At 45.9% G+C, this 47,839-nt stretch carries 42 protein-coding genes and 2 pseudogenes; 21 read left to right on the top strand and 23 right to left on the bottom strand.

Translation table 11 applies throughout. From position 1 onward, the window contains the following. The first annotated feature begins 731 nt into the window (after nt 1–731). Nucleotides 732–1,145 (top strand): hypothetical protein, encoded by a 414-nt coding sequence (locus JZ784_RS17225; RefSeq protein WP_346315742.1) that lies wholly within the window; start codon nt 732–734, stop codon nt 1,143–1,145. A 423-nt stretch (nt 1,146–1,568) separates the two neighbouring features. Here JZ784_RS17225 and tyrS read toward each other — a convergent pair whose 3' ends face one another. Continuing rightward, on the bottom strand, nt 1,569–2,801 hold the full coding sequence (gene tyrS / locus JZ784_RS17220) for a tyrosine--tRNA ligase (protein ID WP_346315741.1): 1,233 nt from the start codon (nt 2,799–2,801) through the stop codon (nt 1,569–1,571). A gap of 63 nt (nt 2,802–2,864) precedes the next feature. Between tyrS and JZ784_RS17215 the strand changes: the two genes are divergently transcribed. Beyond that, nucleotides 2,865–3,992, top strand: coding sequence for an anhydro-N-acetylmuramic acid kinase (locus JZ784_RS17215; protein WP_346315740.1), 1,128 nt, complete (start codon nt 2,865–2,867; stop codon nt 3,990–3,992). A 74-nt stretch (nt 3,993–4,066) separates the two neighbouring features. Here the strand turns inward: JZ784_RS17215 and JZ784_RS17210 are convergent, their stop codons facing one another. The 4 genes from JZ784_RS17210 to JZ784_RS17195 form a co-directional block, all read right to left on the bottom strand. Then, nucleotides 4,067–5,350, bottom strand: coding sequence for a lytic murein transglycosylase (locus JZ784_RS17210; RefSeq protein WP_346315739.1), 1,284 nt, complete (start codon nt 5,348–5,350; stop codon nt 4,067–4,069). Nucleotides 5,351–6,126: 776 nt separating this feature from the next. Then, nucleotides 6,127–7,248, bottom strand: coding sequence for a 5-(carboxyamino)imidazole ribonucleotide synthase (locus tag JZ784_RS17205; RefSeq protein WP_346315738.1), 1,122 nt, complete (start codon nt 7,246–7,248; stop codon nt 6,127–6,129). A 15-nt stretch (nt 7,249–7,263) separates the two neighbouring features. Further along, the gene (gene purE, locus JZ784_RS17200) at nt 7,264–7,776 is read right to left on the bottom strand and encodes a 5-(carboxyamino)imidazole ribonucleotide mutase (protein ID WP_346315737.1); all 513 of its coding nucleotides are present in this window, start codon (nt 7,774–7,776) and stop codon (nt 7,264–7,266) included. Between the two features lie 295 nt (nt 7,777–8,071). Continuing rightward, the gene (locus JZ784_RS17195; RefSeq protein WP_005006524.1) at nt 8,072–8,410 is read right to left on the bottom strand and encodes a DMT family protein; all 339 of its coding nucleotides are present in this window, start codon (nt 8,408–8,410) and stop codon (nt 8,072–8,074) included. A 253-nt stretch (nt 8,411–8,663) separates the two neighbouring features. On the opposite strand from JZ784_RS17195, the gene mpl reads away from it, so the two are divergent. Then, nucleotides 8,664–10,031, top strand: coding sequence for a UDP-N-acetylmuramate:L-alanyl-gamma-D-glutamyl-meso-diaminopimelate ligase (mpl, locus tag JZ784_RS17190; protein ID WP_346315736.1), 1,368 nt, complete (start codon nt 8,664–8,666; stop codon nt 10,029–10,031). A 59-nt stretch (nt 10,032–10,090) separates the two neighbouring features. Here the strand turns inward: mpl and JZ784_RS17185 are convergent, their stop codons facing one another. From JZ784_RS17185 to JZ784_RS17175, 3 genes are all read right to left on the bottom strand, one after another. After that, nucleotides 10,091–10,447 carry a hypothetical protein gene (locus JZ784_RS17185; RefSeq protein WP_346315735.1) on the bottom strand — a complete coding sequence of 119 codons (357 nt, stop codon included), beginning with the start codon at nt 10,445–10,447 and terminating at the stop codon, nt 10,091–10,093. Nucleotides 10,448–10,559: 112 nt separating this feature from the next. Continuing rightward, nucleotides 10,560–10,844 (bottom strand): GNAT family N-acetyltransferase, encoded by a 285-nt coding sequence (locus tag JZ784_RS17180; protein WP_346315734.1) that lies wholly within the window; start codon nt 10,842–10,844, stop codon nt 10,560–10,562. Nucleotides 10,845–11,188: 344 nt separating this feature from the next. Beyond that, on the bottom strand, nt 11,189–11,470 hold the full coding sequence (locus JZ784_RS17175; protein ID WP_005006515.1) for a GNAT family N-acetyltransferase: 282 nt from the start codon (nt 11,468–11,470) through the stop codon (nt 11,189–11,191). Between the two features lie 129 nt (nt 11,471–11,599). On the opposite strand from JZ784_RS17175, the gene JZ784_RS17170 reads away from it, so the two are divergent. Together JZ784_RS17170 and JZ784_RS17165 are read left to right on the top strand one after the other, a co-directional pair. Continuing rightward, nucleotides 11,600–12,808, top strand: a complete 1,209-nt coding sequence (locus JZ784_RS17170; RefSeq protein ID WP_346315733.1) for a sugar transporter — start codon at nt 11,600–11,602, stop codon at nt 12,806–12,808. Between the two features lie 313 nt (nt 12,809–13,121). Next, nucleotides 13,122–14,087 (top strand): TerC family protein, encoded by a 966-nt coding sequence (locus tag JZ784_RS17165; RefSeq protein ID WP_346315732.1) that lies wholly within the window; start codon nt 13,122–13,124, stop codon nt 14,085–14,087. An 80-nt stretch (nt 14,088–14,167) separates the two neighbouring features. On the opposite strand, the gene JZ784_RS17160 is transcribed toward JZ784_RS17165, so the two are convergent. Then, nucleotides 14,168–14,752 carry a nucleotidyltransferase family protein gene (locus JZ784_RS17160; protein WP_346315731.1) on the bottom strand — a complete coding sequence of 195 codons (585 nt, stop codon included), beginning with the start codon at nt 14,750–14,752 and terminating at the stop codon, nt 14,168–14,170. A gap of 103 nt (nt 14,753–14,855) precedes the next feature. Between JZ784_RS17160 and guaD the strand changes: the two genes are divergently transcribed. The 3 genes from guaD (at nt 14,856) to JZ784_RS17145 (ending at nt 17,366) form a co-directional block, all read left to right on the top strand. Then, complete coding sequence (guaD, locus tag JZ784_RS17155; protein WP_346315730.1) at nt 14,856–16,181, top strand: guanine deaminase; 1,326 nt, start codon at nt 14,856–14,858, stop codon at nt 16,179–16,181. A gap of 220 nt (nt 16,182–16,401) precedes the next feature. After that, nucleotides 16,402–16,929 (top strand): hypoxanthine phosphoribosyltransferase, encoded by a 528-nt coding sequence (hpt, locus tag JZ784_RS17150; RefSeq protein WP_005006503.1) that lies wholly within the window; start codon nt 16,402–16,404, stop codon nt 16,927–16,929. Nucleotides 16,930–17,108: 179 nt separating this feature from the next. Further along, a complete protein-coding gene (locus JZ784_RS17145) occupies nt 17,109–17,366 on the top strand; it encodes a GlsB/YeaQ/YmgE family stress response membrane protein (RefSeq protein WP_346315729.1) in 258 nt (85 codons plus the stop codon). A 108-nt stretch (nt 17,367–17,474) separates the two neighbouring features. On the opposite strand, the gene JZ784_RS17140 is transcribed toward JZ784_RS17145, so the two are convergent. Then, nucleotides 17,475–18,176, bottom strand: a complete 702-nt coding sequence (locus JZ784_RS17140; protein ID WP_026253375.1) for a DsbC family protein — start codon at nt 18,174–18,176, stop codon at nt 17,475–17,477. A gap of 98 nt (nt 18,177–18,274) precedes the next feature. After that, a pseudogene (gene dmeF, locus JZ784_RS17135) lies at nt 18,275–19,226 on the bottom strand (CDF family Co(II)/Ni(II) efflux transporter DmeF); the annotation flags it as partial. 54 nt (nt 19,227–19,280) lie between these two features. On the opposite strand from dmeF, the gene JZ784_RS17130 reads away from it, so the two are divergent. After that, nucleotides 19,281–19,547, top strand: coding sequence for a metal/formaldehyde-sensitive transcriptional repressor (locus JZ784_RS17130; protein WP_346315728.1), 267 nt, complete (start codon nt 19,281–19,283; stop codon nt 19,545–19,547). Between the two features lie 124 nt (nt 19,548–19,671). Continuing rightward, nucleotides 19,672–20,853, top strand: coding sequence for an MFS transporter (locus tag JZ784_RS17125; protein ID WP_346315744.1), 1,182 nt, complete (start codon nt 19,672–19,674; stop codon nt 20,851–20,853). Nucleotides 20,854–20,910: 57 nt separating this feature from the next. Here the strand turns inward: JZ784_RS17125 and mnmE are convergent, their stop codons facing one another. The 5 genes from mnmE to rpmH form a co-directional block, all read right to left on the bottom strand. Next, nucleotides 20,911–22,266: a tRNA uridine-5-carboxymethylaminomethyl(34) synthesis GTPase MnmE gene (gene mnmE / locus JZ784_RS17120; protein ID WP_346315727.1), complete on the bottom strand. Its 1,356-nt coding sequence runs from the start codon at nt 22,264–22,266 to the stop codon at nt 20,911–20,913. Between the two features lie 103 nt (nt 22,267–22,369). Next, nucleotides 22,370–24,133 carry a membrane protein insertase YidC gene (gene yidC / locus JZ784_RS17115; protein ID WP_005006486.1) on the bottom strand — a complete coding sequence of 588 codons (1,764 nt, stop codon included), beginning with the start codon at nt 24,131–24,133 and terminating at the stop codon, nt 22,370–22,372. Nucleotides 24,134–24,135: 2 nt separating this feature from the next. Further along, nucleotides 24,136–24,462: a membrane protein insertion efficiency factor YidD gene (gene yidD / locus JZ784_RS17110; protein WP_005006484.1), complete on the bottom strand. Its 327-nt coding sequence runs from the start codon at nt 24,460–24,462 to the stop codon at nt 24,136–24,138. A 9-nt stretch (nt 24,463–24,471) separates the two neighbouring features. Then, complete coding sequence (gene rnpA, locus JZ784_RS17105; protein WP_005006481.1) at nt 24,472–24,864, bottom strand: ribonuclease P protein component; 393 nt, start codon at nt 24,862–24,864, stop codon at nt 24,472–24,474. Nucleotides 24,865–24,898: 34 nt separating this feature from the next. Next, on the bottom strand, nt 24,899–25,033 hold the full coding sequence (rpmH, locus tag JZ784_RS17100) for a 50S ribosomal protein L34 (protein WP_000831329.1): 135 nt from the start codon (nt 25,031–25,033) through the stop codon (nt 24,899–24,901). 651 nt (nt 25,034–25,684) lie between these two features. On the opposite strand from rpmH, the gene dnaA reads away from it, so the two are divergent. From dnaA to JZ784_RS17075, 5 genes are all read left to right on the top strand, one after another. Beyond that, nucleotides 25,685–27,064, top strand: a complete 1,380-nt coding sequence (gene dnaA, locus JZ784_RS17095; protein WP_005006478.1) for a chromosomal replication initiator protein DnaA — start codon at nt 25,685–25,687, stop codon at nt 27,062–27,064. A 111-nt stretch (nt 27,065–27,175) separates the two neighbouring features. Then, the gene (dnaN, locus tag JZ784_RS17090) at nt 27,176–28,324 is read left to right on the top strand and encodes a DNA polymerase III subunit beta (protein WP_346315726.1); all 1,149 of its coding nucleotides are present in this window, start codon (nt 27,176–27,178) and stop codon (nt 28,322–28,324) included. Nucleotides 28,325–28,341: 17 nt separating this feature from the next. Beyond that, nucleotides 28,342–29,424: a DNA replication/repair protein RecF gene (gene recF, locus JZ784_RS17085; protein WP_346315725.1), complete on the top strand. Its 1,083-nt coding sequence runs from the start codon at nt 28,342–28,344 to the stop codon at nt 29,422–29,424. A 53-nt stretch (nt 29,425–29,477) separates the two neighbouring features. Next, entirely contained in the window at nt 29,478–31,949 is a 2,472-nt protein-coding gene (gene gyrB, locus JZ784_RS17080; RefSeq protein WP_130148416.1) for a DNA topoisomerase (ATP-hydrolyzing) subunit B, read from the top strand. Nucleotides 31,950–32,115: 166 nt separating this feature from the next. Next, on the top strand, nt 32,116–32,484 hold the full coding sequence (locus JZ784_RS17075; RefSeq protein WP_346315724.1) for a hypothetical protein: 369 nt from the start codon (nt 32,116–32,118) through the stop codon (nt 32,482–32,484). Between the two features lie 679 nt (nt 32,485–33,163). On the opposite strand, the gene JZ784_RS17070 is transcribed toward JZ784_RS17075, so the two are convergent. Continuing rightward, on the bottom strand, nt 33,164–35,098 hold the full coding sequence (locus JZ784_RS17070) for an ATP-binding cassette domain-containing protein (protein WP_018572692.1): 1,935 nt from the start codon (nt 35,096–35,098) through the stop codon (nt 33,164–33,166). Between the two features lie 223 nt (nt 35,099–35,321). Between JZ784_RS17070 and JZ784_RS17065 the strand changes: the two genes are divergently transcribed. The 4 genes from JZ784_RS17065 (at nt 35,322) to erpA (ending at nt 39,294) form a co-directional block, all read left to right on the top strand. Further along, on the top strand, nt 35,322–36,329 hold the full coding sequence (locus tag JZ784_RS17065; protein WP_346315723.1) for a putative solute-binding protein: 1,008 nt from the start codon (nt 35,322–35,324) through the stop codon (nt 36,327–36,329). Between the two features lie 257 nt (nt 36,330–36,586). Next, the gene (locus JZ784_RS17060; RefSeq protein ID WP_005006466.1) at nt 36,587–37,597 is read left to right on the top strand and encodes a putative solute-binding protein; all 1,011 of its coding nucleotides are present in this window, start codon (nt 36,587–36,589) and stop codon (nt 37,595–37,597) included. 248 nt (nt 37,598–37,845) lie between these two features. Next, nucleotides 37,846–38,847: a putative solute-binding protein gene (locus tag JZ784_RS17055; protein ID WP_165381209.1), complete on the top strand. Its 1,002-nt coding sequence runs from the start codon at nt 37,846–37,848 to the stop codon at nt 38,845–38,847. Between the two features lie 111 nt (nt 38,848–38,958). After that, on the top strand, nt 38,959–39,294 hold the full coding sequence (erpA, locus tag JZ784_RS17050) for an iron-sulfur cluster insertion protein ErpA (RefSeq protein WP_346315722.1): 336 nt from the start codon (nt 38,959–38,961) through the stop codon (nt 39,292–39,294). Nucleotides 39,295–39,382: 88 nt separating this feature from the next. On the opposite strand, the gene JZ784_RS17045 is transcribed toward erpA, so the two are convergent. From JZ784_RS17045 to JZ784_RS17025, 5 genes are all read right to left on the bottom strand, one after another. Beyond that, nucleotides 39,383–39,766 carry a hypothetical protein gene (locus tag JZ784_RS17045; RefSeq protein ID WP_171065485.1) on the bottom strand — a complete coding sequence of 128 codons (384 nt, stop codon included), beginning with the start codon at nt 39,764–39,766 and terminating at the stop codon, nt 39,383–39,385. A 114-nt stretch (nt 39,767–39,880) separates the two neighbouring features. Further along, nucleotides 39,881–40,795, bottom strand: a complete 915-nt coding sequence (locus JZ784_RS17040; RefSeq protein ID WP_346315721.1) for a matrixin family metalloprotease — start codon at nt 40,793–40,795, stop codon at nt 39,881–39,883. Nucleotides 40,796–40,928: 133 nt separating this feature from the next. Beyond that, nucleotides 40,929–42,869: a molecular chaperone DnaK gene (gene dnaK, locus JZ784_RS17035; RefSeq protein WP_346315720.1), complete on the bottom strand. Its 1,941-nt coding sequence runs from the start codon at nt 42,867–42,869 to the stop codon at nt 40,929–40,931. Nucleotides 42,870–42,990: 121 nt separating this feature from the next. Further along, nucleotides 42,991–43,533, bottom strand: coding sequence for a nucleotide exchange factor GrpE (grpE, locus tag JZ784_RS17030; RefSeq protein ID WP_005006455.1), 543 nt, complete (start codon nt 43,531–43,533; stop codon nt 42,991–42,993). 1,064 nt (nt 43,534–44,597) lie between these two features. After that, nucleotides 44,598–45,074 carry a hypothetical protein gene (locus JZ784_RS17025; RefSeq protein ID WP_346315719.1) on the bottom strand — a complete coding sequence of 159 codons (477 nt, stop codon included), beginning with the start codon at nt 45,072–45,074 and terminating at the stop codon, nt 44,598–44,600. Nucleotides 45,075–45,271: 197 nt separating this feature from the next. On the opposite strand from JZ784_RS17025, the gene JZ784_RS17020 reads away from it, so the two are divergent. Further along, nucleotides 45,272–46,345 (top strand): alpha/beta hydrolase fold domain-containing protein, encoded by a 1,074-nt coding sequence (locus JZ784_RS17020; protein ID WP_346315743.1) that lies wholly within the window; start codon nt 45,272–45,274, stop codon nt 46,343–46,345. A 33-nt stretch (nt 46,346–46,378) separates the two neighbouring features. Here the strand turns inward: JZ784_RS17020 and JZ784_RS17015 are convergent. Continuing rightward, a pseudogene (locus JZ784_RS17015) lies at nt 46,379–47,040 on the bottom strand (hypothetical protein). Between the two features lie 101 nt (nt 47,041–47,141). Here JZ784_RS17015 and JZ784_RS17010 point away from each other — a divergent pair. Next, nucleotides 47,142–47,717: a peptidylprolyl isomerase gene (locus tag JZ784_RS17010; protein ID WP_346315718.1), complete on the top strand. Its 576-nt coding sequence runs from the start codon at nt 47,142–47,144 to the stop codon at nt 47,715–47,717. Nucleotides 47,718–47,839 lie beyond the last annotated feature (122 nt).

Raw genomic sequence — 47,839 nt, 5'->3', positions numbered from 1 at the left:
CCTAATTAACGATATTATTCACGTGTGTCTTTTTTTTCTACAAATTTGGCAAAAAAATCGCTTTTTCACCTATTTTTTAATCATTTTAAGCAAATAAAGTTTATTTATTTGAAATTATTTTTATAAATACTGCAGTCGATGCAAAAAAATTCCAGGGTTATTTCTTAAAAATAGCCTGAAATTTTTAAAAGCTTTGTTTAAAGGATCATAAATGCCCGTGAATAAAAAGAAATGCTCACCGCCAAAATCGCATGACGCTAATCAGCACTTGCCCGCCTAGAGCATTTGCAGCAGGCAAAGATCAAAATCAATGACACAGCCGTGCCGTCAATACTTTAATTCTTATGGATTGCAAGCCAAGGCCTTATTTTCACGGTCACTGGCTTACAGTGCACAATGCTATTTTCTAAATATCATTTTTATTACAGCGCTGTTTTTATCCTTTAGGATCATAGAGCGGCCATGCTCTTTCTCATACACTGCATTTTTATTCCAAAACTTGACTGATATGCCTGCGCATTTTATTTCCCGCTTCGCACTGCTGATTCCTGGCCTGGCACTGATGGCTTTTGGCGTGGTGCTGTCTATACATTCAAATTGAGGAACATCACCTGTTTCATCTATGCCTTACAGCTTCTGTTTTATGTAGGAAAGATCCATCAGAACACTGACTGTTCTGATACATATTCTTATGATTGCGCTGCACATGATTTTGCTGGGAAAAAATTTCAATGGCATCAATGGCTGCAGCTGCCTGCAGGAATGGCCTTTGGCGGCCTGATAGACAGTCTGATGTGGATTACGCAAGACTGGAACATTCATCACAATGCCTTGCAAATACAGCATGCCTATTCAGCGGCTTCATGACCGCTGCGGGCGTTTGCCTAATTATGAAGGCCAATTTGGTATTTTTAGCGGGTGAAAGCTTGTATGCGGCAGTGTCACAGCGATTTGATGCAGATTTCGGCAGCTGCAAAACCTATGGCGATATCGTTTTAGCCAGCATTGTTATGATTTCATCATGGCTTACATTAGGAGACATTATCGGCGTTCGTGAGGGAACTATAATCAGCGCATTGCTGGTCGGCATTTTAGTGAAGCGGCGGCTGCCCAAATTCAGCTTTATTCAGTTTGCCGCCAAATAATGCCTGCCCCCGCCATTTTCTGAAAGATCGGTTTGATAGATCCACTTATATACAAATAAAATGCAGGCAATAAAAAAGGAAGAGATCTCTCCCAAAATCTCTTCCTTGGAGTTGAATCTTTACTCGATCCATCGCTGTTATTATAGTTATTTTTAAAATTCACAAAAAAGAGTCCCTTGGGGAAGAGACTGAAAAACTTGTGGAGTTTTTTTGTTATTTCTACCCTCTAGATATGCTTTTATACACATTCTCTAGATGGATAAATCTTATACATAACCAAAATAAAATGCAAGCTGATTGGCAAAATTTAACTCTTGTTTTTATAAGGTTTTTTTTGAATTTACTTATTTGATTTATTAATATAATAATTTTAATAAAAAAACAGGCCGAAGCCTGCTTTTTTATCAATAACTTAAATAAAAACTAATCAACAAAAATAACTTTTGCAATCGCTTTTTTACTCGCCTGAACAATCAAAGTTTTATTTTCAGCAACTGAGAAACCGGCATCTACCTGCTCCCAATCCACTTTAACCGCACCGCGCGCAACCGCATCTTTGGCTTGTGCGGCATTTTTCACAAGGCCCGCTGCCCGCAAAATAGAAGCAATGAAGATCTCGCCGCCAAATTCAGCACGGGACACGGTGATTTCAGGTGTCCCATCAGGCAGTTCACCCTCAGTAATCAGGTTACCTGCACCTTTATGTGCATTTTCTGCCGCTTCTGCACCGTGAAAACGCTCTACCAATTCCAGCGCAAGAATTTTCTTCACTTCTTGCGGGTTGCGGCCCTCTGCCACTTCTTTTAACAGCTGCTGAATCTCTTCAATTGATTTAAAGCTTAAAAGCTCAAAATAGCGCTCAATCAAAGCATCCGGCATAGACAGCACTTTTTGGTACATCGCGCCTGGCGCATCAAATACCCCAATATAGTTACCCAAAGACTTAGACATTTTATTCACACCGTCTAAGCCCTCAAGGATGGGCACCGTAATGCAGACCTGCGCTTCCTGATCATAGCGGCCCTGAAGTGTACGCCCCATCAATAAGTTAAAGGTTTGATCTGTGCCGCCCAACTCAACATCCGCCTCAAGGGCAATCGAGTCATAGCCTTGAACCAATGGATACAAAAACTCATGAATTGCAATCGGCTGATGGCTGTTATAACGCTTGGTGAAGTCATCGCGTTCCAGCATGCGCGCAACCGTTTGCTGTGACGCCAGCTGAATTAAATCAGCTGCGGTTTTGGCCGCAAACCATTCTGAGTTAAAGCGCACTTTGGTTTTATTCGGATCAAGAATTTTAAAGACCTGTTCTTGATAAGTTTTGGCATTTTCCAGCACCTGTTCACGCGACAATGGCGGACGTGTCGCGCTCTTGCCTGTCGGGTCACCGATCATCGCGGTATAGTCACCGATCAGGAAGGTCACATCATGGCCCAAGTCTTGAAAAACTTTGAGTTTATTAATTAAAACGGTATGCCCCAAGTGCAAGTCAGGCGCAGTCGGGTCAAAGCCCGCTTTAATTTTTAAAGGACGATTTTCTTTTAATTTCCTCAGAAGATCTTCTTCAGAAATAATTTCATGCGTGCCCCGTTGAATGAGAGCAAGTTGTTCTTCAGCCGGCAGGAAATTTGACATCACAAAACCCAAACACATCAGTTATTCAATTTGTGCGATATACTAACACTTTTTCAGCACATTGCAGGCTTAAGAATAATCATGACCGCGATCTATATTGGCGTGATGACCGGCACCAGCATGGATGGTGTCGATATTGCCGCTGCTTCCTTTAACCCTTTGCAGCTTCATGCAACCCTCACGCTCGAATTTGATCCCGATCTGCGCGATGAACTGATGGCCTTGACCTTGCCTGGCGATAATGAAATTGACCGCATGGGGCAAGCCGATGTTGCACTGGCAAAAATGATTGGTGAAGGCATTAACCGCCTCATTGAAGAAAATCAGCTAGACCGCAGTCAAATCAAAGCGGTCGGCTCTCATGGCCAAACCATCCGCCACCGTCCGGAACACGGCTTTACCCTGCAAATTGGCGATCCGAATATCATCACGGAAATCACCCAAATTCCTGTAATTTCTGACTTCCGCCGCCGCGATATGGCGGCCGGCGGTCAAGGCGCGCCGCTGGTTCCTGCGTTTCACCAAGACATGTTCCAGCATGAAAGCATTCATCGCGTCATCTTGAACCTAGGCGGCATCGCCAATGTCAGCTTATTGCCAGCAGGCAATCCTGAAGGTGTTTACGGCTTTGATACAGGCCCTGCCAATATTTTGATGGATGCATGGTGCCACCGCTATACGGGCCAGCCTTATGATGAAAATGGCAATTGGGCCGCGTATGGCACCCCCATCCGCAGCTTATTAGACCGCCTACAGGCGCATGAATTCTTCTCAAAAGAACCGCCGAAAAGCACCGGCCGTGAAGATTTCAATTTAGAATGGCTGGATGAACAGATTTTAGACTGGCATAACGACTCGGAATATGACGAGCTGGAAGATACGCCGGAAAACATTCAAGCGACCTTAATGAAGCTGACCACCCGCGCCATTAAAAAAGCCATTTACCGCTCAGACATGGATACAGGTGAAGTGTATGTTTGCGGCGGCGGCGCCTATAACTCGCACTTGCTGGAGCAGCTGCGCTGGCGCCTGCGCAAACATCAATGGACCGTGCAAAGCACTGCCGATTTGGGCCTCAGCCCAACTTGGGTAGAAGCCGCGGCTTTTGCATGGCTGGCCATGCGTTTCACGCATCAGCTGGCGGGCAACTTGCCTGCCGTCACTGGCGCTGAAGGCTACCGCATCCTAGGAACCATCACTGCCGTCTAAGCACTATGGCAATTTAAAGCAAAAGGCCTGCTGTTCAGCAGGCCTTTTCCACACAAATCAATTTAACCTGATACTCAGCGCATCATTGTTCTGGCATTTTCGCTGCGGATCACACGCAGAATCTGCTGTCCGGCCCGCCCTGTTGGGCTTAAATCAAACTTTACCTGCTCTTGACGGATTGCCTGACGGGTTTTGTCGCCGATTAAGCCATCCACAGCGCCAATATCATAGCCTTTATTCAATAAATACTGCTGAATTTCACGGCGCTCTGCGCGTGAAGTGCCGGCATCATCCGTAGGCCATGGTGTACTGAAAGCGCCTTGCCCCTGTAAACGGTCAGATAAATGCGCAATCGCCAAGGCATAACTTTCCGCTGCGTTATAACTGTAGATCGCGTCAAAATTTTTAAAGACTAGAAACAGCGGTCCATTGGCGCCTGCGGGCGCCATCAGCCCCGCTTGGGAGCTAGAGGATAAACCGCCTTGAATTAACGCTGAGCCATCTGCACGCACCAAGCCATTTTGCATCCAGTAAGACAGCGGCTTTTTATTGCGGCGGCTTTCACCGCTGAGAGAGACCGCTTGCGGATTTTTCACTTCAAATCCCCACGGCTGTCCGGATTGCCAGCCGCGCTTTTTGAGCAAATTGGCTGTTGATGCTAAAGCATCAGCGGTGCTCGACACCAAATCACGGCGTCCATCGCCATCAAAATCTACCGCCAGCTCTTCATACGTCGATGGCATAAACTGGGTATGGCCAAAGGCGCCTGCCCATGAGCCTTTCAGCTGCGATTCAGTTACATCGCCACGCTGCAAAATGCGCATCGCGGCAAAAAATTCACCGCGGAAATAGCTTTGGCGGCGTCCTTCACAGCTCAACGTTCCCAAAGACTGCAGTAAAGGATAAGAACCTGAAATAGCGCCAAAATTGCTTTCCACACCCCATACCGCAACCACGGTTTCCGCAGGCACGCCGTAAATTGATGCTACACGATTCAGCACTTCACGATGCTGCGCCAATTTTTGCTGACCCACTGCAACACGCTCATCATCCACCAGGCCTGACAAATAATCCCAAATCGGCGTGGAAAATTCCGGCTGGTAATTTAATTTTTCAATCACAGAATAATCAGGCGTTAAATTTTGCGTGTAGCGGTCATAAGTGGACGCAGACACGCCATTCGCCATCGCTTGGCTTTTTAAATTGGCAATACAGCCTTGAAATGAATTCTGAGGGCTGTAATCCAAGGTTGAGGCATTTAAACTGCCCGCAACTTTTTGACCATTAATAATGAGCTCAGCATTCGCCTGAGTCGCCGCTAAAAAAACTGAACCGAAAAGAAAAGCAAAACGGTGCATAAAATCCCTAATGATTCTTGATATCTAAACTATGCTTTTTACCTTAACACTTTCAATTCCGCTTTTCTGAATCAAAGCGTAAATGAATATTCATTCTGGTTTAAATTCAAAAGCATCTTTTAAATTTAAAACCACTTATCCACAGCGCTGCGCATTTCAGCTCTTGAATTCAAAAAGCATCTCTGGCTCAGCAAACACTTTAAATTCAACAAAGCCCTTTTAAATTCATTTATCCAAAATTGTTCTTTAGCTCTAATAATCAATAATATATAAACAACAAGCATCAAAACTCAAGCTCGGTATTTTTTAAATTCAAAACTTTGAATTCATTTATTCTTTTTGAATTTAAATTCAAACGGCGCCAAAACTTTTAAATTCATTTTAAATTTAAACATTCGATTTAAATTTAAAATTGACTTTTAAATTCAAACTTCTTACTTCTATTTTTTAAATTCAAAACACGCCTAAAAAGATATCCACAGCCCAAGCTGACTAAGATCTCTGCTGTTTCAGTTTTTTTAGGTCAAAATCAGCGCCGCATTCAATTGCGGGCCATATTTTAAAAGTCGTATTCTTGCGAAAAATTCGCTTTATTTTGCTTTCCGTTTATTTTTCTATGCTCTGATTTTATCTAAACGGATAAAAAACACGCAATTTATTTTCATTCTGATCCGATCAACGGCCACTTTTTGCAAAGAGGCGCCATCATGCCTGAATGAATCCAAATAAAAAAGCGACCACTCTCGTGATCGCTTTTTTTAACAGCAACTGCAGCTTTAGATGGTCATATCTTCGCTCAGCGCCAATGGATTCGGTAAAATTTTCGCCAATTGACGGCATAAAGCCGTTAATTCTGCGCTGTCATTCGGCATCAGTGTAATGTGGCCAATTTTACGGCCTTCACGCTCAGACTTGTTATATAAGTGCAAATGCGCGCCTTCCAAAGCCAGCACATCTGCAGTTTTTGGATGCAGCCCAATAATGTTCACCATTACTGTTGGGCGTATAACAGCTGTTGAGCCTAATGGCAAACCCGCCACGGCGCGGATGTGGTTTTCAAACTGTGAACAGACCGCGCCTTCAATCGACCAATGGCCGGAGTTATGCACGCGCGGCGCCATCTCATTGGCATACAGACCTTTGTCTGTGACAAACAGCTCTAAAGTCAGCACACCGACATAATTCAAATGATTGAGCAGGCGGGTAATGTAGTCTTGCGCAACCGGCTGTAAATCCGCACTGTTGGGCGCAGGGACAATGGAATGCGACAAGATGCCATTATGATGATGGTTTTCAGCCAATGGCCATGTTCTCACATCGCCGTTTTGACCGCGCACGGCAATAATTGACACTTCACGCGAGAAGGTCACAAAACTTTCTGCAATCAGTTCACCAGCAGGACCGAGTTCAGCCCACGCCTGATCCATCTGATCTGCGCTGCGCAAAACAAACTGTCCTTTGCCGTCATAGCCGCCGCGAGAGGTTTTTAAAACCAGCGGCAAGCCTAATTCAGCGGCAGCGCTTTTCAGCTGCTCATGTGAAGTCACGGCTTTATACGGCGCAACAGGAATCGCCAGCTCATCAAATAACGCTTTTTCTGACAAACGATGCTGCGCAATGGCTAAAGCCTGACGCGGCGGATGCAGCGTTTTGTTTTTAGTTAGCACATCGACATCAGCCAATGGCGTATTTTCAAATTCTAAGCTGAACACGTCTGCGCTTGCGATAAATTCGCTTAAGCCATTTTCCGCTTTGGCTGAATAGACTGGACCTAAGGCTGCCGAAGGGCAGTCTGTATTGGCTTCAAAGAAGGTGCATTGAATATTCAGCGGCAATGCTGCCTGCGCCATCATGCGGCCCAGCTGGCCGCCGCCAAAAATACCGATGGTTTTATCCATGATGTATGTCCCGTTTTAAGCTTGGCCCGGAATATTATTGCCCGCAACTTTTTCAGTTTGCGCAGCGCGGAAATCGGCCACATTTTTTGCAATGTCTGAACGCGTTAAACCTAAAATTTGCGCCGCCATGATGGCTGCATTGGTTGCGCCGGCAGGGCCAATGGCTAAAGTGCCTACTGCAATGCCTGCAGGCATCTGCACGATAGACAGCAATGAATCTACACCGTTTAAAATAGATGATTTGACTGGAACGCCCAGTACAGGCAGGTCAGTCTTCGCTGCGCACATGCCCGGCAAATGCGCCGCGCCGCCTGCACCAGCAATAATCACCTGAATGCCGCGGTCACGCGCGGTTTCCGCATATTCAAATAAACGGTCTGGAGTACGGTGCGCTGACACAACCTCCGCTTCAAATGGAACGCCCAGCTGTTTCAGCATATTGGCAGTGTTTTCTAAAGTTGCCCAATCAGATTGAGAACCCATGATAATTCCAACGAGAGGAGTGTCTTGTGAAGCGGCCGCATTCATTGCAATGTTTCCAGAGATAATTAAGAGAGATAAATCTCGACTAGAGCCAAGCTTTAATAAGAGCCCCGTATTATAGACTGAATTTTCATCTCGCCAAAATTTTACCTTCACCCTCAATGCGCATTTTTATTCTTTTTTAATGAAATGAAGCCGAAATTCTGATGATTGGAATAATTGCCGGCTGTTTTGCACATTGCACGGCGGCTTTTACAGCCTTGCATCCAATCTGAAGACCGCCTTGCGATCGGCGCTGACGGATTTTTTTCAGCCTTGCGCTTAAATGCTTCGCGCCCAGTCATTGGCTTCTGAACACAAAATAAATACAGCCTAAAAGGCAGCCGCCCGCCCATAAATAATCCAGCTTAAACGGCTGCTTAAACAGAAAAATCATAAAAGGCACAAACACCAGCAGCGTGACCGCTTCCTGCGTAATTTTCATCTGTCCCATCGACCAGCCGTGCTGCGCCAACAGGCGTGTCGCAGGAATCATAAAGCTGTATTCCAGCAGGGCAATCACCCAGCCAAATAAAATCGCTTGCCACAGCGGCGCGCCGTGCAGAAATTTTAAATGCCCATACCAAGCCAAGGTCATAAAGCAGTTTGAAATGATCAGCAATAAAAGGGGAAGGGCCATAATTAAGCATCCGAAATTACCGCCTCATAGTTTACGTTGTTCTGCCAAAAATGCATGCGTTTTACATGCAGCGCCAATGCGGAAAAACCGGTAGAAATGGCAGATTTAAAAATGCTTTTAAAAACGCCTGAATAGATACAAGAAAAACTATCTTTTCGCTAAAACCCTTGCTATCGTTGCCTTCAAATCGAATTAATCACGACAACACCACAATAATGAAGTGATGTGTCTATAGAGCAGTGGAGTTAAGCATATGCATCTGCATATTTTGGGTATTTGCGGCACCTTTATGGGCTCGCTGGCACTTTTGGCGCGGGATTTAGGCCATAAAGTCACGGGTTCTGATGCGAATGTTTATCCGCCAATGTCTACCCAGCTTGAAAATGCAGGCATTACCTTAATGCAAGGCTACGACCGCAGCCATTTGCAGCCGCATCCGGATTTAGTCATTGTCGGCAACGCCATGAAGCGCGGCATTGATGCCGTGGAATATATGCTCAATGTTGGCCTGCCTTACATTTCCGGCCCGCAGTTTTTGGCCGATCATGTGCTGCAAGGCAAGCATGTTTTAGGCGTTGCAGGCACGCATGGCAAAACCACCACCACTACTATGCTGGCCTGGGTGCTGGATCAAGCGGGCTTAAACCCAGGGTTCTTAATTGGCGGAGTGCCTTTAGGTTTCAGCGAAAGCGCACGCTTAGGCGGCGGCAAATACTTCTGTGTCGAAGCCGATGAATATGATTCTGCTTTTTTTGATAAGCGTTCAAAATTCGTGCATTACCATCCTAAAACCGCGATTTTAAATAACCTTGAATTTGATCATGCCGACATTTTTGATGACTTGGCTGCCATTCAAAAACAATTCCATCATCTGGTGCGCACCATCCCGAGCGAAGGCCGGATTATTGCGCCAATTACGGAAAGCAATATTGATGAAGTGCTGGAAATGGGCTGCTGGACACCTGTAGTGCGCACGTCGCTGGATGCCAATGATAAATCTGAACTGTATGCAGAACAGCTGTCTGCGGACGGTTCACACTTTAAAGTGCTGCAGCACGGCGTGGTGAAAGGCACCGTGCAATGGAACATGACCGGACAGCACAGCGTGGCCAATGCTTTGGCGACGATTGCCGCAGCAGAACACGTGGGTGTGAGCATTGAAACCGCCTGCGAAGCGCTGTCAAACTTTGGCGGCGTGAAGCGCCGTATGGAGCTTTTAGGCACGGTGCGTGGCGTTGAAGTGTATGATGACTTTGCCCATCACCCAACCGCAATTGATACTACGCTAGAAGGTGCACGTAAGCGTTTAGGCGAGCGTAAGTTGTGGGCGATTATTGAACCGCGTTCAAACACTATGCGCATGGGCAGCCACAAAGATGGTTTGGCGCATTCTGCCCGCTTGGCCGATGAAGTGATCTGGTACCAGCCTGAAGGTTTGGACTGGGACTTGCAGCCTGTGATTGAGGCTGCGCCAAACAAAGCTGTGGTCGCGCGCTCATTGGATGACATCATTCAAACTGTGACTGCAGAAGCAGGCGAGGGCGATGCAGTGGTGATCATGTCGAACGGCGGCTTTGGCGGACTGCATCAGAAGCTGATCAATGCTTTAAACGGAAAATAAGCGGGTACCGCTTAGAAGAAAAACCCGCATGTAGCGGGTTTTTTTACAAGCTTATTCAATTAAAAACCAGACATTGTACCGGTATATTCAAAGTCTTTCAGTTTTGCCCAGCCTTGAACCGTGTCTCCCAAACGCTTGCTGAAATACATGATCGAAACCCACTGTTCTTGGCCATCATCATAAGTGCTATAAGCAGTGATATGGTCATTTTTAATCATAAACAGATCTTTGATTTTACACGCATTGCTCGGTGCAGAATGAAAATACACTCTGGTTGGAGCAATCACTTTCATACCCCAGCGTGGAATGATCTGAACTTCTTTTTGTTCGGCCTTTTCCTCAATTTTTACACAATCTTCAGCATGCAATAAAGGGGCAATTGAACAGAATAGGCCCATAGATAAAAGCGTCTTCATATACTTTAATTCCACTATCTGCAGCGCAGCAAAGTACAAATTAGAGCTGCAATAGCAGCGATATCGATCTCATTTTAACTTAATGCTTAGAACCACGATGAATGTCGAATACTTAAGCAGCAACATCCTCAAAACTTTTCTCACGGCGAAACATCACATCAACATAAGAGCAGGTCGGGATAATTTTAAGGTTCTTCTCACGTGAAAAATCAACCAGAGCATCCAACAGCAAACGCGCCACGCTTTGCCCGCGCAGTGAATCATCCACCCATGTATGGTTGGCATCAATGGTTGTGCCATCCCGCCAAATATAGCTGATTTCCGCAATATGCTGACCCGCCTCATTGCTGATAAAAAATTCGCCTTTTATACCGTTATCAATATGCTGTATTTGCATGATTCTATGAAACCTCAAGATTTAAAAATTTGAAATATTAGACGTTTTCCCTGATTAACGCTTAAAAATACCCAATTTCAGGGATATAAAATTGAATGGCCCGACCTTAAAGTATGTTTGCAAAATTATGATTTATTTTTAAATTTTTCAAGGGTGCCATGTATGGATATTTATCTGATTGCTGTCCTGTTTCTATTGCTGATTGCCTTGCTGCTGGGCATTTCGATGTACAAATCGCGTTTCTAAAGCCGATACAGCATGATGCCAGCCGCAGCTGTACGGCATCAAAAGTTTTCAAAAAACCTTCAATCTGCCCCCTATACAGACTGGAGGTTTTTTGGATTTTAAAGCAGTACATCCCGTATCGATGGATCTTTAGCAAAAACCGACTTGGCAAAAGGGCAGAGCGGCATAATTTTGATTTGGCGGTCTCGGGCAAACTGTACAGCCGCATCCAGCAAATGGCGCCCAACGCCTTGTCCGCGCAGCGTATCGCTGACATCCGTATGATCAATAATCAATTTATCTGCGCCTGCCCATGAATAGGTCATTTCAGCTAAGCGCTGATGATTTTGCTCTATAAAGAATGCGCCTTTTTTTCCATTATCATCCTGCTGCACAATCATTGTTTACTTTTCCTCAGTCTGGCTATTCCGTCTTTTGTTGTATTCAAATCCGCCCGCCAATTCAATAGCGCTTAACAATTCAAAACCATCTCCTTAAAATAAGCGGATATTTTTTTGGATGCATAATTCATGTCATCTGCTGCATCTCCCAGTGACCAACCCAATGAATTCCGTCAATGGATCAGCGTAATTACGCTTGCCTTTGCGGCTTTTATTTTCAATACCACCGAATTTATTCCAGTCGCCTTGCTCAGCGACATTGGCCAAAGTTTTGATATGGCGGCGACAGATGCCGGCATTATGATCACGCTGTATGCATGGATTGTCGCGCCGATTTCATTGCCCATTATGCTGCTGACCAAAAACATTGAACGGCGTTTCCTATTGATTGGCCTGTTTGCCATATTTATTGCCAGCCATGTGCTGTCTTATGCGGCATGGAGTTTCAATGCGCTGCTGGTCAGCCGGATTGGGATCGCTTTTTCACATGCGCTGTTTTGGGCCATTACCGCCTCTCTGGCCGTCCGTGTCGCGCCAAAAGGCAAAGAGTTTCAAGCCTTAGGCTTATTGGCCACCGGCACAGCGCTGGCCATGGTGCTGGGCATTCCTTTTGGCCGCATGATTGGTGAAAGCTATGGCTGGCGCAATACTTTCGCTTTAATTGCCTTCGGCGCCTTAGCCGTTTGCCTGACTTTAGCCAAAACATTGCCCAAGCTGCCCAGCCAAAATTCAGGCTCACTCAGCAGCTTAAAAGATTTTGCCAAACGGCCCAGCCTGATGATGGTCTTTGCCTTAACCGTGATTGTGATTACGGCGCAATTTACCGCTTACAGCTATATTGAACCGTTTGCGCTGAATATCGCCGCATTCAGCTCAGCTGAAACCACCGCCTTGCTGCTGATATACGGCGGGGCAGGCTTTATCGGCTCTTATTTATTCAGCAAATTCGGCGCAAAATTTCCACGCTTGGCGATTCCGCTATTTACCGCTTTTTTGGCAGTGTCCATGCTGCTCATGCTTTCCCTTTCCCACAGCTTCGGCACTTTCAGTGTTTTGTGCCTCATCTGGGGAGTCGGCATCATTGGCTTCAGTTTAGCCCTGCAGTCTAAAACGCTGAATCTGGCCTCTGATGCAACCGATGTCGCCATGGCGATCTATTCAGGCTTATACAATATCGGCATCGGCGGCGGAGCCTTGCTGGGCGGCATGGTCTCGATCCATTCCGGCCTGTCCAATATTGGCATAGCCGGCGGCATTATTGCGGTATTTGGCACATTATTGGCTATCGTGCTGGTGCAGCGCCGTGACTTTAACGCGCCCGCAGCTCCTCACCGATAAAGCTGCAGAAATTTAGACAGCAAAATTTGCTTATTGCTTAAAAATCTGCCATGATTTAGCCAAATTTGGACCAAGTCCAAAACAGAATTTAGCTGAACAAGGGGAGTAGCCTCCTCCAAACGCTTTACTCTTTTGAGTGGATGCGTGTCAGAATATCGTCATTACACTTTGCAAAAAGTCGGTATCTGAGCATTGATCATTTTCAAGATGACGATGTAGGCAAGACCTTGATCATGTTGTCACAGATGTTTTTATTCATCTGGCAGCAGGTCAAGGTTTTTTTATGGCCGATTGTCAGATGTGGAGGATTCACATGGAAACGATCGGCACTTTGTGGCTGTATCTGGCATTTTTCGGCCTAGTGGCCGTCATGCTTATCATCGACTTTTTAGGCTTTAGAAACAGTCAGGGCCAAGAAGTCAAAGTCAAAACCGCAGCCTGCTGGAGCATTGCCTGGGTATCTGTGGCTGCGCTGTTCGGCGGCGGACTCTGGCTGTATCTGCAGCAGACTGCAGGCATCGCCATAGCCAATACCAAGGTGATGGAATATTTTGCCGGCTACCTTTTAGAAAAATCCCTCGCGGTCGATAACGTTTTTGTCTGGCTGATGATTTTCGCCGCCTTTGCTATTCCGCCTGCGTTGCAGCGTAAGCTTTTACTCTACGGGGTCTTAGGCGCCATTGTCCTGCGCACGGTCTTTATTTTTATTGGCGCATGGTTCGTTCAGGAATTCTCCTGGGTGCTGTATATCTTCGGCGCATTCCTGGTATACACCGGCTTCAAATTCCTGAAAGGCCAGGATGATGAAGAGAAAAACATTGAAGATATGGCCATTTTAAAATGGCTGCGCAAGCACCTGCGCATTACGCCGCAAATGCAAGGCGATAAATTCTTTGTCCGCCAAAATGGCATGCTGTGGGCAACCCCCTTATTTTTAGTGCTGATTTTAGTGGAAGCATCCGATGTCATTTTTGCAGTTGATTCCATTCCGGCCATCTTTGCCGTTACCACCGATCCGTTTATTGTCTTAACCGCAAACTTGATGGCGATTTTAGGCCTGCGCGCCATGTTCTTCCTGCTGTCTGGCGCTGCATCCAAAATGCATTACCTGCCGTATGGCTTGGGCCTGATTCTGCTCTTTATCGGCTTTAAAATGCTGATGCTGGATGTGTTCCATATGCCGATCTGGATTTCACTCGGATTTATCGTCATCACGCTTGGCATTACGGCATGGCTATCGATCCGCCACAGCAAGAAACACCATGAAACAACGCTGTAATGCTTAACTGCTGTTCAGCCATGGGCTGCTGCTGAATAAGTCAAAAAAGCCTTCCGCAAGGAGGGCTTTCTCATCTCCGCCTAGCTAGAAATCAGCTGCAATTCAGGCCATCTCGTTAAAAATGCTTTATCGTTCAGCCTGCGCTGAAATACAGCATAGCTGACCATAGCGGGATTCCATCTTAACTTCAGTTCAAATAAATCCTGCAGCCCTAAGGGCGCGATGATTTTAAGCTGCCCCGAAGCATCCAGCTGCACTGCAACAGCCGTTGCTGTTTCAGGCCACACCGCCAAAGCCTGAGCCAAAGAAGAAAAGGGCGCAATGCTATTGCCATTGTCCATGCGGTACCAATGGTGCACCCGAGCCTGATTGACAACATCCCACAGCATGTCAGGAAATGCTGTTTCCAGCTTGTTACGGATCTGCTGTTCACCTGTTCCATCATCCTGCGCATCAAAATACACCACATCAATTTCAGTCTGATGCAGCGGATAAGCCTGTTCATGCAGCTGCGCCCAGATGCTGTTGCGGATCACCCCAGCCGCCAAATAGGCCTGTGCTTCAATTTCACGCAAAGCCTGCAGGATCTGCATGAGTTCATGATGCGCTGCAATAAACGCTTTGAGCTGCGCGGTATAGGATGATTTAGAAAAAGGCTGCGGCATAATTTTGATCGGTACCCTGCATAGTTTGAAACAGCAATAGAAGCGAAGCGAAGCCCATTTTACGGTACAATCAACTGAAAAAATTCAAAAACGCAGGTTATCAATGTCTTCTGTAATTGCAACGACGGCGGTTCGCGGCCGCTTCCTCGATATTCAGAATACGGTTGCCCAAGCGCGTGAAATTCACGACCAAGTGCGATATGTAGAAGATGGTTTACTTCTCAGTGAAAATGGCATCATCCAATGGTTTGGCCCATGGGATGAAGGGCAGCGCCTGATCCCTGAACAGGTTGAGGTGCAGCACTATCCCGATCAGCTGATTGTTCCGGGCTTTATCGACACCCACATCCATTTCCCGCAAACAGAAATGATCGGCGCATACGGAGAACAGCTGCTGGAATGGCTGAATACCTATACATTTCCGACCGAAATGCAGTTTTCTGACCCAGCCTATGCGCAGAAAATCGCCGCATTTTTTGTGCAGGAGCTGCTGAAAAACGGCACCACCACCGCGCTGGTGTTCTGCACCGTGCATCCGCAATCGGTTGATGCACTCTTTGCAGCCGCAGAGCAGCATCAAATGCGTTTAATTGCCGGAAAAGTCATGATGGACCGCCATGCGCCAGACGCGCTTTGTGATACTGCAGATAGCGCTTACAGCGATTCAAAAGCCTTAATTGAAAAATGGCACGGCAAAGGCCGGAATCTGTATGCCATCACGCCGCGCTTTGCGCCAACCTCAACCCCCGAACAGCTAGCGCGGGCAGGGGAGCTCAAAGCCGAATACCCGGATGTGTATGTGCATACCCATTTAAGTGAAAATAAGAATGAAATTGCCTGGGTGAAAGAACTGTATCCAGAACAAAATGGCTATTTAGATGTATACCGTCACTATGGCTTAACAGGTTCGCGTTCTGTATTTGCACACTGCGTGCATTTAGAAGAGCATGAGTGGGACTGCATGCATCAGACAGATTCTGCGATTGCCTTCTGCCCAACCTCCAACCTGTTCTTGGGCAGCGGCCTATTTCCCTTGAAAAAAACGTGGGACAAACAGGTCAAAGTCGGGCTGGGCACAGATATTGGCGCAGGCACATCCTTCAATCAGCTGCAGACCATTCAGGAAGCCTATAAAGTCCAGCAGCTGCAAGGCAGCAAGCTGTCGGCATTTGAGGCGCTGTATCATGCGACGCTGGGCGGCGCCAAGGCGCTGGATTTAGCGGAGAAGCTGGGCAATTTCAATCTAGGCAAAGAAGCGGACTTTGTGGTGCTGGACCTTCAGCCGACAGCGTTGCAGCAGCTGCGCCAGTCACGTGCCAAAGGTCTGGAAGACAGCGTGTTTGCCCTGATGATGATGGGCGATGACCGCAATATACATGCAACATATATTTACGGACAGCGCGCTTACCTCAAAACAGCAAAAGCCTGAACAGCACTCTGAATCTGAGCCCAGCGGCGCTATTCTGCGGCTGGGCAGGCTGCAGATTCTAAAGCGCGGCGCCTGTGCTGCGCCGCAGCGATTACATTTTCATCGGCAAAAAGGATGCATCCCCCCTGAAGTTGTATTAAAATCAGGGCATCTTTAGAGGTGTTGCTGGTCAACGCCTTTTTTATTTTGATGTTTTTGATTTTTTTTTAGGTATCTACCCATGACTGTTCAAATGAGCGTATTGATTTCCACTGAAGAAATTCAAGCTAAAGTCAAAGAGCTTGGCGCTATCATTGATGCACATTATGCCAACAGCAGCAAAGAACTGGTATTGATTGGCCTGCTGCGCGGTTCTGTCATTTTTATGGCGGATTTATGCCGCGCAATTGCCAAGCCGCATGAACTCGACTTTATGACAGTGTCGAGCTATGGCAGCGGAACCGCATCTACCCGCGATGTGAAAATTTTAAAAGATTTAGACGGCGATATCCGGGGCAAAGATGTTTTGGTGGTCGAAGATATTATCGATTCAGGCAATACCTTAAGCAAAGTTCTGGAAATTTTACAAACCCGCGGTCCGAATTCTATTGAACTCTGCACGCTGGTCAGCAAGCCGTCACGCCGTGAAATTGACTTAGACGTGCGTTTCCTCGGCTTTGAAGTGGAAGACAAATTTATTGTCGGCTATGGATTAGACTTTGATCAAAAATACCGTCATATTCCATTTATTGGCGAGATTGGCCTGTAATACAGACTATTCGGATGCGAAAAAGCGGCCGTTGGCTGCTTTTTTTATATTTTAAAAGCACCGAACAAAAAAACAACAGTTCTTAGCTGAACCTGCCTTTTCCTTCATGTCTATCTATTCCAAGATAAAAGCATGAGCATGATGCAATAACAAAGGCATGATAAAAAAGGAGAATACTCATGTGGTCACTTATTGTGGCAATCGTTGTCGGCTTTGTTGCCGGTTTAATCGCCCGCGCCATTCACCCTGGAGACGATAAAGCCGGGTTTATTGTGACGACATTGCTGGGTATTGCCGGTTCGCTGCTCGCCACTTACGGCGGCCGCTTGCTGGGATGGTATGGTGAAAATTCTGCCGCCGGCTTTATCGCTTCGGTCATCGGCGCGCTGGTGATTCTGTTTATTTACAATATGGTTTCCAAAAAAACTTCTGCATAAACTGCAATGCTTGAACTGAAATCGGTCAGTCTGAAATTCACCTATAAAAAAATCCCCCGTCAGCAGCAGGGGGATTTTTTATAGAAAATAAAGCGGTTCCGCTTTATTTTATAAGCCCAATTCTTGCCAGATTTTTTCAATTTCAGCAGCTGGGTAGGCGCCCATCAGCTTGGTGCCGTTTGAAAAAATAATCGCCGGCGTGCCATTCACGCCTAAATTTTTCGCCAGCTGAATATTGCGCTCGATCGGGTTCGCGCAGCTTTTTTGGCTGCTGGGCTGAACGCCTTTAGAGATCAAATTCGTCCATGCATAAGCCTGATCTTTCTCACAAAACAGCTGCTTGGACGGCGCAACTGACTGCGCTTTCAACGGCAGGACAAAAGTATAAAGGGTGACATCATTCAGCTTGCTCAGCTCTACTTCAAGCTGTTTGCAATACGGGCAATTTGGGTCAGAAAAGACCGCGAGCTGGCGTTTGCCATTTCCTCGCACGCTTTTAATCGCATCTTTTAACGGCAATTTTTTCCAATCCGCCTGATTTTGCGATAGCATCAGCGTGTTGGTTAAATTTTTCTGATCTTTCAGCCGGATCATGGAACCCACTAAAATATGCTCAGCGCCCTCACCGGTATAGATAATCTGATCACCCACTGAACCGCTGTAAATGCCGGGCATCTCAGTGGTTTTAATATTTTCAATTTTCAATGAAGGATAGTTTTTCTGCAGCTGGCTTTGCACCGATGCAGCATCCGCCATTGCCCACTGTGACAGCATGCCTGCTAAAAACAGCGCACCCATTTTTTTCATCATGACATACACCATGTAAGTTTCTTGCGCCAAAGTGTACTTGGAATATCGCCAATCACACAGATTTTTTTCCAAGGCTTACGGAAAGACAACAGCAGCGCTGTTTCACGTGGAACAGCGCTGCACTGATTCAAGCGGATTAATCTCGACCGAAACATGCACAATTTCATCATGGACCGTCAAGGCATGACGGACTTGATCTGCAGTCAATTCCTCCGCTGTTTCCAGCGCTAAAATACAGGAAAACTTGCCTTTTGCGACTTTCCAAACATGCAAATCGGTAATTTTGACTGCAACAGGCAAGTCTTCAATCACCTCACGGATTTCTTCCACAACAGGATGATCCATTTCTGCATCCAGCAAGGTTTTTCCAGTTTCCTTAATTAGGCTAACCGCCCAGCGCGCCACCAATACCGCGCCGGCAATCCCCAGCAGCGCATCCAGAAAGCTCCAGCCCATATATTTTCCGGCAATCAGCGCAATAATCGCTAAAACTGACGTCACGGCATCTGCAACCACATGTAAAAAGGCAGCTTTTTGATTCAAATCATGATGATGGCCATGATGGGCGCCGTGATCCTGCCCATGCTCATAATGGTGATGGTGATCATGCAGCAGCCACGCACACAGCAGATTCATAATTAAGCCCAATACCGCAATAGGAACTGCTTCGTCATAATGTATCGGCACAGGGAACATCAGCCGCTCTGCAGAATGAAAGGCCATAAAAATAGCCACGACAATTAATAAAATCGCACTGCTGTAGCCTGCGAGAATTTCAATTTTCCATGTGCCGAAACTGAAGCGCGCATCCCGCGCATAATGCCGCGCTGCGCGGTAAGCCATATAGGCCAATCCCAGCGCCAGCATGTGCGAGCTCATATGCCAGCCATCCGCCAGCAAGGCCATGGAATTGAAAATCCATCCGCCCGCCACTTCTAACAGCATCATGACTGCCGTTAGAATAGCGGCCAGCAGAATGCGTTTCTGCGCCAGCGGATTGCCTTCATCAAACTGATGAGTGTGAATTCGTGAAGATGGGGAAATATTCATTTTCAATCATTTAACCTATACTCCCCCATAGTATATTTGTTTTTGGAGCCGCATGTGAGCCATTTGCATCAGGATAAAAAAATATTAAACCGCGTAAAGCGCCTGCAGGGTCAGCTGAATGCTGTTGAACAGTCTTTGCAGCAGCCCCATGCGGAATGCATTGCCGTACTGCAGCAGGCCGCCGCAATTAAAGGGGCTGTGAATGGCCTGATGAATGAATTGATTGAAGCGCATTTGCGCCATCATGTCATCGGCACCGATGCGGCCGTCAATGAAGCGGAACTGGCCGAATTCATGAAACTGCTGAAAAGGTATGGCTAAGTTTTTTGCAGGATAAATTGACCCGGGAAGCCGATCGCCAGTACACTGCTTAAATAATCCTCTCCTTTCTCACTGCTTGCATTTTTAGCTCAGCTGAATGCAATATCCTGCGGCTTTCTTCATGATGAATTCTCAATCTTGGCGCCCATTCATTATGGTCAGCCTTGCCCTGATTATGGGGACCATCGGTACGGCGCTGGCCAGTCCGCTGTACCCGATTTATCAGGAACTGTGGCAGCTGCTGCCCAGCCATATCACTTATATTTTTGTGGCCTATATGTTCGGCTGCATGGCTACGCTGCTGTTTCTGGGCCGGGCCAGCAACAGCTTCGGCTTTTTAAGAACGCTGCAGGCCGGAATGCTGTTTGTGATTGCAGGCCTGGCATTGTCCGCTATTTCTCCCAATGCGCTGAGCCTGTCTTTTGCCCGCTTTCTGATCGGCATTGCTTCAGGCTTAATCAGCACGTCTGCAATGCTCGGGCTGATTTACACCATTCCAGACAGCCACAAGCAGAGCGCGCCGCAGCTCAGTTCCATTATTACCGTTATCGGCTTTGGCTTAGGGCCTTTGATTGGCGGCATCATTGCGCAATTTTCAGCAAAGCCATTAATGACCCCGTATTTGCCCGTTATTGCTGGAGCTATTGTCTGTTTAGTCAGCCTATTTTCCGTCAAACATGTGCCGACGCAAAAACAGCCTTTTTCCATCGCGCCGCATTTGCAGCTGCCTGAAGCCCAATATCATGGCCTATTCTATATTGCAGGCTTTACCGCTTTCAGCGCTTTTGCATCCTTCAGCTTATTTGCGTCACTGGCGCCCTCTTTTGTGAAAGATATTATTCCCTGGCATGGGCCCATAGTCAGCGGGACTGCAATTGCCAGCATTTTACTGGTGTCTGCGCTGTCTCAGTTTACCGCCAAGAAAATGAATCCGCGCAAAGCATTAAATGCCGGCCTGCTCTCATTGATTATAGGCTGCATGCTGCTGTCACTTTGTGTTTACATGCATTGGAGCATACTGTTTTTTATCAGTGTTTTTGCCGCCGGCATGGGCCATGGCTTAGGGCTGCTGGGCGCTTTCGGCATGATTCACGGCATGACCCAGCCAGAAAACCGCGCAGCCGTCATGTCGACGTACTTATTTGTCGCCTATTTAGGCACAATTCTGCCGATTATCGGGGTAGGCTATCTCTCCGACCATTTCGGTTTTGCTGCCGGCATTTTAGGCTTCTGCACAGCGGTTGGGGCGCTGTGTTTCATTTTGCTGATTTTTCAGCGCAGGCTGCAGGCCCCTTTGCAGCATTAAACTGATTTTCAGCCATAAAAAATGCCCTCATCCGAGGGCTTTTTTACGTTTGGAACTTTACTTTCCAATACAGAATGAACCGAAGATCTTGCCCAGCAAATCATCTGCGCTGAAATCGCCGGTAATTTCGCCCAGCGCATTTTGCGCAAGGCGCAGGGATTCAGCCACCAATTCACCAGCATGATAGACCGTCAGCTGTTCACGCGCTTCAGCAAGATAGTGCTGAGTGCGCTTCATTGCGTCTAAATGGCGCGTACGGGCAATAAAGGTGTCTTCTTCTGGCTGGAAGCCTGCATGCGCTGTAATCGCATCTACCAGCGCCTGAACACCTGTTTCCAGCTTGGCTGACACCGTAATACTGCGGAAGCCCTGATAATCGCTTAACGCGGGTGCGGCGCCCGTTAAATCACATTTGTTGCCTATCAGCATCAACCGTTTAGGTTCAATATGTTCCGCAAAGTAATGCTGCGCCAGCAACAGCGGGTCTTCTCCCTGGCTCAGGTCATACACCAGCAGCAGCAAATCAGCCTGTTCAATTTCTTTAATGGCGCGGCGGATGCCTTCTTTTTCCACCACATCGCCCGTTTCGCGCAAGCCAGCGGTATCGGTCAGGGTAATCGGCAAGCCATTTAAAGTGATTTTCTCATGCAGCACATCACGGGTGGTTCCCGCAATATCCGTCACAATAGCGCGTTCCACACCGGCCAAAGTATTCAGCAGTGAGGATTTTCCGGCATTAGGCTTGCCGGCAATCACCACCTGCAGGCCTTCCCGCAGCAATTGCCCTTGCCGCGCAGACTGCTGCACCGCAGTCACTGAGTCACGCACGTCATCCAGCAATTTTAAAATTTTACCATCCGCCAAAAAGTCGATTTCTTCTTCAGGAAAATCAATAGCCGCTTCCACATGCAGGCGCAGGTGGATCAAGTTTTCCAGCACCGTATTGACTTTGCTGGAAAATGCGCCTTGCAAAGAACGTACGGCCGAACGGGCAGCAGCCTGAGAGGTCGCATCAATCAAATCAGCAATCGCTTCCGCCTGCACCAAATCCATCTTGCCATTTTCAAAAGCGCGCATCGAAAATTCGCCCGCTTTGGCTGCTGTTGCGCCCAATTCCAATAAGCGCGCCAGCAAAGCATTTTGAATCACAGGCCCGCCATGCCCTTGCAGTTCCACCACATCTTCACCGGTAAATGAGTGCGGATTTGGAAAGCAAATTACCAAGCCTTCATCCATCACTTCTCCGCGCTCATCCAAAAACTTGCGGAAACCGGCATAGCGCGCTTTCGGCAGCGCCGTTTGGCTCAGCGCTTCTGCAATGGCATAAGATTTTGGCCCAGACAGGCGAATCACCCCGACGCCGCCGCGTCCTGGCGGAGTTGCAATTGCAGCAATCGTGGTTCGGTTTTGCATGGTACTCACCTAAATATCTACCTCAAAATCTAAAATGACAGGCAAAGAAAAATCCGCCTAAGATTACCATCTTAAGCGGATTTATTCAGCTCATCAGCAATACTTAGTTTGCTGGAGTCGCTCCGTCACGCTTTTCACGCTCTTTTGCAACACTCTTGTTAATCAGAGTCTGCTGCAAAATGGTGATGCTGTTGTTGCAGATCCAGTACAGAACCAAGCCTGCAGGGAAGAACAGCATAAAGACGGTGAAGATAATCGGCATAACCTTGAAGACTTTCGCCTGCATCGGGTCCGCCGGCTGCGGGTTCAAGCTTTGCTGGATGAACATGGTGGCGCCCATCAGCAATGGCAGGATAAACCATGGGTCCATTGCAGATAAATCTTGAATCCAGCCTAACCATGGCGCATGACGCAGTTCAACGGACTCCATCAACACCCAGTACAGCGCAAGGAAAATCGGCATTTGCAGCAATAATGGCAAGCAGCCCGACAGCGGGTTCACTTGTTCACGCTTATACAGCGCCATCATTTCTTGCGAGAAACGCATGCGGTCTTCACCGAACTCTTCTTTCATGCGCTGCATTTCTGGCGCAATCACCCGCATTTTCGCCATCGAGCGGTAGCTCTTAGACGACAGCGGCCAAAGAATCAATTTCACCAGAACTGTCAATAGAATAATGGACCAGCCCCAGTTGCCCACTAAGCCATGGAAGAATTGCAAGCCAATGAACAGCAGCTTCGCAATCGGCCACAGCCAGCCATAATCAACAGTCTGGTTTAAGCCTGCCGCAAGATCTTTCAATTCAGATTGAATTTTTGGACCTGAATAGAACGTCGCATCCACTTCCGCTGCCGTGCCGGCAGGAACATTAATTGCCGGAGAGGTAAAGCCAATGATGTTCATGCCATCATTTGATTTACGTGACTCTAATTTCGCAGCAAATGGCTGGCCATCCGCCTGAGTCAATTTTAACTCACCCGGAATCCATGCGCTGACAAAGTAATGCTGCACTATCGCAACCCAGCCGCCTTTAGCGTCAACATTCAATTTTTCATCATTGAAGTTGGCAAATTTCAGCTTATTGTAGTTCTCATCTGGTGTCCCCCAAGCGCCCCCTAAGAAAGTTCCCAAAGTGAAAATACCTTGGTCTGATTTCCCAGGATCTTCCGAGTTATCGCGCTTCAGCTGGCCAAACATCTGGCCCTGCCAATTTTGGCTGCTGCGGTTCACAATTTTGTAGCTGACGACAATCGGATATTCGCCTTGCTTAAAGGTGAAAGTTTTAATGATTTCTACGCCATCAGCTGTTTTCAGCAGCATCGGCACAGTTAAAACTTTTTCAGCTTTACCGTCTTTACTTTGAGCAGACTTCGCATCAGCCAGGCTGTAAGAAGCTTTTTCAACTTCATACGTTGGACGGCCAGTGCGCGCACTGTCTGGACCATTCAAGCCAATCAGGCCCGATTGAGCGACATAAGTGCGCTTGGCATCGCTTTCCAGCATGACAAAAGGTTCATCACTGTCTTTATTTTTGTCATGATTGAGTAATTCAACACGAACAATATCGCCGCCTTTCGGGTTAATCCAAAGGTGGTAAAGGTCAGTTTTCACTGAAACTAGCTGTTGACTTACAGGTGCAGTGGCGTCTGCTGTCTGCTGCGCTGCAATATTTGCCTGCGGCACATCGGATGATGCTGCGGCAGTTTGGCTGTTCGGCAAATCTGCAGATACTTCATGTGACACAACAGCAGCGGTTTGCTGCGGTTTGCTGTCTGCATGACCGTAATCTTTTTGCCAAGCCAAAATGAGCAAATATGCGACAACAAACATGGCCCCGAGAATAGCAATCCTGGCCCATTGTTGCATATCTAATACCCCAAGTGGTTAGAGTGATTTTGGTTCAATAAACGATCACGAAAGGGTACAGCAACGTGAAGCGTTTGAGAATCTATTTGCTGAAATGAAATAAAACGGACAGCTTTTTTGCTCGGCACAGGATCATAGCCCGACCCGCCCCAGGGATGGCAGCGGCAAATGCGCTTAACAGACAGCCAAGTTCCACGCGCAGCGCCATGCAAATGGACTGCTTCCAATGAATATTGTGAGCACGTAGGAATATAGCGGCAGCGGGGTCCGAGCAGCGGACTAATCGCAATCTGATAAAAACGGATCAACCAATGCAGTAAATGTACCATTGGCCATCTCTACTTTTGCGGGGAGGGAGCTATTTTTGAATGCTTTTTGGCAAGGCGGTTCAGCTTTTGCCAAGCAAATTGTAATTGCTGATGCAATTCGGCATTAGGTACTGCATCAATGCCAGCTTTGGGCATGACGACAATATCCAATTCACTTAATTGCTGCTGATGCAGGCGAAAACTTTCGCGAGCAAGGCGTTTTACTCGATTTCGTTCGTGTGCGCGGCGCACTTTTTTCTTGGCAACAACAATACCCAAACGACTATTCTGCAGTTCGGAATGTTTTGCAAGAAATAAGAAATGGGGCTGATGCACTTTAAAAAGCGCACCATCGAAGACACTTTTATAATCGGCAGCACAGTGTATGCGTACATCTGTGCTGAAGCCATAAAGTGCTGTCATAACGCCCAAGTCGCTATAGCGCTAACTGATTAAATTAAACAGTTAAGCTATGACGGCCTTTAGCACGGCGGCGAGCCAATACTTGACGGCCAGCTTTTGTAGCCATACGGGCACGGAAACCGTGAACACGTTTACGTTTCAATTCAGAAGGCTGGAAAGTACGTTTCATGTCGAAACTCCAAAAAGTGATCTTTCTATAAAGGTTCGCGATTTTAGTGCTCATTGCTTGAGCTGTCAATGAAAAACAAGTTTTCTTTCAAAATTAAGCCTAAATTGTAATTTATGTCTTTCTATACCAATTAAACCCAAATAAAGTTACACACAAGGTAAGATGCTGTTTATAATGATTTATTAACTTATCATCAAGTTTACCAACAAGTTTATCCACAATAGGCGCCTGGTTTTAAATTTACACTGCGGTTTAAATTTGAATTTAATCTGTATCTCGAGTTATCCCCAAAAACAGCCGCTGTTATTATTAAATTCAAATTTTAAAATTTAAATTTATTATTATTAGGAGGCTTATTTTCTGTGGAAATCGGCAATAAACCAATAAATAACAAAAGAATGCATTGTGAATAACTCTGTTTTTATAATTTTGATACATTGTGGATAACTTCATGGTATATTTTATCCACAGCCTGTGGGTAAGGTTATCCACACTGGGTTTTAAATTTAAATTTAGACTGAATTGCGATTTTTTAGCCAAAAAGCACTGAATTAACCATGACAGATGTGGATAACTTGGTTAGAATGGCGGCCCGCTTGGGCGGGCAGAACGTATTTTTTTATGCACAATGGATTGAAATAGGGGTTTCACATGCTTTGGACAGATTGCTTAACTCGTTTGCGCCAAGAGTTATCCGGCAATGTCTTTACAATGTGGATCCGGCCATTAGTGGCAGAAGAAGCAGAAGACACGTTACGTTTATTTGCGCCGAATCCTTATTGGACACGCTATATTCAAGAGCATCATTTAGAGCTGATTTCAATTTTAGCGGAACAGCTGTCTGAAGGCCGCGTGCGCAAAGTTGAAATTTTGGTCGATTCAAGGCCGGGCGCAATTTTGTCTGCAAATGAACAGCCTGCAACTACCACTGCTGCATTGGAATCTGTTCCTGCACCTATGGCGAAGCCTAGAAAAGAGAAAGAGGAAACAGCAGGAAAAAACAGCCGTAAGCGCCAGCTGAATCCTTTATTTACCTTCTCTTTATTTGTTGAAGGCCGTTCTAACCAAATGGCTGCTGAAACTTGCCGAAAAGTGCTTACTCAGCTAGGCGCATCACAGCATAATCCGCTGTTTTTGTATGGTCCAACAGGCTTAGGTAAAACACATTTAATGCAGGCTGTCGGAAATGCCCTGCTGCAGGCAAAACCTAATGCCCGCGTGATGTATATGACTGCAGAAAGTTTTGTTCAAGACTTTGTCAGTTCGCTTCAGCAGGGGAAAGTTGAAGAATTCAAGAAAAATTGCCGCTCATTAGATTTGCTTTTGGTTGATGATATTCACTTGCTTGCCGGCAAAGAGGCAAGCTTGGTTGAGTTTTTCTATACGTTCAATGCGCTGCTCGATGAATCAAAGCAAATTATTTTGACTTCAGACCGTTATCCTAAGGAATTGACAGAGCTTGATCCGCGTTTGGTGTCCCGTTTTTCATGGGGCTTGTCGGTGGGAGTGGAACCTCCTGATATTGAAACCCGGATTGAAATTTTACTGAAGAAAGCTGAAAGCAATAATGTGGAATTGCCGCGCAACTGCGCGCTGTTTATTGCGCAGCAAGTAGTTGCAAACGTCCGTGAATTGGAAGGCGCGCTCAACAAAGTTGTTGCGATTTCACGTTTCAAAGGCACACCGATTGATTTAGAAGTGGTGCGTGAGTCTTTGAAGGATGTTTTGGCGATCCGCGCGCGCACAATCAGTACGGAGAATATCCAGCGTGTGGTCAGCGAATACTTTAGAATTCCTTTAAAAGAACTGATTGGCCCGAAACGCACCCGCATTTATGCCCGTCCGCGCCAGCTCGCGATGGGGCTTGCCCGTGAACTGACCGGTGACAGTTTTCCTGAAATCGGCATGGCATTTGGCGGACGCGATCACAGTACGGTCATGCATGCCTGTGAAAAAGTGCAGAGCTTGCGTGAAGAGGATCCGATCTTCAATGAAGACTACAAAAACCTGCTCCGTTTACTGCAAAGCTGATAGTATTTTTGCTTAAATTCTGTTCTTGCAATGCGGCATATTCTGCCGCATAGTACACTGTTAAAAAATCAATTTATCTGTTCATAATCTTCATTTTTAGAGGAAAGTATCGTGCGTTTAAAAATCGCGAAAGAAAACTTACTGAATGTTCTATCACATGTCGTAGGAGCGGTTGAACGTCGCCATACCTTAAACATTTTATCTAACGTGAAGATTCAGGTTACTGAGCAGGCGCTGACCATTACCGGTTCAGATTTAGAAGTTGAATTGGTTGCCAGCACACCGCTTGCAGACGGCGCTTGCCTTCAGGCTGGTGAAACGACTGTGCCTGCGCGGAAATTAATGGATATCTGCAAATCTCTGCCTTCAGCAGCGCTGATTGATTTGCAGATTACTGAAGATATGCGCTGTATCTTAAAGTCAGGCAATAGCCGTTTTGTTTTAGGCACTTTGCCGGCAGAAGATTACCCTTTGCTGAATACAGAAAATACGCAGGGCACACAGGTAACCGTGACGCAGCGTGAATTAAAGCGTTTATTTGAAAAAACTTCTTTTGCTATGGCTGTGCAGGATGTGCGTTTCTACCTCACGGGCACTTTGCTGGAAATTGATCAAAATCAGCTGCGCGCAGTGACGACTGATGGCCACCGTTTGGCGCTGTGTGAAACCGCGGCATCTTCCAATTCCGCTCAGCTGGTTCAAGCGATTGCGCCGCGTAAGGCAGTGGGTGAGCTGCAGCGCTTGCTCAGCGTTGAAGACGAACAGTTGTCTTTGCTGATTGGCCGTGAACTGCTGAATGTGACCATCCGCATTCCAAACCGTGACAAAGAGCAAGGTGACATTACCGTGCGTTTCACGACTAAATTGATTGACGGAAAATTCCCGGATTACCGCCGTGTTATTCCCCGCGGCGGCGATAAAAATGTGGTGATTGCGCATGACGTGTTTAAGCAGTCTTTGCAGCGCGTGGCAATTTTAAGTAATGAAAAATTGCGCGGCGTGTTTCTGAATTTTGATGCAGATACATTGCAGTTGCGCGCCAATAACCCTGAACAAGATGAGGCGATTGAAGATTTGGCGATCCAATATGCTGATGCGCCAATGGAAATGTCGTTCAATGCGCAATATCTGCTGGATGTGCTGAGCGTGCTGGATGGCGATGATGTTTCAATGACCATGACGGAAGCCAACCAGTCGGTATTGGTGCAGGATCCGACAAAGCCGGATCAAACCTATGTTGTGATGCCGATGCGCGTTTAATTTTTTTATAAAATATTATGCATATTGCGCGTTTACATGTAGAACGTGTTCGTAATTTAAAAACGGTTGCACTCTCTGAGCTGCAGCCGTTTAATGTCTTTTACGGGCAAAACGGTTCAGGCAAAACTTCTATTCTTGAGGCAGTGCATTTACTGGCGACAGGGCGTTCTTTCCGGACGCACATTCCGAAGCATTATATCCAAACTGATGCAGCGGATGCGATTGTATTTGCCCAGTCTGCAACTGACAAAATCGGCATGCAGAAAATGCAGTCTGGCGAACAGCTGATTAAAGTGAACGGCGATTTGGTCGCGACACAGGGGCAGCTGGCAAAAATCCTGCCGCTGCAGCTGATTGATCCGCAAAGCACAGATATTATCGACCATGGCGCAAAGCCGCGGAGGCAGATGCTGGATTGGATGATGTTCCACGTGGAACCGGAGTTCTATCATGCCTGGCAATATTATTCACGGGCATTAAAGCAGCGCAACAGCCTGCTGAAAACCCGCCGCAATCTCAGCCTGTCAGATTTGGAGCCGTGGAACAAAATGCTCAGTGATTATGGCGAGGTGCTGCATATGCAGCGCGCCGGCGCTGTTGAGCAATGGAAGGGTTTTTTTGAACAGGATTTAAAGCGGCTTTTGCCGGATTTGGCAATTGCTTTAGAATACAGCCCAGGCTTTCACAGTGGCACAGGTTTGCTGAATGATCTTACCAATAGCCATTATAAGGACATCGAACGGCGCTACACTGAATATGGCCCTCACCGTGCAGACCTGCGCTTAAAAACCCCTCTGGGTGACGCCGAAGCCGTGCTTTCCCGCGGTCAGAAAAAGCTCTTGATTATGGCCTTAAAACTGTCACAGATTGCAATGCTGCATGCGTGCAACAGGGAAACTGTGGTATTATTAGATGATCTGACAGCAGAATTAGATTTAACCGCACAACAACGTTTAATTGATCGCTTGAGCCAACTTGGCAGCCAGGTTTTTGTAACCACTTTAGACCGTGAATCTGTACAGAATCACTTGCGTGATTTGTCTATTTCCTATCAATTATTCAAAGTCGAAAACGGTCAAATTCAGGCTGTCGCACAATGATTTTAGATTTTACCCGTCTTGGGATAGACCTATTTTTCCACTAGGGAGAAACCATGAGTTCAGAAGATCAACAAGCTGCTTCTCAAACAGAACAAACCACTGAAAAAGCTTATGATTCCTCTAGCATCAAAGTATTGCGTGGTTTGGATGCAGTTCGTAAGCGTCCAGGCATGTATATTGGCGATACGGATGATGGTTCAGGCTTGCACCACATGGTGTTTGAGGTGGTGGATAATGCCATCGATGAAGCGCTTGCAGGCCACTGTGATGAAATTTTGGTGACTATTCACGAAGATGAGTCGGTCAGTGTTTCAGATAATGGCCGCGGTATTCCAACCGATATTCACCCGGAAGAAGGTGTGTCCGCAGCGGAAGTGATTCTGACCATTCTGCATGCCGGCGGCAAGTTTGACGACAACAGCTATAAAGTATCCGGCGGCTTGCATGGTGTGGGCGTGTCAGTTGTAAACGCGCTTTCAAGCAAACTGGAACTGACTATTCAGCGCGCCGGGCATATCCATCAGCAGGAATATAAGCACGGCGATCCTGTGTATCCGCTGAAAATTGTGGGCAATACTGATGAAACCGGGACGACTGTCCGTTTCTGGCCAAGTGCGGAAACTTTCAGCCAGACCATTTTCAACGTGGACATTTTGGCGCGCCGCTTGCGTGAGCTTTCATTCCTGAATGCCGGCGTACGCATTGTTTTGCGCGATGAGCGCATTAATGCAGAACATGTCTTTGATTATGAAGGCGGTTTATCTGAGTTTGTAAAATACATCAATCAGGGCAAAACGCATCTGAATGAAATTTTCCATTTTACAACCCAGGCTGAAAACGGAATCGGCGTTGAAGTGGCGCTGCAATGGAATGATACCTATCAGGAAAATGTCCGCTGCTTTACCAACAATATTCCGCAAAAAGATGGCGGCACGCATTTGGCCGGATTCCGCGCAGCGTTGACCCGCGGTTTAAACAATTACATGGAAAGCGAAAACCTGCTCAAAAAAGAGAAAGTGGCGGTTTCCGGTGATGATGCCCGTGAAGGCCTAACTGCGATTGTCTCGGTAAAAGTGCCAGATCCTAAATTCTCTTCGCAAACCAAAGAAAAACTGGTGTCCAGCGAAGTGAAGCCTGCTGTTGAACAGGCCATGAATAAAGCGTTCTCTGAGTATTTATTGGAGAATCCGGCCGCTGCCAAGTCTATCGCAGGCAAGATCATTGATGCCGCGCGTGCCCGTGATGCAGCGCGCAAGGCGCGTGAAATGACCCGCCGCAAAAGCGCCTTGGACATTGCAGGCCTGCCGGGCAAGCTGGCGGACTGTCAGGAAAAAGACCCTGCACTGTCTGAATTGTATCTGGTCGAAGGTGACTCTGCTGGCGGTTCTGCAAAACAGGGCCGTAACCGCAAGATGCAGGCAATTTTGCCGCTGAAAGGCAAAATCCTGAACGTGGAGCGTGCGCGCTTTGACAAAATGATTTCTTCACAGGAAGTCGGCACCTTAATTACAGCTTTGGGCTGCGGTATTGGCCGTGAAGAGTACAATCCGGACAAACTGCGTTATCACAAAATCATCATCATGACCGATGCTGACGTGGATGGTTCGCATATCCGTACCCTGCTGCTGACTTTCTTTTTCCGTCAAATGCCTGAGCTGGTGGAACGCGGCTATATCTATATTGCCCAGCCACCGCTGTACAAGCTGAAAAAGGGCAAGCAGGAACAGTACATCAAAGACAATGACGCGTTGGAAACGTACCTGATTTCAAATGCGATTGATGAGCTGGAATTGCATATCAGTGCGGAAGCGCCGGCTATCCGCGGTGACGCTTTAGCGAAAGTCATTGCTGATTACCAGACGTCACAGAAGAGCCTGCACCGTTTAACGCTGCGCTATCCTGCCAGCCTATTGGATGCGTTGCTTGCGGTTGACGGCTTTAAGCTGGATCAAATTGCAGATCAGGCTTATGTGCAGCAATGGGGTGAGCAAGTTTGCGCATCCATTGCGAAAACGCAGCCGAGCTTGCGTCCAGAATTATCTTTGGAAATTTTGGATAAAGAAACGGCAGACGGTCATAAAATTCAGACTTATCTGCCCCGCATTACGATCTATGTTCATAATTTGCCGCACAATTACTTGCTGGATTCAGGCTTGCTGGGTTCGGGCGAATATGCGCGCCTGCTGAAAAATTCAAGAAGCTGGTTTACGCTGCTTGAAGACGGCGCCTACTTGCAAAAGGGCGAGCGTAAAATTCCGGTCAGCACCTTCCATCAAGTCTGGCAGCACATTTTGCAGGATTCACGCCGCGGCATGATGATTCAGCGTTATAAAGGTCTGGGTGAAATGAATGCGGAACAGCTCTGGGAAACCACCATGGATCCTGAAAACCGCAACATGCTGCAGGTAACAGTTCAGGATGCGATAGAAGCAGACCGCATGTTTGCCTGCTTAATGGGTGATGATGTGGAGCCGCGCCGCGCATTCATTGAAGAGAATGCATTAAATGCTGATATTGATGCCTAATTTGCTTACAGATTAGCCTTAAAAAATCGCCCTTCGGGGCGTTTTTTTTGTGCTATGGTAAATAAATTGATTGAATTATAATCAGTTTGATTGTTATGAAACTGACTTATACACGTGTCATGATGCTGAAAACGGCTATTTTTGATGCGGTAAAAGAGAGGTCATTATGATAGATAATCAATTGGAAAAAGTTCGTGATATCTGGGTCAATGCTTTTTTTACGGGAAATTATGAAGTATTGGCGCAGTATGAGGATGAGCATTTTAAGGCCATTTATGAGCAGGATGGCCGTGTGGAAAGTAATTATACCCGCTATGACCGCATTGCGCATGCGGTAAAAAATGGCGTATGGAAGCCTAAAAAACCTGATGTGGAATATGAAGAATATGAGTTTAATCATGATCAGACTGAATGCTGTGTGCTGATTGGCTTGGAAGAAAATCAGCAGCAAATTAAAGAAATTTGGGTCTTTGACGGCACGTGGAAAATTCGAGAATTAAGGTTTTTGAAGGCCAAAAAAGTTGTGCTTCATTAACTTGTCCACAGGCTGAAAAAGCTGGAAGCCTGACCATAAATGCATGCGATTTGGGTTGTCAAACCGCAGCAGCTGTGGATAAATTTTAAATTTAAACTACAAAATTGAGCGCAGTCATCGTATAATTTTATCCACAGCTGTAGATAAGTAAAAGAATGAATTTAAAAATAAATGCTGTATTTGAATTTAAAAACAAGCATGCTATTTAAATTTATTTGCACTGATTCTCTTTGAATTTAAATCGCTGTGCGTCGCTTGGGTGGAGCAATGTCTTGTTTTATTTAAGGCTGAGAAGATTTTTTCGGTCTTTGCTGAGTGAAGTGTTGCTATTTTTCGGCTTTTGTAGGGCTGATGTATTGGTTTGGACGAGAATTCCATAAAAATGCACTAGTTAAGGCATTCTTAAGAATAGATATTTTGTATTTTGAAGAAAAACTTAATAATTAAAATTTTTATTTTAAGTATCTGATTTTTAAATATTTAATTTTTTAAAAGCGTTTCTTTCGATTGCATGGAACTTTTTTCTGCATCATTTTGGCTGTAAAAATCAGCTTTTATTGTGTTTCGTATGATTTTGCAGAAAAATGCGATGAAACTGTTTTGGATATTTATGTGTTCAATAAAAAAGCCCTGCAGAGCAGGGCTTTTAATCGTGTCCTTAAACATTCAGGCGAGCATATTAATCAAAAGAAGCTTCGAGCTCTTCCAGCTCCATCATCAGTTCAAGCATCTGTTCTTCAGACTGCGCTAATCGGCCTTTCAGTTCAGTCTGCTCATTCATCAGCTTCAGCAAATCATCTTTACGGCCGGCATCATAAAGGGCGCTGTCACCCAGCAGATTCTCAATTTCCGCCAAGCGGGGCTGCATTTTTTCAACCTGCTGTTCACATTTTTCAATGTTTTTTCGGATCGGCCGGCTGGCTTCACGGCGCCGCGCTGCTTCTTTGCGCTGCGCTTCTTTATCCAGCTTAGAAATAACGGGTTTAGCCTCAACTAATGATTTTACTGGTGCGGCCGGCTTTTGGCCATTTTTCATCATGTCGATACGCGCTTGACGCAGCCAGTCAGCATAAGCGACTAAGTCGCCATCAAACTCGCGGCTTTGACCGCCATGCACCAAAATCAATTCATCACAGACGCTGGCCACCAATTGACGCTCATGTGATACCAAAACCACGGCGCCTTCAAAATCCTGCAGCGCCATTGTTAAAGCATGGCGCATATCTAAGTCTAAATGGTTGGTTGGCTCATCCAGAATCAGCACGTTCGGACGCTGCCAAACAATCAGCGCCAAGGCTAAGCGGGCGCGTTCGCCGCCAGAAAAGCTTTCACTTGGTGTGTCCATGCGTTCGCCGCTGAAGCCAAAACTGCCTAAAAATGAGCGCAGGCTGGCTTCACTGATTTTTTTATCGGCAATCCGCGCCAATTGAAGCATAGGGCTTGCGTTGCCGTCCAAGGCATCCATTTGGTGCTGGGCGAAATAGCCGATGTTCAGCAGTTCAGAATCTTTGCGCAGGCCTTGCAGCAACGGCAAATCGCCGACTAAGGATTTGATCAGTGTCGACTTGCCGGCGCCGTTCATGCCCAGTAAGCCAATACGGCTGGTGGGGGTGATTTGCAGATTCACATTGGTGACAATTAATTTATCGCCATAGCCAATGTCTGCATTTTCCAGTTCCAGCAATGGTGAACTCATTTTAGTCGGTTCACGGAAGCTGAAGGTAAATGGCGTATCGACATGGGCTGCGGAAAGCTCCTGCATGCGTTCCAATTGCTTAATCCGGCTTTGCGCCTGTTTTGCTTTGGTGGCTTGCGCTTTAAAACGGTCAATATATTTTTGCAAATGCGCGCGCGTTTCCAGCTGCTTTTCATAAGCTTGCTGCTGCTGCGCCAGGCGTTCACTGCGGGTGCGCTCAAAGGTTGAATAGTTGCCCGTATACATAATCAATTCTTGATTTTCAATATGCAGAATATGATCGGTAATGGCGTCCAAAAAGTCACGGTCATGTGAAATCAGCACCAGAGTGCCTTCATATGCTTTAAGCCAGTCTTCCAGCCATAAAATGGCATCTAAGTCTAAATGGTTGGTCGGTTCATCCAGCAGCAGCAGATCTGAACGGCTCATTAATGTACGCGCCAGGTTGAGGCGCATGCGCCAGCCGCCTGAAAAACTGGAGACATCTAATTGAGACTGGTGCTCAAAAAAGCCTAAACCCGCCATCAATTGTGAGGCTTTGGCTGGGGCAGAGTAGCCGTTGATTTCATCAAAGCGGCCATAAAGATGCGCCAAGGCATCATTGTCGAGCTGTTCCGGATGTTCGAGCTGGTGCTGAATTTCCCAGTATTCTTCATCGCCGGATAAAACGAAATCAATAGCCTTCATATTTAAGGCTTTAATTTCTTGCGCCATGTGCGCCACAGTCCATACCGCAGGCCGGGTGAGTGACCCGCTGTCCGATTCGATACCGCCCAATAAAGCCGAGAACAGTGTGGACTTGCCAGCACCATTTACACCGGTTAAGCCAATTTTCCATCCTGGATGCAACTGCATGGACGCTTTTTGAAATAAAACACGCCCACCGCGACGTATAGAAAGCTGATCTAACTGAATCATGAAACTGTCAAAGCACACACAAAAGATGCGCCTATTCTAAAGGAAGCTGGCTTAAAAATGGAAAATGCGCCTGTTTTATTTTTGCACGGCGGAAAGCAGCGGGTAAAACTTGAGTGTGATTGATTTCGCATTTGTCGGAAAGTTCTGTTTGGCTCTATGCGCTATTGGAAAATCTGCCTATATTCAAAGACTAAAATAAGTAAACTGCACAAGGTTAGGAAAAATGAAAAAAGGAATTTTAATTTTATCCGCACTGGGGATGTGGGCCTGCTCCATGCAAATTCAAGCTAAAGTGAATATTTGTGTCTTTGATTTGCTGGGGAAGGCAGGTGAATCTTATAAAATGATGGAAGAGTGGGCGCTGCTGAGCAAAACATGGGGGACTGAAGTCAATTTACTGCCCTATCAGGATGAAGCCAAAGTTGAAAAAGATTTTAAAGAGGGGATCTGCGGCGGATTTTATATGACCTCTATGCGCGCCAGAGCCTATAACAAATTTGCGGGTTCAATTGATGCATTGGGCGGCGTGCCAAGCAATGAAATTGCGCAAAAAGCCATTGCCTATGTGCTGGATAGCCGCAACAACAAGCGCCTTGTGACTAAAATGGGCAATGATGCTTATGAAGTTGCAGGCATTGGCCAGATCGGTTCGGCCTATATTTTTGTCAAAGACCGCAGTTTGAATACTATTGAAAAAGCCAAAGGAAAGAAATTTGCTATTTTGCATTATGACCGTGCACAGAAGCAGATGGTGGAACGGATTGGCGCTATACCAGTGATGTCTGACATTTCAAATTTTATCCGAAAATTTAATCAAAATGAGGTAGATATTGTCGCTGCGCCGGCTTATGCATTCAAGCCATTGGAGATATACAAAGGCCTTGGCAGCAAAGGCGGCATGATCGATTTTCCTGTCGTGAATGTCACCGCTGATTTGGTGCTGCGTCAAAGTGAATTTCCTGAAGGTTATGCAGTCAAGTCCCGCGCCTGGTTTGTGAAGCAGCTTCCTAAAAGTTTTGCGATGGTGAAACGCATGGAAGCTGAGATTCCATCCAAATATAGAATACAGCTGACGAAAGAGGAGAAAGCGGCGTATCAAAAACTGCTGCGTGACGGCCGTATGGATTTAACAGCTCAGGGAACGTATGACGCTGTGATGATGACGGTGCTGAAAAAAGCGCGCTGCACCGTAGAAAGAACCAATTTTGAATGCTCCCTCAGCGGCGAATAAGCAGTATTATTTTATAAGTTTGTAAAAATAAGCACATTAAGCGCGATTATTGATCTGAGGTGAATTTAGTATAAGTAATTAATAAATAATTAAAATTTAATAAATATCTTAAATCTAATGAAGCTGGATTGGCAGAATAGACTGAAATGACATAAATAAATGGAGCAAATGCTCTATTTTTTTAAAAATAACTTGCTTAATATCTGCAGTGTGTACGGACACCCTTGAAACAAAAAGATTCTAAAAGGATAAATACAATGAAAAAAACACTCCTCTCATTGGCGGCATTTTCTGCAATTGGACTTGCAGGAACTGCACAGGCAGCAAAAGTCGATGTCTGCGTATTTGATTTGCTGGGTAAATCCGGTGAATCTTTTCAGATGGCTCAGGAATGGGCATTGGCGGCAAAAGGCTGGGGTGCTGAAGTAAATTTGATTCCGCGTCAGGATGAAGCTGTTGCGGATAATGATTTTAAAGCTGGAAAATGTGACGGTGTATTTATGACGGCCATGCGCGCGCGTCAATACAATAAATTTGCCGGCTCTATTGATGCATTAGGCGGTGCGCCAAGCAATGAAATTGCCAAGCGTGCGATTACCTTTGCATTGGACAAGCGCAATGAAAGCAAAATGGTCAGCAATTTAGGCGGTAAAAAATACGAAGTGGCCGGCATTGCGCCTTTAGGTTCAGCTTTCATTTTTGTCCGGGATAAAAAAATCGACTCAATTGAAAAAGCGGCCGGTAAAAAATTTGCTGTGCTCGGCTATGACGAAGCGCAAAAAATCATGGTGCAGCGTGTAGGTGCGCAGGCGGTGATTTCAGATGTTTCCAACTTTGTGGCGAAGTTCAATAATGGGCAGGTCGATATGGTTGGCGCGCCAGCATATGCGTATAAGCCGTTGGAAATTTACAAAGGCTTAGGCAGCAATGGCGCAATGTTCAATTTTCCTGTCCTGCAGGTGACCGCTGACTTTATTGTGCGTCCAGATCAGTTTCCAGCAGGCTTTGGCCAAAAGTCACGGGACTGGTTTGTGAAAAACCTGCCGAAGAGTTTTGCTATGATCAGCCGTTTAGAAGCCGGCATTCCAGCAAAATATAAGCTGAATCTGACAGCGGAAGATAAAACCAAATATCAAAAACTGCTGCGTGAAGGCCGCATGGATATGACCAAGCGCGGCATTTATGATCCGGGCATGATGTCAGTGCTGAAAAAAGCGCGCTGTTCTGTCGATAAGGCAAATTTTGAATGTTCACTTGGCGGTGAATAGTTTGATTTTTAACAAAAAAAAGCCTAGATGATTCTAGGCTTTTTTTACATGATGATTTGTCAGTTTCGCCATTGAGCAGAACGGTGAAGCGCGCAATGATATCAACGCAGAAGGTTCTTCAGCTTATGGTGCGGAACAGAAAAAGCGCAGCATGCCGATAAGCAAAACAATGGGCATAAAAATAAACCCAAATATAAAAGCAAGAATAGCAGCACTCAAAAGGAAAGAAAAATATGGCGAAGCAATGGATGAAAGCATGCGCATTAACTGCAGGATTAATGGCCGCCGCTGGCGCCGTTCAGGCGAAACAAGTGGTATGCGTATTTGACTTGGTGGGTAAGAGCGGTGATGTATATGCGCTGATGAAAGACTATCAGCTGGCCGCAAAAACTTGGGGCGCTGATATAGAGCTGCGTGTGGGACAGAATGAAGCAGTGATTGCTGAAGATTTTAAAGCAGGCAAATGTGACGGCATCAGTGTAACTGGTATGCGCGGCCGTCAATTTAACTCGTTTACAGGCTCATTGGATGCAATTGGCGCCATTCCGGATTTGAAGCTTGCTGTAAAAGTGATGCAAGGGCTTGCCAATCCAGCATTTTCAAAAAGCATGGTGCATGGCAAATACGAAGTCGCTGGGGTAATTCCTGTGGGGGATGCCTATTTGCTGGTGAATGACCGCAGCATTAATACGGTCGCGAAAGCTGCAGGCAAAAAAATTGCAGTGCTGGACTATGATGAGGCGCAAAAAATTATGGTGCAGCAGGTCGGCGCGCAAGCGGTCAGCGCGGACGTGACGAATTTTGGCGCTAAATTCAATAATGGCCAGGTTGATATTATCGGCGCGCCTGCGGCTGTGTTCAAGCCCTTGGAATTGCACAAAGGCCTGGGCGCTAAAGGCGCTATCGTTAATTATCCAATCCTGCAGGTGACAGGCAATATTATTATCCGCCCAGATAAATTTCCTGAAGGCTATGGCCAAAAATCACGCGACTGGGTGAAAGGCCAGCTGCCGCGCGCCTTTTCTATTTTAGGCAAAATGAAATCAGATATTCCAAGCAAATACTGGATGGATGTACCGGTGGCGGACCGTCCCGGTTATCAAAAAATGATGCGTGAAGCGCGGATTGATTTAACGAAGCGCGGCGTGTATGAGAAACGCATGATGAAGCTGCTGTGGCAATTTCGCTGCAAGCAGGACCCGAAAAACTTCGAATGCGCCTTACAGGATGAGAACTATAAACAATCCTGATAGAATTGCTCTGAATTGACTTTTAATCTGCAAGACTGCCCATATATCGAGTATGCTATACTTGAAATATAGTCTTTTTTTAAAGATCTGAACCGAACAGAGGAATTGACCATGAATGCCCAAGCACTTGTGCTGACTGAAAATGCTGCCAATAAAGTACGTCAACTGCGTGACAGTGAAGGTAATCAGGAGTTGATGCTGCGTGTTTATGTAACAGGCGGCGGCTGTTCAGGGTTCTCTTATGGCTTCAATTTTGCAGAAAGCCAAAATGAAGATGATGCGGAATACAGCAATGGCGATGTGAAAATGCTGGTGGATTCTCTGAGCTACCAATATTTAGTGGGTTCAACAGTCGATTATATCGAAGGATTGGAAGGTTCCCGTTTTGTAGTTCAAAACCCGAATGCTTCAACCACATGCGGCTGCGGTTCATCTTTCTCTATTTAAGACTGAACAACGGTTCATAAAAAAGCCCTTGGAAGAGGGCTTTTTTTTTATGCTGATGGCATCTTAAAATGGCATTGCCTGAAAAGAACTAGGCTTCCGGATCCAGCTTAATCGCTTCCAGCAGGTCAAAAATAATAGTGGTGACATCCTGGCTTAAATCACGGTTATTGAAAATTTCATAAGCGGTAATAGTCACATCTGTATCGCTGGGCAGCAGTTTTTGTTCTTCTTCGATTAAATCATTAATCGGCAGCAGGGTTTGCTTCACTTCCAAACGCAGCACATCTTTAAATTCTAGATTTTCATCTTCCAGCTCAATCAGCTGCTCATTAAAGAACGGAAGCAAAATTGAATGGAGATAGGGTTGAATCTCAATAATATCAAAGATTTCGATATCACGGGTTTGCTCAATCGTGCTGATGTGGTCATTCACTTCAATTAAGATATGGTAGTAACTCACATTGCTCTCCACTCAAATGTATTTAGATTTGGTTTGACTGTCCACAATAGCATGAATTCAGTTTTTTGTAGTTTAAATCCGTGATAAAGACATAGAAAAATTAAGGATTTTTACATCTGTAGCGCATTACCGGCGCGCATACAGCAGGCTTTGATCGGCAGGCTTCAGCTTAAAATGCTGCAGATCCTGTTCACCTAAAACAGGGTACATTAAGGCTTCTGGATCGGCATGATGGCCTAAGCCCAGCGCATGGCCTAATTCATGCGCCAGGGTAAGGCGCAAATCATCTTCGGTATCAAACTGATAAATTTGGATTTGATCGCCCATAAAAACACCTTTATGAAATTCACGCGGCGGAAACCGGTTTTTGGCCTGCATGACATTCCAGTTGTAGCGCTCAATGCTGCTGTTGTGCTGGCCCACTTGCTGATTATATTGCGCATTCATTTGATTGTAGTAGGCAATATTGCGCTGCAGCTGCTGAGCTTTTTCTTTCAGGGCTTGATATTGCGCTTCAATGCGCTGGCGGTTTTCTCCCTGCTCATTTTCAATTCGGCTCCAGCTCATGCGCTGCTGATTCAGATAATCAGCTTCAGCCCGCAGCTGGATCTGCTCTTGACGCAGGCTTTGCTGCATTTGCTCTAAACTGCTTTTAGAGACATCTAAATTGCCGGATATGCGCTGATTGCTGCTGTGTTCCTGATCCAGTTCCTGCTGGGTCTTTTTAAAGGCATTGTAGTTTTCCTGCCGCGCATCATAAATCAGCTTAATTTTCAGCTGGGCTTGGTCATCATAGACAAACAGCTGTTTTTGTGTCCCGTCATGCCAAATTTGAATGGCTTCTTTGCTGAGCTGAATCGCTTGTTCTTTACTCATGCCAAAACGCGGGTCAACTTCTGCAATCTGATAGCGCAGGCGGGTATCCAGCGGATGCATGATGCGGTCAGACCATGCGTTATAGCGCAGCTGAAAATTATTTCTCGTTTGAAAGTGAAAAAAAAGTAGAGTCAGGGTGATGAAAGCAATGATAACAATGCGCATAAGTCATTATAAATTTTAGTATTTAATGTAATTTAACTGAAAATAAGCGGTTTTAAAATCATTATGGGCATAAAAAAACCGCGCTTTCGCGCGGCTTTTTTTTAACTCTTTCGAGTCAGATCAAAGAGACAAATTATTTTTTGTCATCTTTCACTTCAGTGAACTCAGCATCTACAACGCCGTCGTCCGCTTTTTGCTGTTGACCTTCACCGCCTTGGAATGCGTTTGGATCAAAGCCTTCAGCGCCGCCTTGACCTTGCGCCGCTTCATAAGCGCGCTGCGTGATCGGCATAATGATGTTTTGAAGCGCTTCAGTTTTCGCTTTAATCGCATCTACATCATTTTCTTTTGCAGCTGCTTCCAACTCAGAAACTGCAGTGTCGATCGCAGTTTTTTCGTCAGCAGTTACTTGCTCGCCAAGATCTTTCACTGCTTTTTGAGCAGAAGATACAAGGGCATCCGCTTCGTTGCGTGCTTTTGCTAACTCTTCAAACTTACGGTCTTCTTCTGCATTCGCTTCAGCATCTTTGATCATTGCTTCGATTTCAGCATCAGACAAACCTGAGTTTGCTTTGATCTGGATTGATTGCTCTTTACCAGTGCTCTTATCTTTCGCAGATACCTTTAAGATACCGTCAGCATTGATGTCGAACGATACTTCAATTTGCGGTACACCACGTGGAGCAGGTGGAATGTCGCCCAATTGGAAGTTACCCAACAATTTGTTTTGCTGAGCCATTTTACGTTCACCTTGGAACACAGAAATGTCTACAGCTGGTTGGTTGTCCGCAGCAGTTGAGAACACTTGAGATTTCTTCGCAGGAATCGTGGTGTTTTTCTCAATAATTGCTGTTAACACGCCACCCATGGTTTCGATACCAAGTGTCAACGGAGTAACGTCAAGAAGAAGCACGTCAGTTTTGTCACCAGACAATACCGCACCTTGAATCGCAGCACCAATCGCCACTGCTTCGTCAGGGTTCACGTCTTTACGCGGCTCTTTACCGAAGAATTCTTGTACTTTCTGCTGAACCATTGGCATACGAGACTGACCGCCCACCAAGATCACGTCAGAGATGTCAGAAGTCGAAAGACCAGCATCTTTAAGCGCGATACGGCAAGGCTCAATTGTACGGGCAACCAAGTCAGCAACTAAACCTTCAAGTTTTGCACGTGTTACGTTGATCACTAAGTGTTTAGGACCAGTCGCATCAGCCGTGATATATGGAAGGTTGATTTCAGTTGCATTTGACGAAGAAAGCTCAATTTTGGCTTTTTCAGCCGCTTCTTTCAAACGCTGCAACGCAAGCGGATCATTCTTCAAGTTTACGCTTTGTTCTTTCTTAAATTCTTCAACCAAGAATTCAATTAACGCGTTGTCAAAGTCTTCACCGCCAAGGAAAGTATCACCGTTTGTTGATAACACTTCGATTTGTTGGTCGCCATCAAGGTCAGCGATTTCAATGATTGATACGTCGAATGTACCGCCGCCTAAGTCATAAACCGCGATTTTACGATCGCCTTCTTTTTTGTCCATACCGAACGCAAGTGCCGCAGCAGTTGGTTCGTTGATGATGCGTTTAACATCAAGACCTGCAATTTTACCTGCATCTTTAGTTGCTTGACGCTGTGCATCGTTAAAGTAGGCAGGCACAGTAATCACGGCTTCAGTAACGGTTTCGCCTAAGTAGTCTTCAGCTGTTTTCTTCATCTTTTTCAAGATTTCAGCAGAGATTTGCTGCGGCGCAAGCTGTTTGTCGTTAACTTCAACCCATGCATCGCCGTTGCCAGCCTGAATGATTTTGTAAGGAACCAGGCCAATATCTTTTTGTACCGCTTGGTCTTGGTACTTACGGCCGATCAAACGCTTGATTGCGAATAATGTGTTTTTCGGGTTAGTCACTGCTTGACGCTTAGCAGACTGGCCTACCAGAATTTCACCATCTTTATACGCAATAATAGATGGGGTTGTGCGAGCGCCTTCAGCATTCTCGATGACTTTAACTTTGTCGCCTTCAAGTACGGCTACGCAAGAGTTTGTTGTACCTAAGTCAATACCAATGATTTTAGCCATTAGATGATTTCCTCCAAAATTTTTTTTGCAATGTTTTTGCTTGTTATCCGATATGAGAGCCGTTCAAAATTTTTCAAGTTCTTTTGATGAAAATTTTTAACAAACTCTCGAATTTAAAGGTTTATCCGCCAACCATGACCATCGCAGGGCGAAGCAGGCGGCTATTTAAGGTGTAGCCTTTTTGCAATACGGTGCCAATTTGGCCGGCTTTCGCATTTGGATCAATCCCGACTGCCTGATGCAGGTCAGCATTGAAGCCATTCGCGGTATCGGCTTCCGCCACGCCGAATTTTTCCAGTGTGGTCAGTAATGATTTCAGGGTCAGCTTGACGCCTTCAAGCACAGGCGTTTCTTCTTCACCGGCTGCGGCAATTGCGCGTTCCAGGTTGTCGACAGAATCCAGCAACTCTTTAGCAAATTTTTCAAGCACCGTTTCTTTGTGTTTTTCTGCTTCACGCTGAATACGCTCAACACTTTTTTGCGCTTCATACACTGCGTTAGCAGTACGCGCTTTTTCAAGTTTCAAGCTTTCTTCTAAATTGGTGATTGTTGCCTGTAAATCTTCAACTGAAACTTCAGCTTGCTCGTTTTCAGCCTGAGTTTTCGCTTCAGGTTCTGCAGCCTGCTCTAGATCTTGAACGTCTTGGTTGTGCTCAGTCGCCATTGATTTACTCCGTTTAAATGGGTTCTTAAACATGTACAGTCCTGTTGGTGCCAGTTCTAACTGCGTTAATTCTGAACTGCCATGATTTGCTAAATTTCATGATTAGTAAAGAAGTCGGGGCTGGCTGTAAAAATTCAAGCGAACAGACTCATTAATTAATACTTTTTATGATAAAAGCCGGTTAAATCATGGTAAAGACAGTGAATCTTCACTTATTTTTATAAAAAATAAATTATTGTTTTAGTGGATAATAGGTTTCTATTTGTTAAATAATAGGTTTCTAATTGTTAAAAGAGGCTTTGCTGATAATTTTCAGCTGTTTCCCTTCCAGAGAGTCAAAAGCATAATATGGTCCATGGGAAGCGGCCATATCTTTGAAAAGAGGGATATGGTGACAGCCGTCAAATTTGTAAGATTCTTCAGGATGAGTGCCGCAGCGGATCATTTTTTTAGTGCGATCAATGTTTGCATATAAAAGCTTTTAATAGCAGCTTAATAAAATATTTCACAAAAAATGATCAAATTTTTATGATTGCACCTCGATTCTATTGCTGTAGTTTCTTCTTGTTTTTTGAAATGTGTTTTTCATGGCTTATTCACCTTCTGAATCAGCTTTTTTTTTGCTGAGCCGATATGCGTTTAACAGGCAGGCCATATTTGTGAACTTAAAATGCAGCAGTTTGCTTCAGCTGCACATCAAAAGCGCATAATGCCTGCAACGGCTCAAGTGGCTTCCAGTGACAGAACAGCCTGCAGCGCAACAGAGATTTTTTTGAGTTTTCAGCATGCCTTTCTGAGGGCGTTATGTAGCGAAGCAGTCAACATATAAACAGCTGCTGTTGCTAGGCATTGAACAGTCATGCTGGATGAGCAGCCTACACACTTTTTTTTACTCAGATAGGGCGACAGAGGCTTGGACTGCAGTATTCAAAAGTAACAGGTGTGGCTATAAAGAGGGTTTTGTCAGGCTGGGTTTTATGCATTATCCATATGTTTAAATCAAACAAGCCTATCTATCAGGGCTTATTTGATTTTAAGCTGTTTAAAGAGAGCAAACGGCTGGGTCAGTCATTCTGCTGGCGCCGTGAATCATTCCAGCGTTTGTTTTGCTGCTGGCGCTGGTGATCCCATTGCTTGCGCTGTTCCGGATGCTGCTGCGCTTGATCGCGTTTTTTACGGTCATATTCATTGCGTTTATCGCGGTCATGCTGCGCTTTTTGACGCTGCTGCTCTAAGCGCTGGCGTTCAGCTGCATTTCTTTTACGTTCCCAGTCCTGCTGGTTTTTACGGTTTTGTTCCCAGTTGCGGCGTTCAATTTCCTGTCTGCGCCGCTCCTGTTCAAGGCGGCTGCGCTGCTGGTATTCCCAGCGCTGGCGGTCCCGTTCACGGTCATAACGGTAATCGTAGTCGCGGTCATAGCCGTATCCATAATTGCGGCCATGATCATAACGGCCATCATGGTAGCCGTCATCTGGAAAAGCGACGCAGCCAACAGCCATAAATGCTGTCGCCAAAGACAGCAGAATAATTTTTTTAGCCATGGTCTGGATCCTATGTCAAATGGAGCAGCAAAAAACTCCAGAAATTGAATGAAAATTGTCAATGACATGCTCTTGAAAGAAGCTTAGCTTAGGATGCGATAGGCTGTGTATTTGCTTGTTTAGACTTGTATAAGAAAATGGTCACACAAAGGCTGATCATGTAGAAATTATGAAGAATGGATAAAAGGATGTCCGCAATGACTGCGTTTAATCAGAAAATGCAAGGTTTTTTGGAAAAGGGCCAAGGCGCTGCAGGCCGCGCATTGGATAAGCTGCCGGGTTTTGTACAGGAGCGCTTAGCGAAAGGCTTGGGCTATCCCTATGTGTTTCCAGAACTGGATCCTTTGATTAAATGCATGATGGCGGCTCAGCTTAAACAGGGGAAAACGGGTTTTATCGGCGCAGATGTGCAGCGTTCGCGCAAGGCATTTGATTTGCAGATGCAGTCGATTAAAGTTAAGCCGACACCAGTCAAGCAAGTTGAAGACCTGCGTTTGCCTTTGCAAAGCGGCACCGTATTTGCCCGGCATTACCATTCTGCGCCGAATAAGAAGCTGCCGATGATTGTGTTCTATCATGGCGGCGGTTTTGTGGTGGGCAATATAGATACGCATGATGAAGTGTGCAGGCTGCTGGCTGTGCATGCCAAAGCGCAAGTGCTCAGCATTGATTATCCGCTGGCGCCTGAAGCTGGCCCGAAACAGGTGATTCAGTGCTGTGAAGATGCGCTGGCATGGGTGTATCAAAACAGCCGGCAATTGAAAATTTTAAAAGGCCGCATCGCCGTGGCCGGTGACAGTGCAGGCGGCAATATTGCAACGGTGGTTGCGCAGCGCACAGCGCAGAAAGCCTATGCGCCGCAAGCGCAGCTGCTGCTGTACCCTGTGGTGGATTTTAAAAGCCGCCATCCTTCATTCTTTGCATACAAAGAAGGTTTAGTGCTGACAGCGGCGGATATCGATTGCGTCACAGACTATTATGCAGAACAGCACCAAATAGCGCTGGATGATCCGCTGATTTCGCCCACATACGGAAAATTTGAAAAATTAGCGCCGGCTTATATCATTACAGCGGGTCATGATGTACTGCATGATGAGGCGGAAATTTATTCGCATAAACTGCGTCAGCATGGCATTAAGGTGCATTATCAGGAATATGCCGATCAGACGCATGGCTTTATCAATTTAACGCCTGTTTCTTTCCGCGCTAAAAAATACGTGATTGAGATCAGCAAAAACTTCCGCAAATTTTGGGATAAAAAAGGCAGTTAAGCATCGGAAGGTGTTTCACGTGAAACACCTTTCTTATTTCTGCTGTATTTGCACTTCTGGAAAAATCAATTCAAATTCTGAAACATAAAAACTCTGCAAATAACGCGCTTTAGAAAAATATCCTGTGTTTTTTTCCACTGCACTGAATGAAGTTTAGCTAAATGTCCACGAAATTGGGGCGAAAACTGATAACGCTTCCCTTGCCATGCCTGGCAAATTCTTAAAGCGGCTGTTGGAAGCCAGTCACTGCGAATTGAAAAACTATGCGATTTTTTTGATTTTTTTAAATGCAATTGCATGCTTTGCTGCGCAAAATGGATTGTGCAGCAGGTTTCCTGCCCTTGTTCCTGCCATTTAAATTCCGCCAGCTCTTTAGGAATCCCCCAAAGCTGCTGGCCATGCTGTACAGAAGCTTCAGTCGATACAAAAAATTTGGGAATAGAATTGAGGCGCAATTTGGAGATCAAAGGATGATCGAGAATGAGCAGCTCATCATAAGGCCCAATGGGTGAACTGTGATAGCGCACCAGTAAAACTTGAACCATGCGGCCAAGGGGTGATGCAGCCTGACGGAAATATTTGCACCTCTGTATAAAGGAAGGCGTTAGCCAGTAGTTTAAAATAAAAGCTTCTCCTTGGAGGCGCTAGGGAGGGGGATGGGTCAGCGTCCGGCTGCTCCGTAAATGCTGCTTCATTAGTTTTCTCATTTATATAGAGCAAAGCTACTGCTTTATTCTGTATGAGAGGCTAAAATATCGCCAGCAATAAATACAACTTTAAAGAGATGAGTCAACGCATGTTAAAACAAGCACTTTTTGCCACAGTTGCTGCTATAAGCCTTAATGCATGGGCCGATAACAGTATTGTAGAGATGAAGACCAATCAGGGCACCATTGAAATAGAGCTTTACAATGACAAAGCGCCAATTTCTGCAAAAAACTTTGAAGACTATATTAAGGCGGACTTTTACCGGGGCACGATTTTCCATCGTGTGATTCCTGGCTTTATGATCCAGGGCGGCGGTATGGATGCGCAGATGGCAGAAAAGCAAACGCGCGCGCCTATTAAGAATGAATCTTACAACGGTTTGAAGAATACGCGGGGCACTTTGGCAATGGCTCGCACCAATGACCCAAATTCTGCAAGCAGTCAATTTTTCATTAATACGGTAGACAATGACTTTTTGAATAAAAGTGCAATGAATGCAGGATATGCGGTCTTCGGTAAAGTGATTAAAGGTATGGACGTGGTCGATAAGATTGAAAAAGTGCCCACTGTTAACCGCGGCGTGCATCAAAATGTACCGCAAAGCCTTGTGCTGATTCAAAGTGTGAAGATAAAAGCACCGGCAGCGCAAAAAAATGAAAAATAAAGTAAATAATAAAACATTTGCATTTATGATTTAAAATCATTGCTTTAGGGTTTTAATTGCTTTTTTATGCGCCATTTTGGCGCATAAAAAAGAAACACACAGTAAAACAAGCTGTTAAAAGC

It is taken from the genome of Acinetobacter sp. CWB-B33 (assembly GCF_039655955.1).
Classification (GTDB): domain Bacteria; phylum Pseudomonadota; class Gammaproteobacteria; order Pseudomonadales; family Moraxellaceae; genus Acinetobacter; species Acinetobacter bouvetii.
The sequence above is the reverse complement of the archived record's forward strand: the minus strand, read 5'-3'. Positions and strand labels throughout refer to the sequence as shown.

Bases quoted from the DNA above. Each gene is read 5' to 3' on its own strand.
- JZ784_RS17225 (WP_346315742.1), top strand. From the start codon at position 732: ATGGCATCAATGGCTGCAGCTGCCTGCAGGAATGGCCTTTGGCGGCCT.
- tyrS (WP_346315741.1), bottom strand. From the start codon at position 2,801: ATGTGTTTGGGTTTTGTGATGTCAAATTTCCTGCCGGCTGAAGAACAA.
- JZ784_RS17215 (WP_346315740.1), top strand. From the start codon at position 2,865: ATGACCGCGATCTATATTGGCGTGATGACCGGCACCAGCATGGATGGT.
- JZ784_RS17210 (WP_346315739.1), bottom strand. From the start codon at position 5,350: ATGCACCGTTTTGCTTTTCTTTTCGGTTCAGTTTTTTTAGCGGCGACT.
- JZ784_RS17205 (WP_346315738.1), bottom strand. From the start codon at position 7,248: ATGGATAAAACCATCGGTATTTTTGGCGGCGGCCAGCTGGGCCGCATG.
- purE (WP_346315737.1), bottom strand. From the start codon at position 7,776: ATGAATGCGGCCGCTTCACAAGACACTCCTCTCGTTGGAATTATCATG.
- JZ784_RS17195 (WP_005006524.1), bottom strand. From the start codon at position 8,410: ATGGCCCTTCCCCTTTTATTGCTGATCATTTCAAACTGCTTTATGACC.
- mpl (WP_346315736.1), top strand. From the start codon at position 8,664: ATGCATCTGCATATTTTGGGTATTTGCGGCACCTTTATGGGCTCGCTG.
- JZ784_RS17185 (WP_346315735.1), bottom strand. From the start codon at position 10,447: ATGAAGACGCTTTTATCTATGGGCCTATTCTGTTCAATTGCCCCTTTA.
- JZ784_RS17180 (WP_346315734.1), bottom strand. From the start codon at position 10,844: ATGCAAATACAGCATATTGATAACGGTATAAAAGGCGAATTTTTTATC.
- JZ784_RS17175 (WP_005006515.1), bottom strand. From the start codon at position 11,470: ATGATTGTGCAGCAGGATGATAATGGAAAAAAAGGCGCATTCTTTATA.
- JZ784_RS17170 (WP_346315733.1), top strand. From the start codon at position 11,600: ATGTCATCTGCTGCATCTCCCAGTGACCAACCCAATGAATTCCGTCAA.
- JZ784_RS17165 (WP_346315732.1), top strand. From the start codon at position 13,122: ATGGAAACGATCGGCACTTTGTGGCTGTATCTGGCATTTTTCGGCCTA.
- JZ784_RS17160 (WP_346315731.1), bottom strand. From the start codon at position 14,752: ATGCCGCAGCCTTTTTCTAAATCATCCTATACCGCGCAGCTCAAAGCG.
- guaD (WP_346315730.1), top strand. From the start codon at position 14,856: ATGTCTTCTGTAATTGCAACGACGGCGGTTCGCGGCCGCTTCCTCGAT.
- hpt (WP_005006503.1), top strand. From the start codon at position 16,402: ATGACTGTTCAAATGAGCGTATTGATTTCCACTGAAGAAATTCAAGCT.
- JZ784_RS17145 (WP_346315729.1), top strand. From the start codon at position 17,109: ATGTGGTCACTTATTGTGGCAATCGTTGTCGGCTTTGTTGCCGGTTTA.
- JZ784_RS17140 (WP_026253375.1), bottom strand. From the start codon at position 18,176: ATGATGAAAAAAATGGGTGCGCTGTTTTTAGCAGGCATGCTGTCACAG.
- JZ784_RS17125 (WP_346315744.1), top strand. From the start codon at position 19,672: ATGAATTCTCAATCTTGGCGCCCATTCATTATGGTCAGCCTTGCCCTG.
- mnmE (WP_346315727.1), bottom strand. From the start codon at position 22,266: ATGCAAAACCGAACCACGATTGCTGCAATTGCAACTCCGCCAGGACGC.
- yidC (WP_005006486.1), bottom strand. From the start codon at position 24,133: ATGCAACAATGGGCCAGGATTGCTATTCTCGGGGCCATGTTTGTTGTC.
- yidD (WP_005006484.1), bottom strand. From the start codon at position 24,462: ATGGTACATTTACTGCATTGGTTGATCCGTTTTTATCAGATTGCGATT.
- rnpA (WP_005006481.1), bottom strand. From the start codon at position 24,864: ATGACAGCACTTTATGGCTTCAGCACAGATGTACGCATACACTGTGCT.
- rpmH (WP_000831329.1), bottom strand. From the start codon at position 25,033: ATGAAACGTACTTTCCAGCCTTCTGAATTGAAACGTAAACGTGTTCAC.
- dnaA (WP_005006478.1), top strand. From the start codon at position 25,685: ATGCTTTGGACAGATTGCTTAACTCGTTTGCGCCAAGAGTTATCCGGC.
- recF (WP_346315725.1), top strand. From the start codon at position 28,342: ATGCATATTGCGCGTTTACATGTAGAACGTGTTCGTAATTTAAAAACG.
- gyrB (WP_130148416.1), top strand. From the start codon at position 29,478: ATGAGTTCAGAAGATCAACAAGCTGCTTCTCAAACAGAACAAACCACT.
- JZ784_RS17075 (WP_346315724.1), top strand. From the start codon at position 32,116: ATGATAGATAATCAATTGGAAAAAGTTCGTGATATCTGGGTCAATGCT.
- JZ784_RS17070 (WP_018572692.1), bottom strand. From the start codon at position 35,098: ATGATTCAGTTAGATCAGCTTTCTATACGTCGCGGTGGGCGTGTTTTA.
- JZ784_RS17065 (WP_346315723.1), top strand. From the start codon at position 35,322: ATGAAAAAAGGAATTTTAATTTTATCCGCACTGGGGATGTGGGCCTGC.
- JZ784_RS17060 (WP_005006466.1), top strand. From the start codon at position 36,587: ATGAAAAAAACACTCCTCTCATTGGCGGCATTTTCTGCAATTGGACTT.
- JZ784_RS17055 (WP_165381209.1), top strand. From the start codon at position 37,846: ATGAAAGCATGCGCATTAACTGCAGGATTAATGGCCGCCGCTGGCGCC.
- erpA (WP_346315722.1), top strand. From the start codon at position 38,959: ATGAATGCCCAAGCACTTGTGCTGACTGAAAATGCTGCCAATAAAGTA.
- JZ784_RS17040 (WP_346315721.1), bottom strand. From the start codon at position 40,795: ATGCGCATTGTTATCATTGCTTTCATCACCCTGACTCTACTTTTTTTT.
- dnaK (WP_346315720.1), bottom strand. From the start codon at position 42,869: ATGGCTAAAATCATTGGTATTGACTTAGGTACAACAAACTCTTGCGTA.
- grpE (WP_005006455.1), bottom strand. From the start codon at position 43,533: ATGGCGACTGAGCACAACCAAGACGTTCAAGATCTAGAGCAGGCTGCA.
- JZ784_RS17025 (WP_346315719.1), bottom strand. From the start codon at position 45,074: ATGGCTAAAAAAATTATTCTGCTGTCTTTGGCGACAGCATTTATGGCT.
- JZ784_RS17020 (WP_346315743.1), top strand. From the start codon at position 45,272: ATGACTGCGTTTAATCAGAAAATGCAAGGTTTTTTGGAAAAGGGCCAA.
- JZ784_RS17010 (WP_346315718.1), top strand. From the start codon at position 47,142: ATGTTAAAACAAGCACTTTTTGCCACAGTTGCTGCTATAAGCCTTAAT.